The sequence below is a fragment of the Microlunatus flavus genome (assembly GCF_900110855.1).
In the GTDB taxonomy this organism is placed as follows: Bacteria; Actinomycetota; Actinomycetes; order Propionibacteriales; family Propionibacteriaceae; genus Microlunatus; species Microlunatus flavus.
In genome coordinates, this window is record NZ_FOFA01000005.1 from 173015 (window position 1) to 230685 (window position 57671).

At 73.8% G+C, this 57671-nt stretch carries 50 protein-coding genes (1 of these 50 cut by a window edge); 22 read left to right on the forward strand and 28 right to left on the reverse strand.

Annotated elements, in window-relative coordinates; all coding sequences use genetic code 11:
- The 4 genes from BMY04_RS13260 to BMY04_RS13275 all read right to left on the reverse strand — a co-directional run.
- Positions 1-13 carry the start of an NAD-dependent malic enzyme gene (locus BMY04_RS13260; protein ID WP_091181737.1) on the reverse strand. The gene continues 1430 nt to the left of window position 1, outside the view, so only the first 13 of its 1443 coding nucleotides appear in the window; the start codon lies at positions 11-13; its stop codon lies beyond the left edge, outside the window.
- A gap of 23 nt (positions 14-36) precedes the next feature.
- Complete coding sequence (locus BMY04_RS13265) at positions 37-774, reverse strand: hypothetical protein (RefSeq protein WP_139209848.1); 738 nt, start codon at positions 772-774, stop codon at positions 37-39.
- Between the two features lie 79 nt (positions 775-853).
- Complete coding sequence (locus BMY04_RS13270) at positions 854-1450, reverse strand: hypothetical protein (RefSeq protein WP_091181217.1); 597 nt, start codon at positions 1448-1450, stop codon at positions 854-856.
- Positions 1440-1997, reverse strand: a complete 558-nt coding sequence (locus BMY04_RS13275) for a sigma-70 family RNA polymerase sigma factor (protein WP_170854124.1) — start codon at positions 1995-1997, stop codon at positions 1440-1442. The genes BMY04_RS13270 and BMY04_RS13275 overlap by 11 nt, the downstream gene beginning before the upstream one ends.
- 136 nt (positions 1998-2133) lie before the next feature.
- Here BMY04_RS13275 and BMY04_RS13280 point away from each other — a divergent pair, with 136 nt between their 5' ends.
- Positions 2134-3111: an aldo/keto reductase gene (locus BMY04_RS13280; RefSeq protein WP_091181225.1), complete on the forward strand. Its 978-nt coding sequence runs from the start codon at positions 2134-2136 to the stop codon at positions 3109-3111.
- A 7-nt stretch (positions 3112-3118) separates the two neighbouring features.
- On the opposite strand, the gene BMY04_RS13285 is transcribed toward BMY04_RS13280, so the two are convergent.
- Genes BMY04_RS13285 through BMY04_RS13315 form a run of 7 tightly spaced genes read right to left on the reverse strand, consistent with a single transcriptional unit; the run spans position 3119 to position 11421 of the window.
- Complete coding sequence (locus tag BMY04_RS13285; RefSeq protein WP_232506384.1) at positions 3119-4342, reverse strand: VWA domain-containing protein; 1224 nt, start codon at positions 4340-4342, stop codon at positions 3119-3121.
- Positions 4335-6713 (reverse strand): DUF5682 family protein, encoded by a 2379-nt coding sequence (locus BMY04_RS13290; protein WP_198410140.1) that lies wholly within the window; start codon positions 6711-6713, stop codon positions 4335-4337. The genes BMY04_RS13285 and BMY04_RS13290 overlap by 8 nt, the downstream gene beginning before the upstream one ends.
- Positions 6710-7834, reverse strand: coding sequence for an ATP-binding protein (locus BMY04_RS13295; RefSeq protein ID WP_091181228.1), 1125 nt, complete (start codon positions 7832-7834; stop codon positions 6710-6712). The genes BMY04_RS13290 and BMY04_RS13295 overlap by 4 nt, the downstream gene beginning before the upstream one ends.
- Entirely contained in the window at positions 7831-8595 is a 765-nt protein-coding gene (locus BMY04_RS13300) for a DUF5691 domain-containing protein (RefSeq protein WP_091181230.1), read from the reverse strand. Before BMY04_RS13300 ends, BMY04_RS13295 begins: the two co-directional genes overlap by 4 nt.
- Positions 8592-9926, reverse strand: coding sequence for an SWIM zinc finger family protein (locus BMY04_RS13305; RefSeq protein ID WP_170854125.1), 1335 nt, complete (start codon positions 9924-9926; stop codon positions 8592-8594). The genes BMY04_RS13300 and BMY04_RS13305 overlap by 4 nt, the downstream gene beginning before the upstream one ends.
- 46 nt (positions 9927-9972) lie before the next feature.
- Positions 9973-10863, reverse strand: a complete 891-nt coding sequence (gene folP, locus BMY04_RS13310; protein WP_198410141.1) for a dihydropteroate synthase — start codon at positions 10861-10863, stop codon at positions 9973-9975.
- 60 nt (positions 10864-10923) lie between these two features.
- Complete coding sequence (locus BMY04_RS13315) at positions 10924-11421, reverse strand: DUF4396 domain-containing protein (protein ID WP_091181236.1); 498 nt, start codon at positions 11419-11421, stop codon at positions 10924-10926.
- Positions 11422-11548: 127 nt separating this feature from the next.
- Here BMY04_RS13315 and BMY04_RS13325 point away from each other — a divergent pair, with 127 nt between their 5' ends.
- Both BMY04_RS13325 and BMY04_RS13330 read left to right on the forward strand, forming a co-directional pair.
- Positions 11549-12814 (forward strand): glycoside hydrolase family 3 N-terminal domain-containing protein, encoded by a 1266-nt coding sequence (locus BMY04_RS13325; RefSeq protein WP_170854126.1) that lies wholly within the window; start codon positions 11549-11551, stop codon positions 12812-12814.
- 326 nt (positions 12815-13140) lie between these two features.
- Positions 13141-14109, forward strand: coding sequence for a ScyD/ScyE family protein (locus BMY04_RS13330; RefSeq protein WP_170854127.1), 969 nt, complete (start codon positions 13141-13143; stop codon positions 14107-14109).
- Here the strand turns inward: BMY04_RS13330 and BMY04_RS13335 are convergent.
- Together BMY04_RS13335 and BMY04_RS13340 are read right to left on the reverse strand one after the other, a co-directional pair.
- A complete protein-coding gene (locus BMY04_RS13335; protein WP_198410142.1) occupies positions 14102-14452 on the reverse strand; it encodes a hypothetical protein in 351 nt (116 codons plus the stop codon). The two genes, BMY04_RS13330 and BMY04_RS13335, sit on opposite strands and share 8 nt — an antisense overlap.
- A complete protein-coding gene (locus tag BMY04_RS13340; protein WP_091181247.1) occupies positions 14449-14865 on the reverse strand; it encodes a DUF3224 domain-containing protein in 417 nt (138 codons plus the stop codon). The genes BMY04_RS13335 and BMY04_RS13340 overlap by 4 nt, the downstream gene beginning before the upstream one ends.
- A gap of 257 nt (positions 14866-15122) precedes the next feature.
- Between BMY04_RS13340 and BMY04_RS13345 the strand changes: the two genes are divergently transcribed.
- The 5 genes from BMY04_RS13345 (at position 15123) to BMY04_RS13365 (ending at position 20237) form a co-directional block, all read left to right on the forward strand.
- Positions 15123-16016, forward strand: a complete 894-nt coding sequence (locus BMY04_RS13345) for a carbohydrate ABC transporter permease (protein WP_198410143.1) — start codon at positions 15123-15125, stop codon at positions 16014-16016.
- Positions 16013-16948, forward strand: coding sequence for a carbohydrate ABC transporter permease (locus tag BMY04_RS13350; RefSeq protein ID WP_091181255.1), 936 nt, complete (start codon positions 16013-16015; stop codon positions 16946-16948). The genes BMY04_RS13345 and BMY04_RS13350 overlap by 4 nt, the downstream gene beginning before the upstream one ends.
- Complete coding sequence (locus BMY04_RS13355; protein WP_091181260.1) at positions 16945-18312, forward strand: ABC transporter substrate-binding protein; 1368 nt, start codon at positions 16945-16947, stop codon at positions 18310-18312. Before BMY04_RS13350 ends, BMY04_RS13355 begins: the two co-directional genes overlap by 4 nt.
- Before the next feature lie 77 nt (positions 18313-18389).
- On the forward strand, positions 18390-19754 hold the full coding sequence (gene gabT / locus BMY04_RS13360; RefSeq protein ID WP_091181265.1) for a 4-aminobutyrate--2-oxoglutarate transaminase: 1365 nt from the start codon (positions 18390-18392) through the stop codon (positions 19752-19754).
- Positions 19755-19847: 93 nt separating this feature from the next.
- Positions 19848-20237, forward strand: coding sequence for a VOC family protein (locus tag BMY04_RS13365; RefSeq protein WP_170854142.1), 390 nt, complete (start codon positions 19848-19850; stop codon positions 20235-20237).
- Between the two features lie 208 nt (positions 20238-20445).
- Here BMY04_RS13365 and BMY04_RS13370 read toward each other — a convergent pair whose 3' ends face one another.
- The 3 genes from BMY04_RS13370 to BMY04_RS13380 all read right to left on the reverse strand — a co-directional run bounded on the left by BMY04_RS13370 (position 20446) and on the right by BMY04_RS13380 (position 24063).
- Positions 20446-21864 (reverse strand): aspartate aminotransferase family protein, encoded by a 1419-nt coding sequence (locus BMY04_RS13370; protein WP_091181270.1) that lies wholly within the window; start codon positions 21862-21864, stop codon positions 20446-20448.
- A 64-nt stretch (positions 21865-21928) separates the two neighbouring features.
- Positions 21929-22411 carry an Lrp/AsnC family transcriptional regulator gene (locus tag BMY04_RS13375; protein WP_232506386.1) on the reverse strand — a complete coding sequence of 161 codons (483 nt, stop codon included), beginning with the start codon at positions 22409-22411 and terminating at the stop codon, positions 21929-21931.
- A complete protein-coding gene (locus BMY04_RS13380) occupies positions 22408-24063 on the reverse strand; it encodes an APC family permease (RefSeq protein ID WP_232506389.1) in 1656 nt (551 codons plus the stop codon). The genes BMY04_RS13375 and BMY04_RS13380 overlap by 4 nt, the downstream gene beginning before the upstream one ends.
- 136 nt (positions 24064-24199) lie before the next feature.
- On the opposite strand from BMY04_RS13380, the gene BMY04_RS13385 reads away from it, so the two are divergent.
- Positions 24200-25450: a saccharopine dehydrogenase family protein gene (locus tag BMY04_RS13385; RefSeq protein ID WP_091181278.1), complete on the forward strand. Its 1251-nt coding sequence runs from the start codon at positions 24200-24202 to the stop codon at positions 25448-25450.
- A gap of 100 nt (positions 25451-25550) precedes the next feature.
- Here the strand turns inward: BMY04_RS13385 and BMY04_RS13390 are convergent, their stop codons facing one another.
- Entirely contained in the window at positions 25551-26396 is an 846-nt protein-coding gene (locus BMY04_RS13390) for an SDR family oxidoreductase (protein ID WP_091181280.1), read from the reverse strand.
- Between the two features lie 62 nt (positions 26397-26458).
- Here BMY04_RS13390 and BMY04_RS13395 point away from each other — a divergent pair, with 62 nt between their 5' ends.
- Complete coding sequence (locus tag BMY04_RS13395; RefSeq protein ID WP_091181283.1) at positions 26459-27415, forward strand: helix-turn-helix transcriptional regulator; 957 nt, start codon at positions 26459-26461, stop codon at positions 27413-27415.
- On the opposite strand, the gene BMY04_RS13400 is transcribed toward BMY04_RS13395, so the two are convergent.
- Positions 27387-28859: a peptide MFS transporter gene (locus BMY04_RS13400; protein ID WP_091181284.1), complete on the reverse strand. Its 1473-nt coding sequence runs from the start codon at positions 28857-28859 to the stop codon at positions 27387-27389. The two genes, BMY04_RS13395 and BMY04_RS13400, sit on opposite strands and share 29 nt — an antisense overlap.
- A 46-nt stretch (positions 28860-28905) precedes the next feature.
- Here BMY04_RS13400 and BMY04_RS13405 point away from each other — a divergent pair, with 46 nt between their 5' ends.
- On the forward strand, positions 28906-30354 hold the full coding sequence (locus BMY04_RS13405; RefSeq protein ID WP_170854128.1) for an MGH1-like glycoside hydrolase domain-containing protein: 1449 nt from the start codon (positions 28906-28908) through the stop codon (positions 30352-30354).
- A gap of 48 nt (positions 30355-30402) precedes the next feature.
- On the opposite strand, the gene BMY04_RS13410 is transcribed toward BMY04_RS13405, so the two are convergent.
- A complete protein-coding gene (locus tag BMY04_RS13410; protein WP_170854129.1) occupies positions 30403-31626 on the reverse strand; it encodes an MFS transporter in 1224 nt (407 codons plus the stop codon).
- Between the two features lie 91 nt (positions 31627-31717).
- Here BMY04_RS13410 and BMY04_RS13415 point away from each other — a divergent pair, with 91 nt between their 5' ends.
- Entirely contained in the window at positions 31718-32281 is a 564-nt protein-coding gene (locus BMY04_RS13415) for a TetR/AcrR family transcriptional regulator (protein WP_091181295.1), read from the forward strand.
- A 10-nt stretch (positions 32282-32291) separates the two neighbouring features.
- On the opposite strand, the gene BMY04_RS13420 is transcribed toward BMY04_RS13415, so the two are convergent.
- The 4 genes from BMY04_RS13420 to BMY04_RS13435 all read right to left on the reverse strand — a co-directional run bounded on the left by BMY04_RS13420 (position 32292) and on the right by BMY04_RS13435 (position 36664).
- Complete coding sequence (locus tag BMY04_RS13420; protein ID WP_091181299.1) at positions 32292-33743, reverse strand: gamma-aminobutyraldehyde dehydrogenase; 1452 nt, start codon at positions 33741-33743, stop codon at positions 32292-32294.
- A 60-nt stretch (positions 33744-33803) separates the two neighbouring features.
- Complete coding sequence (locus BMY04_RS13425; RefSeq protein WP_091181303.1) at positions 33804-34622, reverse strand: AraC family transcriptional regulator; 819 nt, start codon at positions 34620-34622, stop codon at positions 33804-33806.
- Positions 34623-34696: 74 nt separating this feature from the next.
- On the reverse strand, positions 34697-35659 hold the full coding sequence (locus tag BMY04_RS13430) for a phytanoyl-CoA dioxygenase family protein (RefSeq protein ID WP_091181307.1): 963 nt from the start codon (positions 35657-35659) through the stop codon (positions 34697-34699).
- Between the two features lie 99 nt (positions 35660-35758).
- On the reverse strand, positions 35759-36664 hold the full coding sequence (locus tag BMY04_RS13435; RefSeq protein ID WP_198410144.1) for an AraC family transcriptional regulator: 906 nt from the start codon (positions 36662-36664) through the stop codon (positions 35759-35761).
- Positions 36665-36750: 86 nt separating this feature from the next.
- Here BMY04_RS13435 and BMY04_RS13440 point away from each other — a divergent pair, with 86 nt between their 5' ends.
- The 7 genes from BMY04_RS13440 to BMY04_RS13470 are packed head-to-tail and all read left to right on the forward strand — an operon-like array spanning position 36751 to position 47572.
- Positions 36751-40173 carry a DUF5107 domain-containing protein gene (locus BMY04_RS13440; protein ID WP_091181758.1) on the forward strand — a complete coding sequence of 1141 codons (3423 nt, stop codon included), beginning with the start codon at positions 36751-36753 and terminating at the stop codon, positions 40171-40173.
- A complete protein-coding gene (locus BMY04_RS13445) occupies positions 40170-41486 on the forward strand; it encodes a cellulase-like family protein (protein ID WP_091181313.1) in 1317 nt (438 codons plus the stop codon). The genes BMY04_RS13440 and BMY04_RS13445 overlap by 4 nt, the downstream gene beginning before the upstream one ends.
- Positions 41487-41540: 54 nt before the next feature.
- Complete coding sequence (locus BMY04_RS13450) at positions 41541-42857, forward strand: ABC transporter substrate-binding protein (RefSeq protein ID WP_091181316.1); 1317 nt, start codon at positions 41541-41543, stop codon at positions 42855-42857.
- An 8-nt stretch (positions 42858-42865) separates the two neighbouring features.
- On the forward strand, positions 42866-43825 hold the full coding sequence (locus tag BMY04_RS13455; RefSeq protein WP_091181319.1) for a carbohydrate ABC transporter permease: 960 nt from the start codon (positions 42866-42868) through the stop codon (positions 43823-43825).
- 1 nt (position 43826) lies between these two features.
- Positions 43827-44708: a carbohydrate ABC transporter permease gene (locus BMY04_RS13460; RefSeq protein WP_170854130.1), complete on the forward strand. Its 882-nt coding sequence runs from the start codon at positions 43827-43829 to the stop codon at positions 44706-44708.
- Between the two features lie 32 nt (positions 44709-44740).
- Positions 44741-46780: an alpha-galactosidase gene (locus BMY04_RS13465; RefSeq protein WP_091181322.1), complete on the forward strand. Its 2040-nt coding sequence runs from the start codon at positions 44741-44743 to the stop codon at positions 46778-46780.
- Positions 46781-46795: 15 nt separating this feature from the next.
- Positions 46796-47572: a hypothetical protein gene (locus BMY04_RS13470; RefSeq protein ID WP_170854131.1), complete on the forward strand. Its 777-nt coding sequence runs from the start codon at positions 46796-46798 to the stop codon at positions 47570-47572.
- A gap of 9 nt (positions 47573-47581) precedes the next feature.
- On the opposite strand, the gene BMY04_RS13475 is transcribed toward BMY04_RS13470, so the two are convergent.
- From BMY04_RS13475 to BMY04_RS13485, 3 genes are all read right to left on the reverse strand, one after another.
- Positions 47582-49078 (reverse strand): leucine-rich repeat domain-containing protein, encoded by a 1497-nt coding sequence (locus tag BMY04_RS13475; protein ID WP_139209852.1) that lies wholly within the window; start codon positions 49076-49078, stop codon positions 47582-47584.
- 1035 nt (positions 49079-50113) lie between these two features.
- Entirely contained in the window at positions 50114-51190 is a 1077-nt protein-coding gene (locus tag BMY04_RS13480) for a fatty acid desaturase family protein (RefSeq protein WP_091181328.1), read from the reverse strand.
- A 143-nt stretch (positions 51191-51333) separates the two neighbouring features.
- Positions 51334-51627, reverse strand: a complete 294-nt coding sequence (locus tag BMY04_RS13485; RefSeq protein WP_091181331.1) for a hypothetical protein — start codon at positions 51625-51627, stop codon at positions 51334-51336.
- 196 nt (positions 51628-51823) lie between these two features.
- Between BMY04_RS13485 and BMY04_RS13490 the strand changes: the two genes are divergently transcribed.
- A complete protein-coding gene (locus BMY04_RS13490) occupies positions 51824-52528 on the forward strand; it encodes a TetR/AcrR family transcriptional regulator C-terminal domain-containing protein (RefSeq protein ID WP_091181334.1) in 705 nt (234 codons plus the stop codon).
- Between the two features lie 450 nt (positions 52529-52978).
- Positions 52979-53764 (forward strand): GAF and ANTAR domain-containing protein, encoded by a 786-nt coding sequence (locus BMY04_RS13495; protein WP_091181338.1) that lies wholly within the window; start codon positions 52979-52981, stop codon positions 53762-53764.
- A 27-nt stretch (positions 53765-53791) separates the two neighbouring features.
- Here BMY04_RS13495 and BMY04_RS13500 read toward each other — a convergent pair whose 3' ends face one another.
- A complete protein-coding gene (locus BMY04_RS13500; protein ID WP_232506390.1) occupies positions 53792-54934 on the reverse strand; it encodes a fatty acid desaturase family protein in 1143 nt (380 codons plus the stop codon).
- Between the two features lie 385 nt (positions 54935-55319).
- On the opposite strand from BMY04_RS13500, the gene BMY04_RS13505 reads away from it, so the two are divergent.
- Positions 55320-56279, forward strand: coding sequence for a GAF and ANTAR domain-containing protein (locus BMY04_RS13505; RefSeq protein ID WP_091181342.1), 960 nt, complete (start codon positions 55320-55322; stop codon positions 56277-56279).
- 711 nt (positions 56280-56990) lie between these two features.
- Here the strand turns inward: BMY04_RS13505 and BMY04_RS13515 are convergent.
- On the reverse strand, positions 56991-57665 hold the full coding sequence (locus tag BMY04_RS13515; RefSeq protein ID WP_198410146.1) for a GAF and ANTAR domain-containing protein: 675 nt from the start codon (positions 57663-57665) through the stop codon (positions 56991-56993).
- Between the last annotated feature and the right edge of the window lie 6 nt (positions 57666-57671).

Sequence of the window (57671 nt, forward strand, 5' to 3'; positions counted from 1 at the left end):
GGACGGCGCTCACGCCCTGCATGCTCTCACGGTCGCTCAGGGCAGGGTCAGCGTCCAGCGGCCGGGGCAGGCGACCTCCACGACGAGGCGGTCGGTCCCGCGCACGGCGGGTACGGCCGAGGTCCCGGTGGCGCCGGTGCGCCGCACCCCGCCGTCGACGTACTCCGCCGCCCGCGCCGGCCGGGCGAGCACGCGGAACGACCCCGCCGCCCCGCAGCGCAGCGCGAGGTCGCCCCGCGCCCGCACCGCCACCACGTCGTCGCCCAGGCCGTCGAAGGTCGCCTCGTGCAGCGGCACCACGTCGAAGGGGGTCAGCGTCACGGTCCACTCCGCGTGCGCCGGGGCCGCGACGACCAGGCGGGTCGCCCGTCCACGCACGCCGCGCTCGCCGACGGACGTGTCGAGCGTGGCGGTGACGGCGGTGGGGTCGGCGAGCGGGCCGCCGCCCACCGCCGTGCCGCGGGGCCACTCGACGAGCCAGGTGCGCGCGTCGCAGCCGGTGCAGATGAAGTGCAGGCGGGTCCCGTTGCCCGGGGCCCGGGTGTAGCGCAGCTGGGCGTCGCCGCGGCCGCTGACCAGCGCGCTGCGGTCGCCCAGCGTGCCGACGCGACGGACCGGGTACGCGGGTCCCGGCCGTGGCGGCGGGGCCGTGGTCGACGGGCGGGCCGACGTCGCCGGCGCGACGGGAGGTGGCGCCACGGGAGGTGACGCCACGGGCGCCCGCCCGGTGAGGGCGACGAGGCCGGCCCCGACGGCGAGGACCAGCCCCAGCACCGTGCCGGCGACGATAGTGCCCCGCCGCGACGGCGCCCGCTCCACGGCTGCGGCCCGTGGGTCCGGTGCCGGTCCCGGCTCAGGCGGCCGGGACCAGCTCCCCGCGCACGATGGTGTCGCCGGAGTGCTCGGTGCTGCCGATGCTCTGCTGGGAGATGTCGAGGATGCCGAACTCGTCGAGGTCGATCGCGTGCTCGACCGTCCACAGCCCGTGGCGGCCGTCGAGGATGCCGAGCGTCTGACGCCGGGACGGGTCCGTGCGGTGCAGCAGCCACGCCTGCCGGATGCCGGCCGCCGGCAGGTCCGCGTGCAGCGTCACCTGCAGCACCCGCCGCCCCTGGGCGTCGGTGCCGAGCTCCGCGTCACCGGTCGCGGCGGACCAGCCGGCCGCGACCGGGGTCAGCCGGGCGTGGACGGCGAGCTCGCGCACGTCGACGGCGCCCTCGGGGCTCTGGGTCGGCACGCCGCGGATCTCCGTGCGGATCGCCTCCCACACGCGGGGGTCGGGGTCGCTCATGGCGAGGTCGGCCGCGCCGCGGGCCAGCGTCACGACGTGCTGGAGCTCCGCCAGCTCGGCCGCGCAGACCGGGCACGAGCGCACGTGCTCGCGGTCCGCCTCGCTGCCAACCTCCTCGCCCAGGGCGAGCAGGGCGAGCAGTTCCGGGTCAGTGTGCATCCGTGGGGACCTCCCACCGTTGACGCAGCTGGATCAGGCTGCTGGCGACCTGGCTCTTGACGTCCTCCACGGACAGCCCAGTACGAGCGGCGACCTCGGCCGGGGTGAGGTCGTCGAGGATCATCCGTAGAACGCGCTGAGGGACGGGGTCCAGGTGCGACAGCCCGTCCGCCAGCACCAGGCGTTCGGCCAGGACCACCGGTCTGGACCGTCCCTCACCAGACCCTTCGGCCCGACCCGCCTCCGTGGAGGCGCCCGGGACGGCACCGGTCGCCGCCCGCGCGTCCTCGATGCGGGCGCAGGCCAGCTCGATCAGCCAGGCCGAGAACGACGCGTGGCCGGGCTCGACGCTGCCGCGGCCGGTCCAGAGCTCGGTGAACACCTGCTTGGTCACGTCCTCCGCCCGGGTCACGTCGCCCAGGGCGCGCAGCGCGAGGCTGTAGACCAGCGGGGACCAGCGGTCGTACACCGCGGACAGCCCGTCCGCCCCGCCGCCCCGGAGGGCGTCGACGACCGCGGACGAGTCCTCCACGCTCCGTGCACCCACCTCGGCTCCTCGCCCTCGTCGCAGAATTCGACCCGGAGAAGACTAGGCGGTCGCGAGGCGTCGGACCGGGACCGGACACGATCCGTCCCGCGTCCGGTCCGCCGCAGCGGGGCCGCACCGACGAAGGGAGCACCTCGTGCAGCACCGACGACTGGGCCGGACCGGCCTGGACGTGTCCGACATCGGCTTCGGCGCCTGGGGCATCGGCGGCGCCGGCGGCGGGTGGGTCGGCGCCCGCGACGACGAGTCGCTGGCCGCGCTGGAGCGGTTCATCGAGCTGGGCGGGACGTTCGTCGACACCGCCCGCGGCTACGGGCGCAGCGAGGAGCTGGTCGGGCAGGTCCTGCGCCGCCACCCGGGCGAGGGGCTCGTCGTCGCCACGAAGGTGCCGCCGCGCAACGGCGAGTGGCCGGCCCGCCACGACGTCGACGTCAGCGAGACCTTCCCGGGTGCGCACATCCGGGCCAGCCTCGAGGAGAGCCTGCGGGCCAGCGGGCTCGAGCGCTTCGACGTGCTCCAGCTCCACGTCTGGAGCGACTCCTGGGTCGGCCACGGCGACTGGCTGGAGACCGTGCAGTCGCTCAAGGACGAGGGGCTGGTCGGCGCGTTCGGGGTCTCGATCAACGACCACCAGCCCGAGCAGGGCGTCGCGCTGGTCCGCAGCGGCGTCGTCGACACCGTGCAGGTGATCTACAACGTCTTCGACCAGGCGCCCGAGGACGCCCTGCTGCCGGCGTGCCAGGAGCACGGTGTCGGCGTGATCGTGCGGGTCGCGCTCGACGAGGGCGGGCTCACCGGGCGGGTCGGGCCGGGGACGACGTTCGAGGCCGGGGACTTCCGTGCCCGCTACTTCGGCGGCGCCCGGCTCGCCGAGCTCGAGGAGCACGTCCGCGCGCTGACCGAGGACCTGGGGATCGGGCGCGACGAGCTGGCCGACGTGGCGCTGCGCTTCGTGCTGGCCCACCCGGCCGTGTCCACGGTCATTGCGGGCATGCGGACGGTGCGCAACGTCGAGCGGAACGCCGCGACCAGCGACCGCGCACCCCTGACGCCTGCGCAGCTGGAGACGCTGCGCCGGCACCGCTGGGAGCGGAACTGGTACACCGCCCCGTAGGCACGGCTCAGGTCGCGCGGGCGGCCTGCTGCGCCGCGGCCCAGGCCCCGACGTCGCCGCGACGCAGCGCGACGGCCAGCATGTCGGGGAAGGCGTCGGGGGTGCAGGCGAAGGCCGGCACCCCCAGCGCGTCCAGCGCCGCCGCGTGCTCGTGGTCGTACGCCGGCGTGCCCGAGTCGCTGAGGGCGAGCAGGACGACGACGGTGACGCCGCTGCGGACGAGCGAGGCCACGCGGCGCAGCAGCTGTTCGGCGTCGCCGCCCTCGAAGAGGTCGGTGACGAGCACGAGCAGGGTGTCCTCGGGCGCCCGGACGAGCTCCGCGGCGTACGCGAGCCCGCGGTTGATGTCCGTCCCGCCGCCCAGCTGGCAGCCGAACAGCACGTCCACGGCGTCGTCGAGGTGCGGGGTGAGGTCGACGACCTCGGTGTCGAAGACCACCAGCGACGTCCGCAGCGACCGGATCGAGGCGAGCACGGCGGCGAACACCGCCCCGAACACGACCGACTCCGCCATCGAGCCCGACTGGTCGAGGACCACGACGACGTCGCGCGTGACGGCCGGGGACGCGCGGGCGTAACCGACCAGGCGCTCGGGCACCACGGTGCGGTGCTCGGGCAGGTAGTGGCGCAGGTTGGCCGCGATGGTGGCGTTCCAGTCGATGTCGCGCGGTCGGGGCCGGGAGGTGCGGGCGGCCCGGTTGACGGCGCCGTGGACCGCGGAACGGGTGGGCTGCGCGATCCGGCGCTCGATCTCGGCCACCACCCGCGCCACGACGAGGCGGGCCGTGCGCCGGGTCGTCTCCGGCATGACCGTGTTGAGCCCCACCAGCGTCGCGGCCAGGTGCACGTCGGGCTGCACGGAGTCGAGCAGCTCGGGTTCCAGGAGCATCGAGGCGAGGTCGAGCCGCTCGATCGCGTCGCGCTGCAGGACCTGGACGACCGACGTCGGGAAGTAGGCGCGGATGTCGCCGAGCCACCGGGCGACCGACGGGGCCGACGCGCCCAGGCCCCCATGACGGCGCACCCGCCGCAGGTCGCCGGACCCGTCGGGGTCGTCGGCGTCGTAGAGCGCGGCCAGCGCCCGGTCCATCTGCTGCTCGTCGGCGGACAGGCCGGGCTCGAGCGCCTCCTGCGCCGGCTCGCCGAGCAGCAGCCGCCAGCGCCGGTCGCGCGCGGAGCCGCCGGAGGCTCCGGAGGCTGGGGAGGCGTCGCTCTCCTCGCGCTCAGCCACGGCCGGCCTCGAGGATGGTCTCGACCGTGGCCAGCACCGGGGCGACGAGCTCGTCGGGGCCGTCCGCGTCGGGCGCCGGACCCGCCGCGTCGCCGTGCGCCAGGCGCTGGGCGAGGGCCCGGCGCTGCACCGTCGAGAAGGTCCCGAACGTGCGCCGCACCAGGGGCAGCACGTCGGTGAACTCCTCGTCGCCCAGCCCGGCCACCCAGCCGTCGAGCAGGCCGCGCAGCGCCGGGTCGTGCACGAGCAGGACGGCGCCGTCGGTGAAGAAGCCCTCGACCCACGCCGCCTTGGCCGCCGCCGCGCTCCCGTAGGAGAGGGCCCGGTGCAGGCGGGCCGGGGCGTCAGGCACCAGCTCGGCGTCGACGAGCAGGCGGGTCAGGCGGCCCTGCAGCAGCGGGGCGAGGTCCGCCCGCCCGACCAGCGCCGCGAGCGTTCCCAGCCACTCGCGGCGCACGTCGGTCGCGCCCTCCTGGGCCAGCAGCCCGACCGCGGCGTGGACGGCGTCGACGAGGTCGCGGACCCGTACGGCGCTGTCGTCGTCGAGACCCGTCGTCGCCCGCGCGAGCCCGGCGCAGGTGCGCCGGACGAGGACCTCCGAGGTCTGGCGCAGCGCGGTGGTGTCGGTGCCGCGGACGTCGCCGTAGCGCGCGGCGCGCGCGAGGGCGGGGACCGCCTCCATCAGGTGCAGCACGTCGGCATCGCGTGCGGCCTGGTCCGCGCAGGCGGCGAGCAGCCGGTCGAGCGCGTCCGGGAGGGCGGCGAGGAGGCAGCGCTCGACGGTGCGGGCGAGCTCGACCAGGCTCTGCCCCTCGACCACGGCGTCGACCCGCGCGGTGGCGGCGGCCTCGACGGTGGTCCCCCACACGGCCGCCTCCACCACGGCGATGGCCAGCTCGGGATGCCACTGCAGCCGCCACGTCTCGCGGAACGTCCCGGTGGCCTGCACGTCGCTCGTCGCCGGCGCGGCCCAGGCCAGCTCGAGCAGCCGCAGGCGGTGGAACAGCTGCGAACGCTCCCGGTCGATCCCGCGGCGCAGGTCGAGGTCGAGGCTGCGGGCGGCCGGCTCGCGCTTGAGCCGCAGCCGCCGCGTCGTCGCCGCGAGGTCGGCCTCCAGCGGCACCGTGGGGACGGCGGCGGGCACCTCCCCGAGCCGCTCCCCCACGACCAGCCGGTCGGTGACGAAGCGCAGGGCCAGCTCGTCGCCGTCGCAGAGCACGGAGCGCGTCGCGTCGGTCACCTCGGTGAGCCCGGCCAGCGGGCGGCCCCGCAGCGTCGCGAGGGTCTCGGCCAGGCGGACCGCCTCGATCACGGACGCGCTGGAGACGGGCAGGTCGCGCCCGCGCAGCTCGCCGGCCACCGCGGTGAGCCAGCGGACCACCGGCGCGTCGCGGGCCTCGAAGAGGTGCGCGTACCAGCCGGGCGAGGTGATCCCGGCGCCGTAGCCGCTGGAGGCGGCGAGGCGCCGGTGGGTCCACGGCACCCAGGTGCACACGACCTTGCGCTTCGCGGCGCCGCGCAGGGTCCGCGCGTCGGGCGCCGCGGGCCCGAGCGGTGCGGTGAGCACGGGGGCGTGCCAGGCCCCGCAGACCACGGCGACCCGGGTGCGGCCGCGCTTGAGCGCGGCGCGGATGGTCTGGCGCATCATCGCCTCGCGCCGGGCCTCGCCCTCGGCGTACCGGCCGTGGCGCTGCCCGACGAGCCGGCGCAGCTCCCCCATCGCCTCGAGCACGAGCGGGAAGGGCGAGGAGGAGTCCAGCCGGCCCTCGACCACGTCCTCCCACCAGCGCTCGGCGTCGTCGTAGCCGCCCGCCTGGGCGAGCGCTCCGAGCGGGTCGCGGCCGGCCAGGCGGCGCAGCGCGGCCGCGTCCCCACCCCGTGGCGCCGGAGCGCCCAGCAGCTCCTCGACCGCCGACCGTTCCCCGGCCTCCTCGCCCCGCTCGGCGTCGTCGGACCCGTCGGGACCATCAAGACCGTCGGAGGCCTCGTCGAGCAGGGTGCGCCCCTGGGGCGCGAGCGTCATCGCGGCCGGGAGGTCGCAGAATCCGACCTCGACCTCGCGCCGGCGCGCCCAGAGGATCGCCTGCCACTCCGGCGAGAACTCCGCGAACGGCCAGAACGCCGCCTGGCGCGGTTCCTCCGGCGCGTACGCCAGCAGCGCCACGGGCGGCACGAGACCGGGGTCGCCCACGAAGCGCAGCAGCGGGTCCGCGTCCGGGGGTCCCTCGACGAGCACGCAGTCCGGGTCGTACGCGTCGAGCGCCGCCACGAGCGAGCGGGCCGAACCCGGCCCGTGGTGGCGCACGCCGAAGACCTCGACCGGGCCGCGCGGCGGTGCCGCGACGTCGGTCTCGAGCTCGGCGAGCGTCACGTCGAGTCCCGGCAGGCCTCGTAGAACGCGCCCCAGCCCGGGCGTTCGCGGACGACGACGTCGAGGTACTCCTGCCAGGCCTGGGCGTCGGCCACCGGGTCCTTGACCACGGCGCCGACGATCCCGGAGGCCACGTCGGCGGGGCGCAGCACGCCGTCGCCGAAGTGCGCGGCCAGTGCGATCCCGTTGGTGACGACCGAGATCGCCTCGGCCGCGGACAGCGTCGCCGTCGGGGACCGGACCGCGGTGCGGCCGTCGGCGGTGACGCCGGCACGGAGCTCGCGGAACACCGTCACCACCCGCTCGATCTCCTCCGCCGCGGTGCTCACCGGCGGCAGGGACAGCGACGCGGTCAGGTCCGCGACCCGGGTCGTGACGATGCGGACCTCGTCCTCGACGTCGGTCGGCAGCGGCAGGACCACCGTGTTGAACCGTCGCCGCAGCGCCGACGACAGGTCGTTGACGCCCTTGTCGCGGTCGTTCGCGGTGGCGATGACGTTGAAGCCGGGCCGCGCCGCGACCTCGCGGCCGAGCTCGGGCACCGGCAGGACCTTCTCGGACAGGACGGTGATCAGCGCGTCCTGGACGTCGGAGGGGATGCGGGTCAGCTCCTCGACCCGGGTGAGCGCGCCGCGCTCCATCCCCACCATGACCGGCGACGGGACGAGCGCCTCGGGCGTCGGGCCCTCGGCGAGCAGGCGCGCGTAGTTCCAGCCGTAGCGGATGGACTCCTCCGCCGTGCCCGAGGTGCCCTGCACCAGCAGCGTCGAGTCGCCCGACACCGCGGCCGCGAGGTGCTCCGACACCCAGGACTTCGCGGTCCCGGGCAGCCCGAGGAGCAGCAGGGCGCGGTCGGTGGTCAGCGTGGCCACGGCGACCTCCATGAGCCGTCGCGAGCCGATGTACTTCGCGCTGACCACCGTGCCGTCGGCCAGCGTGCCGCCGACGAGGTAGGTGACCACCGACCACGGCGACAGCCGCCAGCGCGGCGGGCGGGGGCGGCCCTCCTCGGCGTCGAACGCCTCCAGCGCCTCCAGCTCCGCGGCGAAGGCGACCTCGGCGTGCGGGCGCAGCACGGCGGGGACGCCGTCGGCGGGGGCGAGCTCGGTGCTGGCGGTCATGGGTGCCTCTCGGGGTGGTCGAAGGTGGCGGCGAGGTGCAGCCGCAGGCGCAGGACCTCCTCGGCGGCGGCGAGCCCGACCCGTGCGGGCTCGTCCAGGGGTTGCGACCGCAGCCGCGCCAGGGCGTCGTACGCGTCCACGGGCAGCCGGGTGCCGACCCGGCGGCCGAGGGCCCGCGCGCCGCCCACCTGCTGGGTGCCGGCGGCGAGCGCCTGCAGGGCCGCGGCCGCCTCCCCGCCGTTGAACGTCGGGTCGCGCTCGGCGGCCTCGTCCGCCGCCGCCTCGAGCGAGCGGACCACGGCGGCCCAGGCCGGGTTCTGCCGGGCGAACCACACCCCCCGCGCTCCGAGCGCCGCCCCGAGCCGGCGCCGGTCGAGGTCGTTCGCCCGGCGGGCCCGGTCGAGCAGGGCCGCCCAGTGCTCCGGCGCCAGGCCGAACCCCGCGTCGAGCGCGGCGCGGAGCCACAGGTTCACCGGCTCGCTGCCCGTGACGAGCAGGATCTCGTCAAGGACCTCGCGCGCGGGCGCCGGCGGCCGCGGACGGTCGGGTGCGGGTGCGGCGGCGGGTGGGAGCGGCACCCGGCGGGTCGCGCCGGTGACGAGGGTCGCCGCGCGCCGGCGTGCGGCCGCCTCCAGGAGCCAGACGGCCGGGTCGGTGCCCTCCGGGGCCGGGACCGGGCGGCGGTCCGTGCCGAGCAGCGCGGCGTTCACCAGGTCGGGCCCCGGGCTCGCGGGCGCCGGAGGTGTGGTCGCGGTGCTCACGCGGCCGCCACCAGCCGGGGCGTCCCGGCGGTCGCGTCGAGCAGGCGCAGGGGCGCGAACCCGGCCGGCCCCCACTCGCCGAACACGTCGACCGCGTCGCCGCCGGAGGCCGCGAGGAGCGGCCAGGGCTCGCCGGGCCCGGTCAGCAGGCGTACGCCGGTGCCGTCGGGGTCGGCGAGGTGCCAGGCCCCGCCGACGTGGTCCGGGCGCACCGGCACGGCGCGCAGCACCACCGGCATGCGCGTGGACCAGGGGTCGGCACGGAGCTGGCCCGCCCAGCGCCGCCGGGCGTCGGCGACCGTCTCGTGCGGCCAGTCCGGGACCGCCTCGGTCTCCTGCTGCTCGCCGAGCAGCACCCGGTGCTCCGCTCCCCCCGGGTAGCGGTGCACCGCCGCGTGCAGGACCTGGCCCACCTCGACGCTCGTGTCGAGGCCGGCGCCGGGCACGGCGAAGCTCAGCAGCAGCGCCCAGCTCTGCGTGGCCCGCCCCCACAGCCAGACGCGTCGCGACTCCAACCGGCCCTCCAGGCTGTCGACGGCCCCGAGCGCCGACCAGTCGTCGAGCACGCCCGGACCGGCCAGCACCGCGGCCTTGGCGACCGGGTAGCCGATCCGGGACCGCACGGTCGCGGCGAGGTCCGGCGGGAGCCGGTCGAGGCCGCGGTGGGCGACGACCAGCAGGTGGAGCCCCGCGAGCGCCTCGAGCAGCTGCGCCGGCCAGCCCGACTGGTCCGTCCGCGCGAGCAGCCCGGGCAGGCCGCGGAGGACGCCGGCGACCCCGGGGGCCTGCGCGTCGACCATCCGCGCGGCCACGCCCTCGACCCGCGCCCAGGGGCGGCGCTCCCACGCCGACAGTCCGCCGCGGACCTGGTCGGCCAGCCAGCGGTCGAGCTCGTCGAGGCCGGCGTCCACCTTGGCCCGCCGCTCGGCCGCCCGGGCGGCCGCGGCCTCGGGGTCCGGCACCCGCTCGGGGTCCGCGCCCCGGCCGGCGGGCGCAGCGGGCACCCCGGCCCACGGCGGCGGCGCGGCGGGCGGCAGCAGGGCGTCGGCCCAGCGCAGCAGCAGGGCGAGCGCGTGCTTGCAGGGCGACTTGCGGCTCGGGCAGGTGCAGGAGGCCGTCAGCGCGGGCGGCGGGCCGGGGGCGACGACCACCGCGTACGTGGCCGAGCCGTGGCAGCGGCCCCACAGCAGCTCGTCGGCGGGCTCGTCGCCTGGGCGGGGAGCACGACCCGACTCCGACCACACCCGGCTGGAGACGAGCGGCAGCGCGGCCCGGCGGGACGCGTCGTCCGGAGCCGTGGCCAGCACCTGGCTGCGGGTCCAGACCTCCACGCCCGCCACAGTAGTGAGGAGCACCGACAGGCGGCCGTGCTCGGCGTCAGTCGAGGTTGTGCCGCAGCCCCGTGGGCTCGCGCAGGCCGAGCACCGCCTCGAGCATCCGCGCCGCGGCGACGGACGCGGCCACGTCGTGCATGCGCAGGACGCGCGCGCCGCCCAGCACGCAGGCCGAGGCGGCGGCGAGCGAGGGTGCCAGCCGCTCCGGCTTCGGCAGCCCGGTGGCCTCGCCCACGAAGTCCTTGTTGGACACGGCCGCCAGCAGCGGGAGGCCGAGGTCGGCGATCTCGGGCAGCCGGCGGGTGAGCTCCAGGCTGTGGAGGGTGTTCTTGTTCAGGTCGTGCCCCGGGTCGACGACGATGCGGTCCTCGGGCACCCCCCGGTCGCACGCCGCCTGGACGCGGTCGGCCAGGTAGGCCTTCACCTCGTCCACCACGTCGTCGTAGCGCGGGCGGCGCAGGTGGGTGCGCGGCGCGGCCAGGCTGTGGGTGATGACGACGGCGGCCCCGGTCTCGGCGATCACGTCGGCGAGCTCCGGGTCGCGGAGCCCCGTCGTGTCGTTGACGACCAGGGCGCCCGCCGCCAGCGCCTGCCGCGCCACCTCGGGCCGGTAGGTGTCGACGGACAGCACCACGTCGGTGAGCGCCCGGGCGCCGGCCACGACCGGGACGACGCGGTCCACCTCCTCCTCGACCGACACGTCCGCGGCGTCCGGGGAGAACGGCACGCCCCCGACGTCGACCCAGTCGGCGCCGGCCTCGGCCGCCGCCCGGACGGCGTCGACGGCGCGGTCGAGGCCGTACGTACGTCCCTGGTCGTAGAAGGAGTCGGGCGTGCGGTTGACGATGCCCATGGTCAGGACGCGGCGCGAGAAGTCCGTGCTCCAGCCGCCCCAGGTCACGCGCGGGTGGCGCAGCGGCGGCAGGTAGACCACGGGGTCAGTGTGCCCGGGGCCCGCCGCCGTACGGCGAGGAGTGGGCCTCGAGGAGCCGGCTCAGTGGTGGTAGGCGTGCACGACCGCGTGCCCCTTGCCGCGCCGGATGAGGGCGCGGTTCACGGGGACCGTGACGGCGAAGGCGATCACCAGCGAGACGACGAGGCTGCCCCAGAACAGCAGGTCCGTCAGCCCGGCCTGCATGGCGCCGGGCACCGCCAGGACGACGAGGTTGTCGACGACCTCCATCGTCAGGATGGAGACCGTGTCCGCGGCCAGGGCGACGCCCACGGCCGCGCGCAGCGCGAGGCCGGAGCGCAGCACCGGCCAGATCGTCAGGCTGTAGCCGAAGAGGAAGGCGAGGGCCACCGCCAGCAGGATGCTGGGCAGGTTCGCCAGCCCCCACCAGGTCGCGAGCACGAGGCCGAGCACCTCGCCGATGGCGCAGCCCGTCAGGCAGTGCAGGGTGGCCGAGACCGCGAGACGGGTCAGGGCGCGACCGGTCGGGGCCTGGTCGTGGTGGGCCTGGTCGTGGTGGGTCTGCTCGTGGTGGGCCATGACGCTGCTCCCTCCTTCTGCCGACGAGGCGGCGCCGTCGGTCGGTGCGCCCAACGCGCGCGGCCGCGTCCGTCTTCCCCGCGCTCATCGACTTCCTTAGGCGCCCCCGGGCACCTAACCTCGCCCGGTGCGTCGCCCCGCCCTCGTCGCCGCCGCCCTGGTCCCGCTCCTCGCGACCGTCGCGGCCGGCTGCTCCGCCGGTCCGGTGCCCTCCGGCGGCGCCGGCAGCGCGCCGCCCGTGACCTCCGCGCCGGCCGCGCCCTCGACGAGCGCGGCCCAGACCCCCTCGCCGACGACTCCCAGCCCGTCCCCGACGCCGCGGACCACGCCGTCCGCGCCCGCCCGACCGACCTGCGCGTCGGTGGTGTCCCGCATGAGCCTGGCGGAGCAGGTCGGGCAGGTGGTCATGGTCGCGCAGAGCTCCACGCAGGCCAGCGCGGCCGGGCGACGGACCGTCGAGCGGCTGCACCTCGGCTCGGTGGTCCTGCTCGGGAACAGCACGGCCGGCCGCACGGCGACGGCGCGGCTGACGACGACCCTGAGCCGTGCGGTCGGGCGGGTCGACGGGGTCGGCCTGCTCGTCGCGGCCGACCAGGAGGGGGGCCTGGTGCAGCGCCTGCAGGGGCCGGGCTTCACCCGGATCCCGAGCGCCGTGGAGCAGGCCCGGTGGTCCGACCAGACCCTCCGGCGCCGCGCCACCACCTGGTCCGACGAGCTCGACCGCGCCGGCGTCGACCTCGACCTGGCTCCCGTCGCGGACGTCGTGCCCTCCTCGGTCGGCACCGGCAACGCCCCGATCGGGGCCCTGCGGCGCGGCTACGGGCCCCGGCCCGCGGTCGTCGCCGACAAGACCGTGGCGGTCGTCGAGGGCCTGCACGCCGGCGGCACCGCGAGCGCGGTCAAGCACTTCCCCGGCCTGGGGCGCGTCCGCGGCAACACCGACGTCGCGGCGGTGGTCGTCGACACCGCCACCACCCGCCACGACGCGCTCCTCGCGGGGTTCCGCGCGACCGTCACGCACGGCACGGACGCCGTCATGCTCTCCTCGGCGACGTACCGCAAGATCGACCCCGACCATCCGGCGACGTACTCGCGGACCGTCGCCACCTCGATGCTGCGCGGCGACCTCTCCTTCCGCGGGGTGGTCGTGTCCGACGACCTGCTCGGCCGTGCCCTGGGGGGCACGCCCGTCGGCTCGCGCGGCGTCCGGTTCCTGGAGGCCGGCGGCGACCTCGCGCTGGTCGGCGGGCTCGGTCCGGCCGAGCAGGTGCACCGTGGCCTGCTCGACCGCGCGCGCGAGGACCGCGCCTTCCGCACCCGGGTGGCGCAGAGCGCGACTCGCGTCGTCGAGCTGAAGAGCCGGCAGGGCCTCGCCTCCTGCACGCGCGCCTGAGCCTTCCGACGGTGCAGATGTACTGAGAGATGCATAGCGTCTCCTCAGTCGCCGCCCTACGTTCCTGCTGTTCGTGCCGTGTGAGTCCTTGACGCCGACGCCGGAACGGCTGTGATCTTCTCGGCGGGCTCTAGCCAGGCTCTCAGCCGCTCGGTACGTTCTGGACTGCAGGGGATCGAGTGATCCAGATCACGTTCGAAGGGGAACGCATGCTCGTACGTACACGCGTCGCGCTGGTCACGGCGACGGCACTGTCCTGCGCCGGTCTGCTCGGGGGGGCTCCCGCGACCGCCGTGGCACCGACGGCGACGGAGACACCGGCCAAGGTGACCGTGGTCGCATCGGGGCTCGAGGGCCCGCGCCAGCTGAGCGCGAAGGACGGCTACCTCTACGTCGCGGAGTCCGACGCCGCCCGGGCGACCCGGGTGCGCCTGTCCAACCGCGCCAAGCGGGTCGTCGTGCGCGACGTCCCCAACGCGCAGGGGGTGACCAAGATCGGGAGCCGCCTCTACCTGGCGGCCGGCGAGACGCCTCCCGACGTCCCCGTGCCGCCCGTGAAGGGCGAGACCAGGCTCTACGTCGCGAAGCCGTTCGCCAAGCCCCGGGTCTTCGCGAACCCGTACGCGTTCGAGCTGAAGTACAACCCGGACAACCAGACCCAGTTCGGTCCCGACGGCAAGCCGCTCGACGCGATCTCGAACCCGTACTTCCTGATCCCGCGTCGGGGACCCGGGTTCGCGCTCATGGCGGGCGCCGGGGGCAACGACGTGCTCGCGGTGAGCAAGAAGGGCAAGCTCACCCCCTTCTTCGTGCCGTCGGCGATCACCACCGGTGACTGCGCGAAGCAGAAGCAGAACAGCGACGCCGGGCCGAGCTGCGACCCGGTGCCCACCGGGCTGGCCTACGGGCCGAAGAGCCTGCTCTACGTGTCCGGCCTCAGCAGCGAGGTCCCCGGCGAGGGTCGGGTCTACGTGGTCGACAAGAACGGCAAGCTGGTCAAGACGCTGACCGGCTTCGACTCCCCGACCGGCGTCGCGGTGGCCCCGGACGGGACGATCTACGTCTCCGAGGCGCTCGCCGGGTTGGCGGGTCCGCCTCCGATCGACGACACGGTCGGGCGGATCGTCAAGGTCGCTCCGGACGGCAAGCGCACCGTCGCGCAGGTCAGCCAGCCCACCGGTCTGCTCTGGAGCGGAGGCAAGCTCTACGCGTCGACGCGGGCGCTGTACGGCGCGTTCAACCAGCAGCCGGGCAAGGGCCAGGTCGTCTCGGTCGACCTCGCCTCCTTCAAGTAGCCGACCGCTTCGGCGCCTTGCCCCGCCACGCGAGGGAACGGGCGTCGAGCTCACGCAGCAGGGGGTCGCCCTCGACGAGCAGCCGCTCGCCGAGGGCGACCGCCCCCGCCAGCCGGGCGTCGTCCAGCTGGCGGTAGGCCGCCCCGGCCCGCCGGTCGAGGTGGTCGTACCAGCGCCCGCCGACCGCGTCGTCGAGCAGGACACGCCCGAAGCAGTGGTTGAGCCGCAACGTCCAGCGACCCTCGCGCGCGGCTGCCGGCAGCGCGTCGTCGACCAGCTCGCGGTAGCGCCGCAGCAGCGTGTCCCGCGGCCCGCGCTCCTCCTCGCCCATCCGTCCGCTCACCCGGGCGTCAGCTCCCAGTCGAACCACACCCGGTGGGTGCCGTCCTCGTCCACCGTCATCCCGCCGGTGCCGGCGATGTCCGCCAGGTCGCCGGTGCCGCTGCCCCGGGCGATGGTGAAGTGCTCGCCGTAGCGGTCCTGCCCGTGCGTCGAGGCCGCGTGCAGGAAGACGAACGTCCCCGTCCGGCCGCCGAGACTGCCCTCGAACGACTCGACCGCGACGTACGCGCCCGCGCCGCCCGGCCCCTGGCCGCCGCTGAACAGGGTCGCCGAGCGACCGTCCACCGCGCCGGCGTACCGCTTCTCCATCGTCGCCACGCCGACCGGCATGGCCGTCGTCACCGCGATCGGCGGCTCCAGCGCCAGCGGCGTGAACGACACCACCTCGAACGTCCCATCGGACCGCTCAGCCACGGGTCCTCCCCTCGTCAGCGACAGCGTGGCAGAGGGTTCCGACAGCTCCCGGCCGGCTCCGGGGCGCTGTGAGCCAGGTCACGAGCGGCGTATACCCTGCGGGCGTCGGGTGGCAGCACCGTCGCGCCGCTCAGCGAGGAGGCTCGATGACGAGTCCGGCAGCCACGGCGACCGGTCGTGCCGCTCCCCCGCGCGAACGGACCGCACCCGGGACGGCGTCGTCCGCGCCCCGCTCGAGACGCCGGGCGCGGCAGCGCATGAGCTCCGCCGAACGCCGCCGCCTCCGCACGGGGCTGCTCTTCGTGTCCCCGTGGATCGTCGGCGTGCTGGCCTTCGTGATCTACCCGCTCGTCTACTCCTTCGTCATCAGCCTGACGCGCTACTCGGGCATGCAGACGCCGACCTTCGTCGGGTTCCAGAACTACGTCGCGGCCTTCACCGACCCCCTCGTGCGCACGTCGACGGGCAACACGCTCTTCTACGCCGGGCTCGCCGTGCCGGTCGGCCTCGTCGTCGCCGTGGTGCTGGCCCTGTGCATGAACCGCAACGTGCGCGAGGTCGCCGTCTACCGCGCCGCGCTCTACGTCCCCTCGCTGGTGCCGGCGTTCGCCCTCGCGTTCATCTTCGCGGTCTTCGTGAACCCGCAGTTCGGCCTGGTCAGCCGCCTGCTCGCCCTGACCGGCCGGCAGAACGTGGACCTCCTGCAGGACCCGACGACGGCCAAGATCGTCATCGTCACGATGGCTCAGCTCGGCGCGGGCAACGCGGCGCTGATCTTCCTCGCCGGCCTGCGGAACATCCCCACCACGCTCTACGAGGCCGCCCGCGTGGACGGCGCCGGGCGCTGGAAGCAGCTCACGTCGATCACGCTGCCGCTGCTCAGCCCGGCCATCCTGTTCAACCTGATCACCGGCATCAGCGGCGCGCTGCAGGTCTTCACCGAGGCGTACGTGCTGACCAACGGCAAGGGCGACCCCGACAACGGGACGTTGTTCTACATGCTCTACCTCTACAAGAACGCCTTCTCCTACGCCTCGCTCGGCTACGCCTGCGCGCTCGCGGTGCTGCTCTTCGTCGCCGGGATGATCTTGTCCCTGCTGGTCTACGTGCTGTCTAGGCGGCTCGTGCACTACGACGTGGCCGCCGGATGACCGCCGTCCTGGACCCGCGCGCCACCGCAGGGCCCGAACCGGCGCCGTCCGGAAGGTCGCGGCTGCGCCCGAGCCGGTCGACGGGCCGCGCGCCGGACGGGAGCACGTACGGCGGCTGGTCGGCGGTGCTCGTGCGCGTGGTGATGATCGCGCTCTGCCTGCTGTTCCTGCTGCCGCTCTACTGGATGGTCGCGAGCTCGCTCAAGACCAACGAGGAGATGGCGACCTACCCGCCGTCGTGGTGGCCGGCGGTCCCCCAGCTCGGCAACTACACCGACGCGGTCAGCACGTTCCCGTTCTGGACGATGTTCGCGAACTCGGTGATCATCACCGTCGCCTCGGTGGTGTTCGCGGTCGTGTCGAACTTCCTCGTCGCGTACGGCTTCGCGTGCGTCGAGTGGCCGGGGCGGGACAAGCTCTTCTACGTCGTGCTCGCCACCCTGTTCCTGCCGTTCCCGGTGACGCTGATCCCGATGTTCGACCTGTTCGCCAACCTCGGCTGGGTCAACACCTACCTGCCGCTGATCGTGCCGCACCTGTTCGCGTCGGCGTTCTACACGTTCCTGCTGCGCCAGTTCCTGCTGCAGGTGCCGAAGGACATGCTCGACGCCGCCCGGGTCGACGGGGCCGGCGAGTGGCGGATCGCCTGGCGCCTCGTCTTCCCCTCCGCGCTGCCCGCGCTGACCGCGGTCGCGATCTTCTCCGCCGTCGCGGCCTGGAACGACTTCCTCGGGCCGCTGGTCTACCTGCAGGACACCAAGGTGCAGACGCTGTCGGTCGGGCTGCAGTACTTCCGCTCCACCCAGACCGAGGACCTGCAGTACAACCAGCTGATGGCGGCGTCGGTGCTCGTCGTCATCCCGCTGGTGGTCCTGTTCTTCGTCTTCCAGCGCTACTTCCTGCGCGGGATCTCGCTGGGAGGGTTCAAGTGAGCGGCGTGACCGTCAGCCGGCGCCGCTTCCTCGGTGGCGCCGCCGCGCTCGGGACCGCCGCGGGCCTCGGCGGGCTGGCCGGCTGCAGCCGGGGCGAAAGGCCCGCCGACGAGCTGCTGCTGTGGGGCGTCAGCGGCGACCAGGTGCCCAACCAGCAGAAGGTGCTCGACGGCTTCACCGCCGCGCACCCGGGCGTGAAGGTCGTCGCGCGGAGCGTCCCGAGCGCCGTCGACGGTGACGCGACCCCGGTGATCACCGCCGTCCGGGGCGGCGACGCGCCCGACGTCTGGTACATGGACCGCTTCACCGGCGCGCAGTACGCGGCGATCGGGCTGCTCGAGCCGATCGACGACCTGATCAAGGAGTTCGGCGACGAGGGCATCACCGACGACTACCTGCGCTTCGGGGTGAACGAGCTGACCTACCAGGGCCGGCTCTACGGGCTGCCGGTCGGGACCGACGTCCGCGCGCTGTACTACAACAAGACGCTGCTGCGTGACGCCGGCGTCGACCTCGACGAGCTCGACCCGAAGAACGGTCCGCTCACCGTCGAGCGCGTCTTCGAGCTCAGCGGCAAGGTCACCAAGAAGGACGCGCGCGGCAACTACACGCAGATGGGGCTGGTGCCCTGGCTCGACCAGGGCTGGGGCTACACCTGGTCGATCGGCACCGGCGCCGTCTACTTCGACGACCGTGCGTGCGGCCTGGACCTGACCGCCGCGCCGGTCGTGGCGGCGTTCCAGATGCTCGCCGACTGGGGCCGCGACGCCGGGCACAGCCAGGTCAACGCGTTCACGAACTCCTACCAGCCGCCGACGAACGCGGCCCCCTCCCAGAGCGCCTTCCTCGCGGGCAAGACGGCCTTCACGGTGCAGACCTCGACGACCGTGTTCGGCCTGAAGAAGTACGCGCCCGACCTGGAGTACGGCTTCACGTTCCTGCCCGTGCAGAAGGCCGGCGACCAGCCGTACACGTGGTCCGGCGGCTTCTCGGTCGTCGCCCCCAAGGGGTCGCGGATGACCCGCGAGGTGTGGGAGCTGATGAAGTTCTACGGCGGCAAGCCGGGCCAGCAGATCTTCTCCCCCGCGACGAAGTCGCTGCCGACGCTCAAGTCCCTCTTCGACGAGCGGTCGCTGGCCGACATGAAGCCGTTCATCGACCAGCTCGAGTACTCCACGTCGCGACCCCCGATCCCGGTCAGCTCGCTGTGGTGGGACGCGCTGGTCCAGGTCCACAGCGCGATGAAGATCGGTTCGCAGACCCCGGCCTCGGCGCTCGAGCGCGCGCAGGCACGGGTGGGCCCGCAGATGGAGGCGTACTGCCCCTTCACCATGCCCGAGGGCTACGGCCAGAAGGGCCTCTAGCCGACCTCGAGGCCGGGCGTCCCCGGGCCCTAGAGTGGCTCGCGAGAGGCCGAGACGCCGAGGCTGCAGGAGGAACCGTGTCCGTGACCGACGACCAGGCTGGTCAGCAGACGACGCTCGGCGGGCCCGGGCTCCCCCAGGAGCGTCGGCTCGTCACGAGCATCCCCGGACCGCGCTCGCTGGAGCTCGCCGACCGGCGCAAGGCCGCCGTCGCGAGCGGAGTCAGCTCCTCCATGCCCGTGTACGCCGTCGCCGCCGGCGGGGGCGTCCTGGTCGACGTGGACGGCAACTCGCTGATCGACCTCGGGTCCGGCATCGCCGTGACCACGGTCGGCAACGCCGACCCGGCCGTGGCCGCCGCCGTCGCGGCGCAGGCCGTCCAGCTGACGCACACGTGCTTCACGATCACGCCGTACGAGGGCTACGTCGAGGTGGCCGAACGGCTCAACCGCCTGACGCCGGGCGACCACGCCAAGCGGAGCGCGCTGTTCAGCTCCGGCGCCGAGGCCGTGGAGAACGCGATCAAGATCGCGCGCCACCACACGGGGCGCACGGCCGTCGTGGCCTTCGACCACGCCTACCACGGCCGGACCAACCTCACCATGGCGCTGACGGCCAAGTCGATGCCGTACAAGGCCGGGTTCGGGCCGTTCGCGAGCGAGGTCTACCGCGCGCCGATGTCGTACCCCTACCGCGACGGCCTGTCCGGCCCGGAAGCGGCGAAGCGGGCGATCACGGTGATCGAGAAGCAGGTCGGCGCCGCCGACCTCGCCGCGGTGATCATCGAGCCGGTCCAGGGCGAGGGCGGGTTCGTGGTCCCGGCCGAGGGCTTCCTGCCCGCGCTGCAGGCCTGGTGCAACGCCAACGGCGTGGTGTTCGTGGTCGACGAGATCCAGTCGGGCTTCGCCCGCACCGGCGACCTCTTCGCCAGCGAGCACGAGGGCGTCGTCCCCGACCTGATCACCACGGCCAAGGGCATCGCGGGTGGCATGCCGCTCTCCGCCGTCACCGGCCGCGCCGAGATCATGGACGCCCCGCACGCCGGCGGCCTCGGCGGCACGTACGCCGGCAACCCGGTCGCGTGCGCCGCGGCGCTGGCGGCGCTGGACCACTTCGAGCACGACGGCCTCGTCGAGCGGGCCCGCGAGATCGGCACCCTGCTGGTCGACCGGCTGCACGCCGCCCAGGCGGCCGACCCGCGGATCGGCGACGTCCGCGGCCGGGGCGCCATGGTCGCGATCGAGCTGGTCGACCCCGCCACGGGCGAGCCGGACGCCGCGCTCACGGCCGCGGTGGCCCGCCGGGCGGCGGACGAGGGCGTGATCGTGCTGACGTGCGGGACGTACGGCAACGTCATCCGCCTGCTCCCCCCGCTCGCCATCGGCGACGACCTGCTGTCCGAGGGCCTCGACGTGCTGCTCGGCGCGCTGTCCGCGTCCTGACGTCGAGAAGTGGGCGGCGGTTCCGTCTCCCCACCGAGCGGGCCGTCCGGCGCGCTCGGTGACGCTCGACCAGAGAAGGTGGCTCCCGTGCAGATGAAGCTCGAGCTCGTGCAGGTCCCGGCCAGCGACGTGGACCGGTCGTTGGCCTTCTACCGCGACGGGCTGGGGTTCGCCCTCGACGTCGACGTCACCCCGATGGAGGGCATGCGCGTCGTGCAGCTCACCCCGCCGGGGTCGGCGTGCTCGATCCTGCTCGGCACGGGGATGGGCGAGGCGTCGTCGATGCCGCCGGGCACCCAGAAGGCCCTGCACCTGGTCGTCGCCGACATCCAGGCGGCGCGCCAGGAGCTCGTCGACCGCGGCGTCGAGGTCGCCGAGGTCGTCGACGTCGGCGGCGGGGTGCTGTACGCGTGGTTCAGCGACCCCGACGGCAACTCCCTCGCCCTGCAGGAGATGCCCTGGCGCACGGGCGAGAGCTTCTAGCCAGAACGCTCCCTGAGCAGCAGGAACGCTCCCTGAGCCTGTCGAAGGGCCCGGAACGGGTTGGCGTCTGCCTTCGCAGAAGAACGCCAACCTTCTCGAGGCCCTTCGACAGGCTCAGGGAGCGTCCCGCGCGTCGACCTGTTCGAGGCCCCCTTCGACAGGCTCAGGGAGCGTTCCATCCGCTCGACGAGCTCAGGGCGCGTACCCCCTAGATCAGCGCCCAGGCGCGGGTGAGGACGTCGCGCAGGATCGACTCCATCTCGTCGAACTGCTCCTGGCCGCAGACCAGCGGCGGGGCGAGCTGGATGACGGGGTCGCCGCGGTCGTCGGCGCGGCAGTAGAGGCCGGCCTCGAACAGCGCGCCGGACAGGAACCCGCGCAGCATCCGCTCGCTCTCGTCGGCGTCGAACGTCTCCTTGGTCGTCTTGTCCTTCACGAGCTCGATGCCGTAGAAGAAGCCCTCGCCGCGGACGTCGCCGACGATCGGCAGGTCGAGCAGACGCTCGAGTGTCCGGCGGAAGGCCGGACCCTGCTCGTGCACGTGGTCGTTGAGGCGCTCGGACTCGAAGACGTCGAGGTTGGCCATCGCGACCGCCGCCGAGACCGGGTGCCCGCCGAACGTGTAGCCGTGGCTGAAGCTCGTCGTCCCGTGCGCGAACGGCTCGAAGAGCCGGTCGCTCGCGATCATGGCCCCGATGGGCGAGTAGCCCGAGGTCATGCCCTTGGCGCAGGTGATGATGTCGGGCACGTAGCCGAAGTCGTCGCAGGCGAACATCGACCCGATCCGCCCGAACGCGCAGATCACCTCGTCGGAGACCAGCAGCACGTCGTGCTCGTCGCAGATCTCGCGGACCCGCTCGAAGTAGCCGGGCGGCGGCGGGAAGCAGCCGCCGGAGTTCTGGACCGGCTCCAGGAACACGGCCGCGACGGTGTCGGCGCCCTCGAAGAGGATCGCCTCCTCGATCCGGTCGGCGGCCCAGCGCCCGAACGCCTTGCCGTCGCCCGCGTACAGGTCGGGCGCGCGGTAGGCGTTGGTGTTCGGCACCCGGAACGTGCCCGGCACGAGCGGCTCGTAGACGGCCTTCAGCGCCGGGATGCCGGTGATCGACAGCGCGCCCTGGGTGGTGCCGTGGTAGGCGACGGAGCGCGAGATGACCTTGGTCTTGCCGGGCTTGCCCGTCAGCTTGAAGTACTGCTTGGCGAGCTTCCAGGCGCTCTCGACCGCCTCGCCGCCGCCGGTGGTGAAGAAGACGCGGTTCAGGTCGCCGGGCGCCAGGTGGGCGAGCCGCTCGGCCAGGTCGATCGCGGCGGGGTGCGCGTAGGACCAGAGCGGGAAGAACGCGAGGTCGGCCGCCTGCTTGGCGGCCGCCTCGGCGAGCTCGTGGCGCCCGTGGCCGGCCTGGACGACGAACAGCCCGGCGAGGCCGTCGAGGTAGCGCCGTCCGCGGTCGTCCCAGACGTACGCCCCCTCGCCGCGCACGATGATCGGGACCTCGTGGCCCTCGCCGTACGCCGACTCGCGGGTGAAGTGCTTCCACAGGTGCTTGCGGGCGGCGAGCCCGCGGTCCGTGCCGCGGGGCGTCGTGCTCGCCGCGCCCTGGGTGGCTTCCTGCGGGGTGGTGGTCATGCCGTGCTCCTTGCCGTGGTGCTCAGAGGTTCTTCGGGTGGGTCCGTGGGCCGGGTCACGCGCCTCAGCGCGTCCCCCAGTCGTAGCGCTGCCGGTGCAGCTTGAGGTAGAGGAAGGCCTCCGTGCTCGTGACGCCGGGCAGGCGCCGGATGCGGGCGAGCAGGTCGAGCAGGTGCTCGTCGTCCTCGCACACGACCTCGACGAGCAGGTCGAAGCTGCCGGCGGTGCTGACGAGGTACTCGACCTCCGGCAGCGCCTCGAGCCCGACGAGCGGGGCGCCCGGGTCGCCGTCCACCCGGATGCCGATCAAGGCCTGGCGCAGGAACCCGACCTGGGTCGGGTCGGTGACCGCCACCACCTGGATGACGCCGGCGTCCACCAGCCGCTGGACGCGCTGGCGGACCGTCGTCTCCGACAGCCCGACCGCCGCGGCCAGCGACGCGTACGACTGCCTCCCGTCGCGCTGCAGCATCTCGACGAGCCGGCGCGCGACCTCGTCGAGGACCGGGCGGCCCGTCGCCCGGCTCGCCGCTCCACGAGCGTTCACTGCTCCGGCGGGTCCTGCTGCGGGCGCACCGCGGTCGCGCCGGGCGGGAGGTTCGAGCGGTCGGGGCTGATGATCGTCGCCATCTCCCCAGAATCAGGCAGGGCGACGCGCGGCTGCTGCGTGCCGCCGTGCGCCAGCACCAGCTCGTCGGCCGCGCGCTTGGGCAGGGTCTCGCCGCGGAAGTACGCGGGGTGCAGCCGCTGCCACACGATCATGAGGACCACACCGAGCACCAGCGAGCCGATGCCGAGCACGAACACCCCGCCGATCCCGCCGATCGAGGTGTAGCCGTAGTCGGGCTGCGCGTACTGGTAGGCCGCGATGACGAACGCCGCGAGCAGCGACACCCCGCCGAGGAACGGGAACAGCCCGCGCATCACGAAGTGGCGCACGCTCGCGGTCAGCGTGCGGCGGTAGAACCACACGCACGCGAAGCCGGTCAGGCCGTAGTAGAAGGCGATCAGCAGGCCGACGGCCGCGATGGAGTCGGCCAGGATGTTCTCGCTGACGAGCGTCAGGCCGACGTAGAAGATGATCGAGATGATCCCCATCCAGATCGTCGAGCTGCTGGGCGTCAGGTGCTTGGGGTGGATCTTGGCGAACCGCGACGGGATGGCCTGGTAGGCCGCCATCGACAGCGACGTGCGCGCCGTCGGCAGGATCGTGGTCTGCGTGGAGGCTGAGGCCGAGGTCAGCACGGTGATCACGAGCAGGATCTCCATGACGTGGCCGAACGCGCTGTCGCCGAACACCTGCGTGCCGAGCGCGGCGAAGATGTCGTCGGCGTTGTCCGGGTTGCCGAGCCCGACCCCGGAGTCGCCCACGCCGGCGAAGGCGACCATGGCGATCGAGACGATGGCGTACGTCGCGAGCAGCAGGAGCGTCGACAGGATGGCGGCGCGGCCCGGCGTCTTCTCCGGGTCCTTCGTCTCCTCGTTCACCGCGACCGCGCTGTCCCAGCCCCAGTAGATGAAGACGGCGATCAACGTGGCCGTGACCAGGGCGTTCAGGGTGAGGCCGGACGGCCAGAGCCAGCTCAGGCTCGGGGTGATCGAGCCCTCCGGCGGCGCCGAGCCGAGCACTCTCGCGAGCGCGTACACGGCGAAGATCACGAGCACGACCAGCTCGATGCCGAGCAGGCAGTACTGGATCCGTGCGCTCAGCTCGAGGCCCCGCCAGCAGATGTAGGTCATCACCGCGATCCACAGCACGCCGACGACGGTGCTGGCCACGGTCGAGTCGGCGAGGTCGGAGCCGAAGAGCTCGAAGGTGTACGAGCCGGCGATCTGCGCGAGGTTCGCCATGACGATGATGTCGGCGACGATGATCCCCCAGCCGCCCATCCAGCCGGCCTTGGGACCGAACGCCCGTGCGGCCCAGGTGAACGTGGTCCCGCAGTCGGGCTCGGCCCGGTTCATCTCGGCGTACGCGACGGCGATGAAGTACATCGGCAGGAACGCGAGCAGCATGATCGACGGCGCCTTGATGCCGACCAGGCCGTCGCCGTTGGCCACGAGCACGACGTAGCCGAGGCTCGCCGCCAGGCTGTACGCCGGCGCGGTCGACGCGACCCCGACGACGATGCTGGAGACCAGGCCGAGGGTGCCGCTCTTGAGGCCCTTCTCCCCCGCGCCCGCGCTCACGCCTGCCACGTCCTCGACCGTGCTTGCCACCGAGCCTCCCGGGTGCGACTGGCGCCCACTTCTTTCCGAACTCGTCGGATGTGGCGCGGAATCCGTGATTTCTGGGAGTCTAGGGCTCTGATTCCGATTTGTGGAGAGGTCCTCGATGCGAATCCTGCTCATTGGTGCCGGCGGCGTCGGCGATGCCGTCGCCCGCATCGCCGCTCGTCGCTCGTTCTTCGAGTCGCTGGTGGTGAGCGACTACGACCTCGCCCGTGCCGAGCGCACGGTCGCGGCCGTGCGGGAGCGGCACCCCGACGACGAGCGGTTCCGGGCCGACCGGGTGGACGCGTCGAGCGCCGAGGCCGTGGCCGAGGCGGTCCGGCGCCACGGCGCGACCCACGTGCTGAACGCCGTCGACCCGCGCTTCGTGATGCCGATCTTCGACGGCGCCCGGCAGGGCGGGGCCGACTACCTCGACATGGCGATGTCGCTGTCGCGGCCGCACCCGGAGCGCCCGTTCACCGAGACCGGGGTCAAGCTGGGTGACGAGCAGCTCGCGCAGCACGACGCGTACGTGGCGGAGGGCCGCCTCGCCCTGGTGGGCATCGGGGTCGAGCCGGGGCTGTCGGACGTCTTCGCCCGCTACGCCGTCGACCACCTGTTCAGCCACGTCACCGAGCTGGGCGTCCGCGACGGCGCGAACCTCGCCGTCGCCGGCTACGACTTCGCGCCGGGCTTCTCGATCTGGACCACCATCGAGGAGTGCCTCAACCCGCCGGTCGTCTACGAGCGCGACCGCGGCTGGTACACCCTCGAGCCCTTCAGCGAGCCGGAGGTCTTCGACTTCCCCGGCGGCATCGGGCCCGTCGAGTGCGTGCACGTCGAGCACGAGGAGGTCCTCCTCATGCCGCGCTGGCTCGACGCCGACAAGGTGACGTTCAAGTACGGGCTCGGCAACGAGTTCATCGAGGTGCTGAAGGCGCTGCACAAGGTCGGTCTCGACAAGACGGAGCCGGTGAGCGTCAAGGGGGTCAAGGTCTCGCCCCGCGACGTGGTCGCCGCGTGCCTGCCCGACCCCGCGACGCTCGGCGACGCCATGAGCGGCAAGACCTGTGCCGGCCTGCTCGTCACCGGCACCGGCAAGGACGGGCAGCCGCGCAGGGTCTACCTGTCCCACGTCGTCGACAACGCCGACTCGATGCGGATCGACGGGGCGCAGTGCGTGGTCTGGCAGACCGCGCTCAACCCGGTCGTCGCCCTGGAGCTCCTCGCGAGCGGAGTCTGGAAGGGCACCGGCGTCCTCGGCCCGGAGGCGTTCGACGCGGTGCCGTTCCTCGACCTGCTCGCCTCCCCCGACGGCTACCACTCCCCCTGGGAGCTCAACGAGCTGGAGCCCGAGCCCAGCGCTCCCTGAGCCCGTCGAAGGGCCAGGGACGCTCCCTGAGCCCGTCGGGAGGGAACGCTCCCTGAGCTTGTCGAAGGGCCTCGTCAGAGGTCGGCGTCCGGCAACCACCTCAGGCCGCGAACTCCTGCGCGTGGTCCCGTGCCCACTGCTCGAGGGTCAGGCCGGGGCGCCCGAGCAGCGGCTCGACCGAACGGACCGGGTCCGGCTCGGCGACGGTGCCGGCCCAGTGGGCGAGCATCATCGACACGATGCCGGGGTCCACGCCGTAGCCCTCCAGCTCCGTACGGAACTCCTCCGGGGGCTGCTCGGTGAAGGTCAGCCCACGGCCGACGGCGCGGCCGATCGCGTCCAGCTGCTCCACCCGGGTCAGCGCCTCGGGGCCGGTGATCGGCACCACCGCGCCCGCCAGGTCGGGCCGGGTCAGGGCGAGCGCGGCCACGGCGCCCACGTCGGCCTCGTGCACCGGGGCCTGCGCCGAGGTCGGGTACGGGCCCCGCACCCCGCCGGTGAACACGATCGACCGGCTCCAGGCCAGCAGGTTCACCGCGAAGGTCCCCGGCCGCAGGATCGTCCAGCCGGCACCGGACTCCCGGACGGCCTCCTCGACCGGTGCGTGGTGGACCGCGCTCGCCGTGCCGTGGTCGCGCTCGTGCTCGAGCGCCGCCGCCAGCGACGACAGCAGCACGAGGCGCTCGACGCCGGCCTGCGCCGCCGACCGGGCGAGGTCGGCGGCGCCGTCGGCCGGGAAGACGAAGGCGCCGGTGACGCCCTCGAACAGCCCGGGCGGGGGTTCAGCGAGGCTGCCCTCCCGTACGTCGACGGCGGCGGGAAGCGCGGCGGCGGCCGGCTCGCGGGTGAGGGCGCGGACGGCGTGGCCCTGGCGCAGCAGCTCGGCGACGACGTGGCGGCCGACGTTCCCGGTCGCGCCGGTCACGAGGAAGGTGGTGGTGTCCATGACCGGCAGCCTCTCGCCCGATGCGGCAGGATCCTTGCCGCAGCCGAACTAGGGTCGGCACCATGTCCCCGTCGGCGCGGCTGCTGAGGCTGCTCGGCCTCCTGCAGTCCCGCCCGCGCTGGAGCGGGCCCGAGCTGGCCGCCCGGCTGGACGTCGGGCGGCGAACGCTGCGCTACGACGTCGCCAAGCTGCGCGAGCTCGGCTACGAGGTCGAGGCCGGGCCGGGAGTGGCCGGCGGCTACTCCCTGGGTCCCGGCGGCTCGGTCCCCCCGTTGCAGCTCGACGACGACGACGCCGTGGCCATCGCCGTCGGCCTCCGCCTGGCGGCCGCGACACCGGGACTGGCCGACCAGGCGAGCCTCGCCCTCGCCAAGCTCGAGCGGGTGCTCCCCTGGCGGCTGCGCGGGCGGGTGGACGCGCTGCGGACCTTCACCGAGGCCGTGCCGGACGCCGACCGCGCCACCGACCCCGACGACCTGGTCCTCCTGACCGCGGCCTGCCGGGACGCGCGGACCGTCCGCTTCGCCTACACCGCGCGCGACGGGTCCGGGTCGCAGCGGCAGGTGGAGCCGTACCGGCTCGTCCACCTCGACGGGCGCTGGCAGCTCCTCGCCTTCGACCCGGCGAGGGACGACTGGCGCACCTTCCGGCTCGACCGGATGCGCCTGCGCCCGGGCGCCGGCGCCCGCTTCGCGAGGCGGACCCCGCCGAGCGCGGCCGACCTCGTCGTGAGGAGCGACGCCTTCCACCGGCGCCACCACGCCGTCGTGCTGGTGGAGGCGCCCGCGGAGGTCGTGGCCCGGCGCGTGCCGTCGAGCGTCCCCGTCGAGCACGTGGACGAGTCCCGTTGCCGGGTGCGGGCCAGCGGGGAGTCGGCGCGGGCGCTGGCCCTCAACCTGCTCCTGCTCGACCACGACTTCACCCTCGAGCAGGCGTCGCCCGACGTCCTGGCGGCCCTCGCCGACCTGCGCCGACGACTGGACCCTGCGCTCAGCGCACCCCCGCCATCCGCGCGCTGATCCAGCGCCGGCCCAGAAGCAGCAGGACGCCGACGGCGATCGAGGCGGCGCCGATGATCAGGAAGTACGGCCTCTCGCTCGCGGGGTCGTAGAAGCCGGCGAGCGTCCCCGCCGTCGCGGTGCCGACGGCGATGGAGAGGAAGTACAGCGCGATCATCTGCGTGTGGAAGGCGGCCGGCGCGAGCTTGGTCGACAGCGACTGCCCGACCGGGGAGAGGCACAGCTCGGCGAGGGTGAAGAAGAACAGGATGAGCACCAGCCACAGCAGCGGGGTGCTGTTCGGCGCCCCGTTCGCGAAGGGCAGGAACAGCAGGAACGCCACCCCCATGAAGAGCGTCCCCAGCGCGAACTTCACCGGCGTCGGCGGCTGACGGTCCCCCAGCCGCGTCCACAGCGCGGCGAACACCCCCGCGAAGACGATGATGAAGACCGGGTTGATCGACTGCACGAAGCTCGGCGGCATCGTCCAGCCGAAGACGTCGCGGTCGAGACGCTGGTCGGCGTAGACCGCGACCACCGTGCTCTGCTGCTGGAACAGCGACCAGAAGACGGCGCTCGCCACGAACATCGGGATGAACGAGACCACGCGGCTGCGCTCGTCGGCGTCGATCTTGTCCGACGTCAGGATCACGGCGAAGAGGGCCACGGTGGCGACCACGGTGATGCCGACGACGATCGCCGAGAGCCGGCCGGCGGTGATCACGCCGGCCACGGCGAGCACGACCACGAGCAGCACCACGACGAGCGCGGCCGCGCCGTAGCGGACCCGCCCCCGCCGGTCGAGCGGGTTGGCGACGGCGTGGCCGGCGTCGCCCAGGGTGCGGCGGCGCAGCAGCAGGTACTGGGTGAGCCCGAGCGCCATGCCGACCGCGGCCAGGCCGAAGCCCCAGTGGAAGCCCTTCATGCCCTGCAGCAGGCCGGTCAGCAGCGGCCCCACGAGCGCACCGATGTTGACGCCCATGTAGTAGATCGAGAAGCCGGCGTCGCGGCGCGTGTCCTCCGGCGCGTAGAGGTCGCCCAGCACCGAGCTCGTCGTGGTCTTGAGCGAGCCGGACCCCAGGGCGATGCAGACCAGCCCGATCCCGACGCCGGCCAGCCCCGGCACGACGGCCAGCGAGATGTGGCCGAGCATGATCACCACGGCGGCGACGAGCAGCGTCCGCTCCGCGCCCAGCAGCCGGTCCGCCACCCAGGCGCCGAGGATCGCGGACAGGTAGACCAGCCCGCCGTACGCGCCGACGATCGACGTGGCCGCGCTCTCGGGGAGCGCCAGCCCGCCCTGTGTGACGCTGTAGTACAGGTAGTAGACGAGGATGCCCTGCATCCCGTAGAAGCTGAATCGCTCCCACATCTCCACGCCCGCGAGGTTCGCGAGGCCGAGCGGGTGGCCGAAGAACGTACGGCCGGTGCCCGGGCGGTCCTTCTCGACCAGTCCAGTGCTCATGGTGGCAGCGTCGCACGTCCGCGCCGCGCGGCTACCGTCTGTGCTCGTGCTTCCCTCTCGGCCGGACCGGCCGCTCGACCGCACCCGCCTGCCCGAACCGGTGCTCGACCGCAGCCCGGAGCTGGTCTCTCTCTACTGGACCGCCTGGGAGACGGCGTGGGGGCACGTCGTGGAGCAGGCGGGCGTGCCGCAGTCGCCGTACATGGACGAGGGCTTCGACCCCGCGGTCATCTGGATCTGGGACACCTGCCTGATGACCCACTTCTGCAAGTACGCCCCCGACCTCTTCCCGGGCGTCGAGAGCCTGCAGAACTTCTACGCGCCCCTGCACGACGGCACCGCGTCGGCCCTGCTGATCCAGCACCCCGACAACCCTCCCCTGCTGGCCTGGGCGGAGGAGGAGTACGTGCGCCACACGGGCGACCTCGAGCGCGTCGCCCGCGTGCTGGACGCCGGCCACCTCCAGCAGCACTTCACCTGGTTCGACACGGTCACGCCCGGGACGCTCCTCCCCGGCGCGGTGATGCCGACGGCCGTCGAGCGGCGGCCGGAGGGCTACCGCTGGGGCGCGATCCAGAGCGGCATGGACAACACGCCGCGCGCCGGCGAGGCGACCTGGTACGGCAACTCCCGCGGCGGGATCCTCTGGCTCGACGCCATGGCCCAGCAGGCGCTCTCCGCGCTGAGCATCGCCCGCCTCGCCCGCCTGGTGGGCCGGACGTCGCTGGCGCAGGAGTACGAGGCGCACCACGCGGACCTCTGCGCCGCGCTCCAGCACCACTGGGACGACGAGGACGCGACCTTCTACGACCGCCTCGAAGACGCACCGTTCCCGTTCCGGCGCGTCGTCACGCCGGCGGCGTACTGGCCGCTGCTGGCCGGCGCCTGCAGCCCGGAGCAGGCCCGGGCGCTGGCCGACCTGCTCGAGGACCCGCGCCGGCTGGGCGGCCCCGTGCCCTGGCCCTCGGTCGCCCGGGACGACCCCGCCTTCCGCCCCGACGGGCAGTACTGGCGCGGCGGCGTCTGGGTGCCGCTCGCCTACATGAGCGCACGGGCGCTCGCCGACCACGGCCACGCGGCGCTGGCGCGGACCGCGTCGCGAGCCCTGCTCGAGCACATGGCCCGCACCTACGCCGACCACTCCCCCTCGTCGATCTGGGAGGCGTACGCGCCGGTGGCCGCGGCGCCCGCGACGGACAAGGACGGCCGGACGTCCGTCCGCCCCGGCTTCTGCGGCTGGTCGGCGCTCGGGCCGATCTCGATGCTGGTCGAGCACGTGCTCGGCTTCCGTGTCGACGCCACCACGCGGACCGTGCACTGGGACCCCGACGGGGACGGCCGGCAAGGGATCCGCCGCCTGCGGTGCGGGGACACGCTGGTCGACGCGGTCGCCGACGGCGACGAGGTCGTGGTCGAGGTCGACGGGCCGATCACCCTGGTCCTGGCCGGGCGACCGGTGGAGCTCGGCGCCGGCCGCCACGTGCTCGCGCGCTGAGCACGCCCGCCCGGCCGGCACCGACCGGGGTCAGGCGTCGACCGGGGGTCAGGCGTCGACCGGGGCGCACGGCCGCAGGTCGGTCGCCCGCTCCTGCCGGCGTGTCCGCGCGGCCCCGACGGCCAGGGCCACGAGCACCAGCGCGACGTCCAGCGCCCCGTACGCCACCACGGTCGGCTCGAGCCCGAACCGTCCGACGGCCAGCCCGGCCGCGAGCGCCGGCACGCTGAAGGCGAGGTAGCTGACGACGTACATGGACGCGAAGACCTGGCCGCGCGCGGCCGCCGGCGCCGCCTCGCCGAGCGCGTGGACGGCGAAGCGGAACGCCGCGCCGAAGCCGAGCCCCGCGACCACCGACCCGACGACGTAGAGCGGGGTCGAGCGCACGAGCAGCGCCGCGACGGTGGCCAGGACGCCCAGGGCCAGCGCGGCGTTCCCCGACCACTGCTGCGAGCGGGGCGGCAGCGCGGTGGACGCCGCCGTGCCGATCGCCCCCGACACGAAGAACACCCCGAGCACGCCCCCGACGACGAAGTGGCTGCGCACCCCGAGGACGCTGCCGATGATCGACGACCCGAGCGACAGGTAGAGCCCGGAGAGCGCCCACGTGGCGACGAGCGTCGGCACCAGCGCGAGGAACGCCGGGCGCACCGTCGCGGGCAGGCCCGCGCTCGGCAGCAGCGCGCGCCACAGCGGTTCCCGCTCGTCCGCCGCGGGACGGCTGGGCTCGCGGACGAACCACACCAGCGCGGCCAGCACGACGTAGGCGGCGGCGAGGACCCAGAAGACGAGCTGGCGCGGCAGCGGGGCGAACTCGACGAGGGCGCCCGCGAGGACCGCGCCGAGCGCGATCCCCAGCGCGGGGACGGCGCTGCTGACCACCGAGCCGGTCCGCGGGTGCGGCGCCGAGTCCATGATCATCGCCGTTCCCGTGCCCGCGGCGGCCCCGACCGCGATCCCCTGCACCACGCGCGCGACCACCAGGCCGCCCGGACCCCCGGCCAGCGCGAAGAGCACCATCCCCACCGCGAGGAGGACCAGGGCGGCGGACGCGACCGGGCGCCGTCCCACCCGGTCCGACAGCGACCCGACCGTCAGCAGCGAGGCGAGCAGGGCGACCACGTACACGGCGAAGACGACGGTCAGCGCGAAGGCCGACAGGCCCCACAGCCGCTGGTAGACGGGGTAGAGCGGCGACGGCGCCGACGCGGCCGTGAGGGTCGCCGCCCCGAAGGTTCCGGCGACGACGAACGAGACGGGGCGGCTGAGCACGAGACCTCCAACGCTTAAAGCCACGATCGTGGCTTTAGCGAAGGTAGCCCACGGGTCCCGCTAAAGCCAACATCTTTGCCATAATGGCCGCATGCCTCCCGCAGCAGCCACCGGTCGGCCCGGCGGACGCAGCAGCCGGGTGCTCGCCTCGATCTACGACTCCGTCGGCGCGCTGGTCGGCGAGGGCGCCGAGCGGATCACCTTCCCCGTCATCGCCGAGCGGGCCGGCGTCACGCCGAGCACGCTCTACCGGCGCTGGGACGACGTGGACGCGCTCCTCGAGGAGGTCGCGGTGGCCGCCCTGACGCGGGAGGGCGAGTCGGCGCCGGACACCGGGTCGCTCGAGGGCGACCTGACCGAGTGGGCCCTCACGATCGCCCACGACATCAGCCGTCCGGAGCGGGTGCGCTACCTGCGCGCGATGGTCTCGGCCCGCGGCGACCTCGTCTCGAGCTGCCCGGTCACCGACCGGCGCCACGACCAGGCGCGTGAGGTCGTGCGGCGCGCGTCCGAGCGCGGGGAGCCGGCCCCCACCGTGGACCAGGTCCTCGACCACGTCGTCGCCCCGCTCTACCACCACGTCCTCTTCGCCCTCGACGTCGACGACGCGTACGCCCGCCGGCTCGTCGCCGACGTGCTGGCGATGGTGCGCTGAGGGCGCGGCCCTACCCCTCGAAGCCGTGGAACTGCATGACGTGCTTGACGCGCGTGTAGTCCTCCAGGCTGTACATCGACAGGTCCTTGCCGTAGCCGGAGTGCTTGAACCCGCCGTGCGGCATCTCGGCGACGAGCGGGATGTGGGTGTTGACCCACACGCAGCCGAAGTCGAGCCGGGCGGGGACCCGGGCCGCCCGGCCGGCGTCGCGCGTCCAGACCGACGATGCCAGGCCGTACTCGGTGTCGTTGGCGAACCGCACGGCCTCGTCCTCGTCGCCGAACTTCTGGACCGTGATGACCGGGCCGAAGATCTCGGTGACGATCGCCTCGTCCTCCTGCTGCACGTCGGCGATCACCGTCGGCGCGTAGAAGAAGCCGCGCTCGCCGACCCGGCGACCACCCGCCACCACGCGGGCGTGGTCGGCGACCCGGTCGACCAGGCCGGAGACGTGGGCGAGCTGGTTCGGGTTGTTGATCGGGCCGAACAGGATGTCGTCGTCGGCCGGGTCGAAGCCGGTCCGGGTGGCCTCCGCGGCCTTGGCGAGGGCGGGCACGAAGTCGTCGTAGACCCCCGCCTGGCAGATCACCCGGGTGGCGGCGGTGCAGTCCTGGCCGGCGTTGAAGAAGCCGGCCAGGCTGATCCCCTCGACCGCCGCCTCGAGGTCGGCGTCGTCGAACACGACCACCGGGGCCTTGCCGCCGAGCTCGAGGTGCGCGACCTTGAGGTCCGGCGCGGCCGCGGTGGCCACGGCGATGCCGGCGCGGGTCGAGCCGGTGATCGACACCATCCGGGGCACGGGGTGCGAGGCGAGCCGGGCGCCGGTGTCGCGGTCGCCGCAGACGACGTTGACCACGCCGGGCGCGAAGGCCTCCTGCGCCTTGCGGCCGAGCCACACCGTCGAGGCGGGTGTGGTGTCGGAGGGCTTGAGCACGACGGTGTTGCCGGCGGCGAGCGCGGGCGCCATCTTCCAGACCGCCATCATCAGTGGGTAGTTCCACGGCGTCACCTGCGCGACGGGCCCGCGCGGCTCACGACGCACCGACGAGGTGTGGCCGCGCAGGTACTCCCCCGACGCGCGCCCCTCGAGGACGCGGGCGGCGCCGGCGAAGAAGCGGAGCTGGTCGACGGCGACGGCCACCTCCTCCGACAGGGTCAGCCCGAGGGGCTTGCCGGTGTTCTCGACCTCGATCTCGGCGATCTCCTGGGCCGACTCCTCGACGAGGTCGGCGAGCTTCAGCAGCGAGCGCTGCCGCTCCGACGGGGTCGTCCAGCGCTGCGACTCGAAGGCCCGCGCCGCCGCCGCGAAGGCCGCGTCGACGTCCGCCTCGCCGGAGTTCGGCGAGGTCGCGTACACCTCCCCCGTCGCCGGGTTGACGATGTCGAGCGTCGCGCGGTCGGCGCTCTCCCGCTCGTCGCCGTCGATGATGTTGACGAAGCTCTTCTTCTCCGCCTGCTCCACGTCTGGACCCCTCTGCCGTGACCGGTGCTGCTCCGACCGGTGCCTGCGTGACCGATGGTCTCAGGGCGCCGACCAGCGTCGGCGCCAGGTCGTCGGCGTCGTGCCCGTGCGCCGGCGGAACTGGCGGGAGAAGTAGTACGCGTCCCCGAAGCCGACCCGGCGGGCGACCTGGGCGACCGGCAGCGCGGTGGTCGTCAGGAGCAACTTGGCCGCCTCGACCCGGGCGTCGAGCACCCAGGCGAGCGGCGAGGTGCCGAGGTGGCGCCGGAACAGCCGCGTCACCGTCGGCGGGGACACGCCCGCGGCGGCGGCCACCTGCTCGAGGGTGACGGGCCGACCGGGCTCCGCGCCCACCCAGGCGATCGCCCGGCGCAGCGCGAGCGGCAGCGCGTGGTCGTCGGCGGAGCCCGGGGCCGCCGGAGCCCCGAGCGCGTCGACCAGCAGCGTGCCGAGCGCGCGGGCCGCCTCGAGCGTCGGGGTGCCGCGGTCCCAGACCTGCGTGGCGAGCCGGGCGACGGTGCGCAGGGCGGGGTGACGCTCCTCCGACGTCACCCACAGGGCGCTCCCGACGGGCAGCGGACGGTCGGCGCGGGCAGCCGTCCCCGTCAGCGGATGCTCCAGGTGGTGCGGCACGGCCAGGTCGATCGGCTCGGACGCGTCCTGCCACGGCACGAGGTGCGCCCCGTGCACGAGGTAGGGGTCGCGGGCGTCGGGCCGGTAGCGCACCGCGTGCCCCCACGGCATCAGGACGAGGTCGCCCGGACCCAGGGCGAGGACCGTCCCGTCGACGACGACCTCGCCGCGCCCGGACTCGACCGCGAGCAGCATCCGCGACTCCACGTGCGGGTACGCCGAGTGCTCGTCCGGCCCGAACTGCACCGTGGCGGCGAAGGCGACCAGCGGGAAGCCGTCGGTGACCGCCCAGCGGCCGGCGGGCTTCGGCGCCTCCGACCTCAGCAGATCTTGTTCTTCTGCCAGCGCAGCTCCTCGTGCCAGTCGACCAGGCGCAGGCCCCGGTCCGCCCAGTAGTGCTGGAGGCCCGGGTCCGTCCAGCCCTCGTACACCTCGTCCCAGATCAGGATGTCGCAGTGCGGGCTGATCGAGCCACGGGTGATCGGCTCGTCGGCGCGCTGGTAGCGCATGTCGACCGACAGCCGGACGCGCTCGCCGAGCTGGTTGGGCATCCCCTTGTGCACGGTCAGGCTGTTGAAGGTCAGCACGTCGCCGGCGGCGAAGTCCGCCACGCCCCAGGCGCGGCCCGAGTCGCAGATGGCCGCCTCGAGCTCCCCGGCGCCCCGGGAGGCGTGGTAGGTCAGCAGCCCGTCGGCGTGCGAGCCGACCAGGACGGTCAGCGCACCCAGCTCGACGGGGCAGTCCCCCAGCGGGAACCACGCGGTCCACACGTCCTTGCTGCCCTGGATGTGGATGAAGTCCTGGTGCGCGGGCGTCGGGGCGGCCTTGCTCCCGGGGACCATGACCCGCGCGATCGAGAGGGGCTGGCGGATGACGTTCCCGCCGAGCAGCCCGTCGTAGAGGTCGAGCAGCGCCCGGTCGTGCCCGAGCGCGTGGAAGTCCTGCAGGCGGTAGATCTCCTGGTACGCACCCAGCGGCACCCCGGTGCCGCAGAAGGCCGCCTCGACCGGGTCGACGCGGTCGAAGGCCTCGACGTCGGCGATCCCGTCCATCGGGTCGGTGCCGGGGACCAGCCAGCCGTGGTCGGCGACGACCTGCATGATCTGGCGCCGGACGTCGAGCACCCGCTCGCGCCGCAGCAGCCCGCGGAAGAAGAGGTAGCCGTCGTCGGCGGCGCGGGCCAGCAGTGCGGCCGGGTCCCCCAGCAGCGCGCTGGAGTCCACCAGCTCGACGGTCGGGTTGCTCGACGGTGCGGTTCGCGTGCGCGGGGCCGTGGCGGTCACGGACGCCTCCTGGTGGTGGGACTGCTCGGTCCTTCCCAGGGTCGACCTGCAGCCGGCGACGCGTCCATGCAGCAGACGCGTACCTCCTGGACGATCCGATCAGCGGGCCTGGGCCGATCCCGGGGGCGCCTCGGCGTGCGCCCGCGCCCGGAACGTGCGCGGGCAGACCCCGTTGACGGCGGTGAACTGGCGCGTGAAGTAGAACGGGTCGGGGTAGCCGACGGCCGCCGCGATGTCGGCCACCGGGTGGTCGCTGGTGATGAGCAGCTGGCGCGCCCGGGCCATCCGCAGCCGCTTCACGTACTCCAGGACGGGGAAGCCCGTGGCGGCGCGGAAGCGCGCCGAGAAGTGCGACGTGCTGAATCCGGCCAGCTCGGCCAGCACGGGCACGCTCACCGGGTCGCCCAGGTGCTCGCGCAGGTGCTCCTGCACGAGGCGTACGGGCTCGGGGTCGACCTCCGAGCGTCGCTCCCGCTCGGCGGCGAGCTGGGCGAGCAGGTGCCAGGCCGCCCCCGCGGCGGCGACCAGGCTCGCCCGGGTCTCGTCGCGGGCCAGCTGGTCGCAGATCTCCTCGACGTGCGCGAACGCGGCGTAGCGGTCGACGAGGGCACCGGTCGGCCGGGCCGCGCTGAGCCCGGTCGCGGCGATCAGGTCGGGCACGTCCTCACCGACCACGTGCAACCACCAGATCGACCAAGGGTCCACCGCGTCGGCGAAGTAGCGGTGCGGCCGGCCGGGCGGGACGACGACCACGTCGCCGGGCCCGACCTCGTGGCGGGCGCCGTCGAGCTCGCACCAGCCGGCCCCGTCGGCGCAGAGGATGACGATCGCCTGGTCGACGCCCGCCCGGCGTACGCGGCCGTGCCGGGCGGCGTGCGGGAAATGTCCAGCGTCGGTGACGAGCATGCGCGACGTCGGAGGCCGGCGCGAGGCCTCCGACACCAGCGGGGCGGGCAGGACGTGCAGCCGCTCGCCCGGGAAGCCGTCGGCCAGGTAGCGGTCCACGTCACGCAGTGAACCAGACGATCGTCCAGGTTGTTCGTCGGATCGTGCATTCCCCGCACCGGGTCGCGCTGTCTAGCGTGGCGCTCGTGCTCGATGACGCGCTCGACCTCCCGGCCCGCCCGGACCGGCTGGCCGACGCGCCCGTGGCCGTGTGGGACGCCCCCGTCACGCTGCCCACCTACCTGCCCACCGCGCCGAGCCGCTACCCCGCCTACCTCGACCGGCGCGTCTACCAGGGCTCCTCGGGCCGGGTCTACCCGCTGCCCTTCCACGACCGCATCGGCGAGACCCCCGAGCCGCACACCTGGCAGGGGCTGCACCTGGAGAACGAGCACCTGCGCGTGCTGGTGCTGCCCGAGCTCGGCGGGCGGATCCACCTGGCGCTCGACAAGCGGACCGGCTACCCGATGTTCTACGCCAACCCGGTGATCAAGCCGGCGCTCGTCGGGCTCACCGGCCCCTGGCTGGCGGGCGGCGTCGAGCTGAACTGGCCCCAGCACCACCGGCCGGCGACGTTCCTGCCCACCGCCTGGGCGCTGGAGACCGGCGGGGTCGACGGGGTCGACGGCCAGGACGAGGTCACCGCCTGGTGCTCCGACCACGACCCCTTCGCGCGGATGAAGGGCATGCACGGCGTCCGGCTGCGCGCGGGCTCGACCGTGCTGGAGCTGCGGGTGCGCCTGTTCAACCGCAGCGACGTCCCGCAGACGTTCCTGTGGTGGGCGAACGTCGCCGCGCAGGTGCACGCCGACTACCAGTCCTTCTTCCCCGACGACGTGCACGTCGTGGCCGACCACGCCAAGCGCGCGCTCAGCACCTTCCCCACCGCCACCGGTCGCTACTACGGCGTCGACTACCCCGCGCGGCACGACGACGACACACGGCCGGACAGCCCCCGCCAGGTGCCGGGCGACCGGCTCGACTGGTACCGGAACATCCCGGTGCCCACGTCGTACATGTGCCTGGACTCGACGGGCGACTTCTTCGGCGGCTACGACCACCGCGCGCAGGCGGGCTTCGTGCACTGGGCCGACCACCGCACCGCCGTCGGCAAGAAGCAGTGGAGCTGGGGCGACTCGGACTTCGGCCACGCCTGGAACCGCAACCTCGCCGACGACGGCTCGGCCTACATCGAGCTGATGGCCGGCGTCTTCACCGACAACCAGCCGGACTTCTCCCACCTCGCGCCGGGCGAGACCAAGACGTTCTCCCAGCACTGGTACCCGGTCTCCGGCACCGGCCCGGCCGTCGCCGCCAGCCTCGACGCCGCGCTCGGGCTCGAGGTGGCGCAGGGCCGCACCGCCCTGGCCCTCGACGTCACCCGCGCGCTCCCCGGCTCCCGGCTCGTCGTCCGCGGCGCGGACGGCGGCGTGCGCCACGACGCGACGCTCGACCTGTCCCCGGACGAGCCGCGCCGGGTGCTGGTCGAGGGCGAGGACGTCGCGCAGGTCGAGCTCACCCGGCACGGGCGGGTCCTGCTGCGCTGGGACGCGCCTGCGCAGCCGGCCGCGCCGACCGCCCGCGCCGCCGCCGAACCCGCCCCGCCCGAGCAGATCGCCTCGGTCGAGGAGCTCTACCTCACCGGGCAGCACCTCGTGCAGTACCGCCACGCCACCCGCTCGCCCGAGCCGTACTGGGCCGAGGCGCTGCGGCGCGACCCCGGGCACGCGCCGACCCGCACCGCGCTGGCCGCGCGCCGCCACGCCGACGGCCGCCTCGCGGAGGCCGAGACCCACCTGCGGGCCGCGGTCGAGCGCCTCACGCGGCTCAACCCCAACCCCGTCGACGGCCAGGCCCACCACCTGCTCGGCCTCGTCCTCGCCCGGCTCGGGCAGGACGAGGAGGCGTACGCGGTCCTGGCGCGGGCCGCCTGGCTGCGCGCCTGGCTCGCCCCGGCGAGCTACCAGCTGGCGCTGCTCGACGCCCGGCACGGGCGCGACGCCGCGGCCCTGGAGCGCGTCGGGACGGCGGTGCACGCGGACGCCGACCACCTCCAGGCCCGCAACCTGCGCACCGTGCTGCTGCGGCGGCTCGACCGCCACGACGAGGCCGACGCGCTGCTCGCGGCGACCCTGGCCCTCGACCCGCTGGACGTCTGGGCCCGGCAGCTGGCCGGCGGGCTGGAGGACGGCCACGGGCTGCTGGAGCCGCAGACGCTGCTCGACGTGGCCCTGGAGAACGTCCGGTGCGGCGAGCTCGCCGCAGCCCTCGAGCTGCTTGCGCTCGCCCGCACGGCCGACGAGCGCCGCCCGCTGGGCCAGACCGCCTGCGGACTGCTCGCCGACTACCACGCCGCCGTGGTCCACGACGCCCTCGGCGAGCCCGGGGCCGCGGCGGCCGCGCGGACCCGCGCCCGCCACGGCGACCGGACCTGGAGCTTCCCGGGCCGGCTCGACGACGTGGCCGCCCTCGAGGCCGCCCTCGCCCACGACCCGGACGACGCCACCGCCGCCGCGCTGCTCGGCCACTGGCTCTACGCCCACGACCGGGCCGACGAGGCGATCGCGCACTGGCGGCGCTCCCTCGCCGGCGACCCGACCGACCCCGTCGTCTGGCGCAACCTCGCGGTCGCGCTGGTGAACCGGCACGAGGAGGTCGACGGCGGGCTGCAGGCGTACGACCGGGCCCTCGCCTGCGCGCCCGGCGACGCCCAGCTCTGGTACGAGAGCGACCAGCTGCTCGGCCGCGCCGGCGCACCGGTGGCGCAGCGGCTGGCGCGGCTCGAGGCGGTGCCGGCGGCGGTCGGGAGCCGCGACGACCTCAGCGTCACCCTCGCCCACCTCCTCGTGGACGCCGGCCGGGCCGCCGACGCCCTGGCCGTGCTCGAGGGCCGGCGGTTCCAGCCGTGGGAGGGCGGCGAGGGCCAGGTGCTGCGGGCCTGGGAGCGGGCGCACCTGGCGCTGTCGGCCGCGTGCCTCGAGCACGGCGACGCCGAGGCGGCCCAGCGGCACGCGGAGGCCGCGATCGACACCCCGGAGCACCTCGGCGAGGCGCGCCACCCGCTGGCCAACCCCGCGGCCCTGCTGCTCGCGCTCGGCGCCGCGGCGGACGCGGCCGGCGACCACCCGCGGGCCCGCGCCGCCTGGACCGAGGCGGCCGCGGCGTCCGGGGACTTCGGGGGCATGGCCCCGCTGTCGTACTCGGAGAACACCTACGCCTCCGTCCTCGCCGCCCGGGCCGTCGGCGACCTCGACCGGGCCCGCGCCCTGAGCGACGGCCTCGCTGGACACGTCGAGGAGCTCGCGGCGACGACGCCGGTCGTCGACTACTTCGCGACCTCGCTGCCGAGCCTGCTGCTGTTCGACGAGGACCTCCAGCGGCGCCAGGACCTCACGGTCGCGCTGCTGCGCGCCCAGCTCGCGCTGCTCGCCGACGACCGGCCGGCGGCCCGCGCGCACCTCGACGCCGTGCTGCGCGAGGACCCGGCGCACGAGCAGGCCCTGGACCTGCTGAGCGACCTTCGAGGCCACCCCCGATCCGACCGCAGACCCGCCGGGAGCATGGCGTGACCCGCACCCCCGTCCCCCTGCCCGCGCACCTGCCGGAGCGGCTGACGATCACGCTCTGGGACTTCTCCTGGTACGTCCGCACCGGCCCGGGCGAGCCGTTCGAGGACCTCGACCGGGCCTTCGCCGAGGCCGTCGAGCGCGGGTACAACACGATCCGGATCTGCGCGATGCCGTACCTGCTCTTCGGCAGCGGGCTCGACACGTCGGCGCTGCGCCTGGGTCCGCTCGGCAACGGCTACGGCTCGCGCACCCGCTGGTACGACGTCGAGCAGCCGACGACGATCGACGCGCGGGCCCAGCTGCTCGCGCTCTTCGAGGCGGCGCGGCGCCACGACTGCTTCGTCATCCTCTCGTCCTGGGAGTACCAGCAGAGCAGCTCCTTCGCCGCGACGTCGGACTGGTGCGACGCGCTGATGGCGATCGACCCCGAGGACCGGGCGCAGGCGCAGGCGGTGGCGCTGGCCGACCTCGTCGACCACCTCGCCGAGCACGGCCTCGACGATCGCGTCGCCTTCACCGAGGTCCACAACGAGGTGCAGGTGGGGCACCTGGCCGACGACCTGGCCGGGGTCGACCGCGGCGACCACGACGCCACCGTCGTCGCCCTCCGGCCGCGGCTGGAGCGGGCCGTCGCCGCCTTCCACGCCCGCCACCCCGACCGGCCCGTCACCGTCAACTACGCCCGGGTCCCGGTCGGTGCGATGCGCGGGATCCCCGAGGAGATCGACGTCCTGGTCACGCACCCGTACGTGTACGGGGTGCTGAACGCCTTCATCGACACCTACGGCCTGCGCGGGTCGGTCGAGGCGTTCGACCAGGCCCGCGCTGAACGGGAGATCCTGCGGCGGGGCGCGCCCCCGCTGGCGTTCTGGGGGCCTGACGAGCCCTGGCGCTCGCGCGCGACGATCGTGGCGCCCGTCGAGATCTACGTGCACGACTGGTGCGACGCGGAGGCGGTCGACCGCTGGCTCTACCGCCACCACGGCGCCTGGGAGCAGGAGATGCTCTCGACCCTGCGGACCTGGCTCGACGTGGCGCACGACTGGGCGCAGGTGCACGGCGTCCCCCTCGTCTTCGGCGAGGGCTGGGTCGGCTACACCCCGCGCGACGGCCGCTACGAGGAGGGCCCGCTCGGCGCAGCCTTCTGCCGCACCGCCGTGCAGGAGTCCATCCGCGTCGGCGCCCGCGGCACCCTCGTCTGCTCCAACGCCGCACCGCAGCACGCCATGTGGGCCGACGTCGCGCTGCAGCAGCAGTGCAACCAGGCCTTCCAGCAAGGGGCCTTCCAGCAAGGGCCCTTCCCGCAGACCTGACGTACGACCCGCACCGCCCGCTCGGCCCGACACCCGTTCGAAGGAGAACAGACCATGGGTCCCACCCCGTTCACCACGCCCTCGCTCTCGCGCCGCAACCTGCTCCTCGGAGGGGCCGGGGCCGCGAGCGCGCTGTTCCTGTCCGGCTGCATCGGCGGCAGCCCGGCGCCGAGCACCGAGACGAGCAGCGCGGCCGGCGACATCAACGCCCCGCTCACGCTGCAGTCGGACCTGTCGGACGAGCTGCCCAAGAAGGCGATGGAGTCGCTCGTCGCGGGCTACAGCGCGCACAAGCTGACCATGAACACGGTCGCCACCGAGCAGTTCCGTGCGCAGCTGTCGAGCTACCTGACCTCGCAGAACCCGCCGGACGTGATCACCTGGCTCGCCGGCTCGGTGGCGCGCGACTACGCCGCCAAGGGCCTGCTGCTCGACGTCTCGGACATGTGGACCGGCGACGGCGCCTGCGCCAAGTTCTCGCCCGCGCTCAAGGCGCTGTCGAGCGGCGACGACGGCAAGCAGATCTTCGTGCCCACCAGCTACTACTGGTGGAGCATCTTCTACCGCAAGTCGGCCTTCGAGGAGTGGGGCGTCAAGGCCCCGACGACCTGGGACGACTTCATGGCCATGAACGACACGCTGAAGACCAAGGGGATCTCGCCGCTGACCTGCGGCACCGGGTCGACCGCGTGGATGGCGTCGGGCTGGTTCGACTACCTCGACCTGCGCATCAACGGCGCCCAGTTCCACCGCGAGCTGCTGGCCGGCAAGCACTCCTTCGACAGCGCCGAGGTGCGCAAGGTGATGGACACCTACGCCACCCTGATCCCGTACTTCGACCCCAAGGGCCGCTCGTACAGCTGGCAGGAGGCGGCGACGCCGCTGATCAACAAGAAGGCCGGGATGTACCTGATCGGCGCCTTCATGACCTCGGCCTTCCCGAAGGGCGACCTGGACGACGTCGACTTCTTCCCGGTGCCGACGATCGACCCGTCGATCCCCTCGGCGGAGGAGGCGCCCACCGACGGCTACTTCGCCAGCGCCAAGACCAAGAACCCGGCCGGCACCAAGGACCTGCTGGCCTACCTGGCGGCGCCTGCGCAGCAGCAGGCCTACATCGAAGGCGCAGGCTCCTCGAACCTGCCCACCTCGCCCGACGTCGACACGACCAAGTTCTCGCCGCTGGTGCAGAAGGGCATCAAGCTGCTGCAGGACACCAAGGAGATCACGCAGTTCTTCAACCGCGACTCCAGCGACGCCCTGCAGACCACGGCCGACACCGCGCTCACGCGCTTCCTCGACCACCCGGACGACGTCGCCACCATCCTCAAGACCTGGCAGGCCGCCGCCCAGAAGATCTGGAACTCCTGAGGTCCGTCATGGCGAACGTGACCTCGGACGCTCCCCCGCTGGCGGCGGACCGCCCTGACGACGGGCCCCCGCCGCGGCGGGGCCTGCTCGCGCGCCGCGGCGTCACCAGCCGCGTGCCCCCCGTGATCTGGGTGCTGCTGCTGGTGCCGCTGGCCGTCGAGCTGTTCTGGGTCTTCTGGCCCGCCTTCAACAGCTTCCAGCTGTCCTTCACCAAGTGGAACGGCGTCGGCGCGGCGCAGCCCGTCGGGCTGAAGAACTACCGGACGCTCTTCGCCGACCCGGTCTTCCACACCGCGATCAAGAACACGGTGATCTGGGCGATCGGGTTCGGCGGTCTGTCCGTGCTGATCGGGCTGGCGCTCGCCGTCGCGCTCAACCGTCCCCGCCGCGGCGTGGGGATCTACCGCAGCGCGATCTACCTGCCGATGGTCTTCTCGCTCGCCGTCACCGGCCTCTTCTGGCGCGTGCTCTACCAGCCCGACGGCCCGATCAACACCGTCCTGGCCGCGATCGGTGTCGACACCGGCGAGCACCAGTGGCTGGCCGACCCGCGCACCGCCCTCGCCGCGATCCTGGTCGCGGCCATCTGGCGCCAGGCGGGCTACATCATGGTGCTCTACCTGGCCGGGCTGAAGGGCTGCGACCCGAGCCTGGAGGAGGCCGCCGCCGTCGACGGCGCCACGGCCTGGCAGCGCTTCCGCTTCGTCGTGATGCCGCAGCTCAAGAACGTCAACACCGTCGTCTTCGCCGTCACGGTGATCGACTCGCTGCGCACCTTCGACATCGTCTGGGCCATGACGCGCGGCGGGCCGTACGACAGCACGCAGCTGCTCAGCACGTACATGTACCAGGTCGGCTTCAGCCTGGTGAACCTCGGCTACGGCTCCGCGATCGCCGTCGTGATCTTCGTCCTGGCCATCGCGTTCATCATCACCTACCTGGTCCGCGCGACCCGCGAGGAGGACTGACATGGCCGTCGCACCCGCGCTCCCCCGCGCCGTCGACGCCCCGGCACCGGCCCCGGCCCGGCGCCGCGCCAAGCACCGCTGGGTGTTCCACGCGGTGATGGGGCCGGTGGCGTTCCTGTGGGTCCTGCCGCTGCTCTTCGTCATCGTCGTGGCGCTGCGCAGCTTCGACGACATCGCGACCAACGGCCTGGGCTCGCTGCCGTCGTCGTTCACCCTCGAGGCGTTCGGCACCGCGTGGACGGGCGGCAGCATCGGCGGCGCGCTGCGGAACAGCCTCGTCGTCACCGCGGCGACGGTGGTGCTGGTGCTGTTCCTCGCCTCGCTGTCGGCCTTCGCCCTGAGCCGCTACAAGATCCCCTTCGGCCGGGCGATCCTGCTCGCGATGCTCGCGGGCAACCTGCTGCCGCCGCAGATCCTGCTGATCCCCGTCTCGAAGATCTGCGAGATGCTCGGCATCTACGACCGGCTCTTCGCCCTCGTCGCCGTGCAGGTCGGCTTCGGCCTCGGCTTCTTCACCTTCGTGCTCTACGGCTTCATGCGCTCGCTGCCGGCCGAGGTCTTCGAGGCCGCGAAGATCGACGGCGCGGGCGAGCTGCGCACGTACGCGGTGATGGTGCTGCCGCTGTGCCGCCCGGCGCTGGCCGCCCTGGCGGCGCTCGAGAGCACCTGGGTGTTCAACGACCTGCTCTGGGCGCTGACCGTGCTCCGCACCGACACGAAGTTCCCGATCACCGCGGCGCTGCTCAACCTGCAGGGCGGCTACACGACCTCGTGGAACGTCGTCGCCGCCGGCTCCCTCATCGCCGCCGTCCCCACGACGATCGTGTTCTTCGCCTTCCAGCGCCACTTCGTCTCCGGCCTGCTGGTCGGCGCGAGCAAGTGAGCGGCGGACCCGACGAAGGAGACCGCTGGCTGATGCGGACGGCGACGAGCACGTACGCGGTCGGCCTCGCGCCCGACGGGGCCGGCCCCGTGCTGCTCGACTGGACCGACGGCGAGCCGCGGACGTGGGCGCCGGTGACCGTCAACACCTTCGTGCTGCCCGTCGACCGCGAGCCGCTCGAGCTCGCCGTGCTCGGCACCCGGCAGGCCGGGTCGTTCGACCTGCTCGTCGACCACGGCGACGCCCTCGTCGGGGCGCGCGTGGAGTGGGACGCCGAGGACGTCGTCTGCGTGACGGACGGCCCGTCGACGACACTGACCGCCCGCGGCCGGGACACCACCGGTGATCTTGCCGTCGAGCTGGTGATCATGACGTCGACCGCGCACGACGTCGTGATCAAGCACGCGTCGTACACCAACACCGGTGATCAGCCGCTCACCCTGCCGCGCGCGTTCGGGCCGGGGTGGGAGCTGCCCGTCGGGCCCGGCGCCCACGTCGCGCACCTGTACGGCGACTGGTCGCGCGAGTTCACCGAGGGTTCCGTCGACCTGACCGCGGGCGAGCTCAGCCTCGGCAGCCGGCAGGGCATCACCTCCCACGCCCACGCGCCCGCGGTGCGGGTGTCGTCCCTCGCCGACCCGGGCGGGCCGGCGTACGGGGTGGCGCTCGCCTGGAGCGGGTCGTGGCGGCTGGCGATCGACGCCCCACCCTTCGCGACGCGGGTCCGCGTCCTCGGCGGCGTGGACGACCAGGCTGGCGTGGTCACCCTCGGACCGGGCGAACGCTTCGTGACGCCGCAGACGCTGGCCGTCTTCGCGCCCGACGGGGCCGACGGGGTCCGGCGGCGCTGGCACGACTTCGAGCGCCACGTCCTGTGCCGCGACATCTCCCCCGCGCACCGACCCGTGGTCTACAACTCCTGGTACGCCACCACGTTCGCCGTCGACGTGGACCACCAGCGCGCGCTCGCCGACGTCGCCGCGGGGCTCGGCGTCGAGGTCTTCGTCGTCGACGACGGGTGGTTATGGGGCCGGGACAGCGACCGGGCGGGGCTGGGCGACTGGACGCCCGACCCGGTGAAGTTCCCGGACGGGCTGGGCCCGCTGACCGACGCCGTGCTGGCCCACGGGATGCGCTTCGGGATCTGGGTCGAGCCGGAGGCCGTGAACCCCGACAGCGACCTCTACCGCGCCCACCCGGACTGGGTCTACCGGGCCGGCGACCGGCCGCTGGTGACGAAGCGCCACCAGCTGGTCCTCGACCTCGGCCGCCCCGAGGTGCTGACCTGGACGCTCGGCTGGCTGCGTGACCTGCTGTCGGCGCACCCGATCACCTACCTCAAGTGGGACATGAACCGTCCCGTCACCGACGGCGGCCGGCCCGGGGACCCGTACGGGCGGCAGTGGGCGGTGCAGCACACGCTGGCCTACCACGCGGTGCTGCGCATGCTGCGGGAGGAGTTCCCGCACGTGACCGTCGAGGCCTGCGCGGGCGGCGGCGGCCGGGTCGACCTCGCCGTCCTCGGGCTGACCGATGTCGTCTGGCCGAGCGACGAGACCGGCGCACGCGACCGGCTGGCGATCCAGCACGGCTTCCTGACCGCGTACGGGCCGCACGTCATGAGCTCGTGGGTCACCGACGAGCCGAGCCGGCTCGACCTCGAGCCCGCGAGCCTGGAGCTGCGGTTCGTGGTGGCCATGAGCGGCGTCCTCGGCATCGGGGCCGACCTGCTGGCCTGGGACGAGGCGCAGCGCGCCCGGGCCGCCGAGCTCGTCGCCCTCTACCGCGACCTGCGGGCGACGATCCACACCGGCTGCGTCGAGCTCCACGGGCACCCGCGCGACCCCCTGTCCGTGGTCGAGCACGGCACCCCCGACCAGACGGTGCTGCTCGTGGCCGGGCGTACGGGCCGCACGACGAGCACCCTGCGGCCGCGGACGCTCGCGCCCGACGCCTCCTACCGACGCCGAGGCACCGATGAGGTCCGCCGCGGTGCCGCGTGGGCGGCAGGTCTGGACGTGGGCTTCGACCTCGCCCCGGACGCCGACGTCGTCGTCCTCGACCGGGTCTGACGCGGTGGTGCGCTCGTGACCCGACCTCTGGTCCTGGACGTCGACCTCGCCCACGGCGGCCGCTGGACCTCGCTGCGGACACGGGAGCGGGAGTGGCTGTGGACCAACCCGGACCGCACCGTTCAGGGCGCTCGGCCTCACGTGCGGCCCGGCGACGCCTTCGTCGACGCGGGCGGCGTCGAGGAGTGCTTCCCCACCCTGCGCGGGACGCCCGACCACGGCGACGTCTGGTCGCGCCCCTGGTCGGGGAGCCCCGACGACGCGACCGTGACGGTCGCGGGCGCGCGGCTGCGGCGCACGGTCCGCGTCGGCAACGACACCGACGGCTCGGTCGTGCTCGGCTACACGGTCGAGGGCGAGCCCGGGGCCCCCTTCGTCCACGCCGTGCACGCGCTGCTGGACGTCGGTCCCGAGGCCCGCCTCGAGGTCCCCGGCGCGGGCACGATGGTCGTCCTCGACGTCGACGACCCCGTCCGGACCTGGCCCTCCGGGCTCGACCGGCTCGGCCCGGACGACGGGACGGCGGTCTGCGCGGTCCTGCCCGGGGTCGAGGAGGCCACGGTGACCGACGGCGCCGAGGCGCTGCGGTTCCGGTGGGAGGCGCCCGGCCGGGCCGGGCTGTGCTCGCTCGTGCTGTGGCGCAACCTCCGCGGTTGGCCCGCGACCGGGCCGTACCGCTCGATCGGGCTCGAACCCACGCTCGGGCGGACGGTCGACCAGACCGGTCCCGGCGCGGCCCGTCTCGACGCCCGCGGCAGGGCCGCCTGGACGATCACCGTCACCGCCCTCTGACCCGCCGCGTCAGCGGTCGGTCGGCGCCCGCATGACGCGGCCCACGGTCGTGGCCTTCTGGCGCACCGTGCCACCGAACTGCACGCCGCCGCACTCCGGGGGCCCGTCGGACGCGAACGGCACCGAGAAGTCGCCCGTCCGCGTGTAGGTGACCGCCGTGCCCTTGCTCGTCCAGCCCGGGTCGGTCCCCAGCCCGACGGTCTGCCCGATGACCGACGCCAGCTTGAGGTCGTACGGGCGGCCCTTCTGGGCGGCCGGCTTGGTGACGGTCTGGCCCAGGGCGTTGACCAGGAGGCTGCACGGCAGCGCACGGAGGTCGGAGAGCCGGTTGGCGGAGACGTCGAGGGAGCTCAGCGACGGCGGCGCCGTGAACCCGCGCAGGCTGCTGATCTGGTCGTTGCTCAGCTGCAGCGTCTGCAGCGCCGGGAAGGAGCCGAAGCCCGCGAGCGAGGTGACGCGGCTGTCCTGCACCGACAGGTACGACAGCCCGGGCAGGCGGCCGAGCGGGCTGAGGTCTGCGCCGTCGACACCGCTCAGCACGACGCTGCCCAGCTGCTGCAGCCCGCTCACGCCGGCCACGTCCTTGAGCCCCGCGGTGCTGACGACCAGCGAGCTGAGGTCCGTGGAGGAGGCGAGCGCGTCGAGCGACGAGAGGCGTACGCCGAACACGCTGAGCTCGGTGAGCGCGGGCTTGCCGGCGAGCACGGCGCCGTCGCCGCCGGCGACGTTCAGCGAGAGCGACTCCAGCTGCGCGAGGGGCGCGAGCGCGGAGACGTCGGTCGCGGCGGCCTGGACGTCGAGACGGGTCAGCCCGGTCAGGCCGCGCAGCGCGGACAGGTCGCGGACGTCCGGCGTGCCGAGGGTCAGCTGCTGCAGCTGCGTCAGCGCGGCCACGGCCGAGACGTCGACGGGCCCGTCCTGCCGCACGTCGAGCCGGCGCAGCGCGGTCAGCGGGCGCAGCGGCTCGAGGGAGGTCCAGGTGCCGCCGCCGACGCGGAGCGAGCGCAGGTTCGTCAGCGACGCGAGCGGCGCCAGGTCGGCGACCGGGTTGTCGGACACGTCCAGGTTCGTGAGGCCGGTCAGGCCCTCCAGCGGCGCCAGGTCGCCGATGTGGGCGCCCGGCACGGAGAGGTCGCGCAGGCCGGTCAGGCCCGCCACCGGCGCGAGGTCGTCGACACCGCTCGAGCCGGAGAGGTCCAGCGAGCTCAGGTTCGTCAGGGCCTGGGCACCGCCGAGCCCACCCACCGGGACGAAGTCGCACAGCAGCGAGGTGACGGTCTCCGCCTGCGCGCGCGTCACGGGGACGTCGGAACGCTGCCCGAGCGTGCCGGCCACGCAGCGGCGGAAGCCGGCGTCGGTGAACGACACGTCGTCGGCCGCAGTGGCCGTGGCGACGGAGAGGGCGGACAGCCCGCAGGCCAGGAGCAGGGCGGTCAGGCCACGACGAGCGTGTCGGACGAGGACGGTCTGCTGCTGGCGACGGGAAGCGGGGGATCTTCTCGGCACCCGTCAAATTTTACGGCGGCGAGCCTGGCGCGTCTGGCGTTACGCGAAACGCCCTAATTTTTCGCCGAGGGTCAAATAAGCGTCGCCCAGGACAGAAGGCCGCCGCGAGGAGCTCGCGACGGCCGACGTGCAGGGGTGGGGTGCTCGTACAAACAGGAAACCCTTGTCAGCGCACACATCCCGCGAAGCCGCACCAGTGCCCGCACCCATGGCCGCCGAAATCAGCACCCCATCCCCGGCTCTCGCCCCCCCCGCTCGTCGACCCCGGCGGTCTTCATCGCCTCGAGCACCTCGAGCACGGCAGCATCGTCCAGGGCCATCGGCATCGTGTCCTTCTGTGAGTTCCCTGGTCCGGTCTCACTGACCGGTGCACGATGGCCGCCCTCGTCGCCCCGGAAGGCGCGACAGTCAAGCCGGGGACCTACACCACCCCCAGGGACACGAACGATCGCCGGATCTCGACATCGCCCAGGGGCGTCGCTGTGGCGCACCGTGCCGTTGGTTCGGCGGCGTACGGGTGCCGTGCGACGGACGACGGACGACGGACGACCGCACCGCTCGCCTTCCTTCAACGGCGTGCTCGCGGAGAAAGAGGTGAGCGGCCCGTGGTCTGCGCCGCTCGCATCTCTCGACCCCAGATGGTCACGTCGCGAATGAAGAGCTCGGCGGTGCGCTGTCGTCCGTCTCCGAAGGGCGAGAAAGAGGAAGAACCAGCCACTCTCATGGTCGTGGTCGACGCCGGACGGCTGACCGGACTGCCCCGTCGCGCGCCGAGACGCAGACTGCGCCGCCCCCGGTGGGGGACCGCGCAGTCGGTCGACCGGCCGGGGGTCAGGCGCTGTAGTTCTTGCGGCTGCCGGACTTCGCCAGGCCACGGGCCACGAGCAGGGAGGAAGGGCGGCCCGAGGTCACCGATGCGCTGGCGGCCGCCTGGACGTCTGCGACCGGACCTCGGCGGCGCTATGGGCCCAGCGCCACGGCCTCCTCGAGGACCGCCGGCAGCCGGCCGCCGCCCGGGCTCGGCGTCGAGCCGGCTCAGCGCAGCTGGGCGACCATCGGGCAGCGGAACGCGTCCGGGGCAGCAAGGCCGACCTGGTTGAGATGGCGGGCCACGATGGCCCACGCGCTGAGCAGGTTCGTCTCGGTGTAGGCGACGTCGTTCGCCCGGCAGTGCTCGCGCACGAGGCGCCGGGCGGCGGCCAGATGGGGCCGCGGCATGCTCGGGAAGAGGTGGTGCTCGATCTGGTAGTTGAGCCCACCCATGAGGACGGTGGCCCACCACCCGCCGGAGACGTTGCGCGAGGTCGCGACCTGCTTGGACAGGAAGTCGAGCTTGACGTCGCGCGGGACGACGGCCATGCCGATGTGGTTCGGGGCGAACGAGGCACCCATGTAGAAGCCGAACACGGCCAGCTGCACCCCGAGGAACGCGAAGCCCAGGCCGAGCGGCAGGAGCCAGAACAGCAGGGTCAGGTAGACCGCGAACCGGGCGGCGAGCGCGACGAGCTCGAGCTTGCGGCCCGGCAGGTGGCGGTTGGTCCACAGGCTCTGCGTCGAGCGGACGTGCAGGTTGACACCCTCGCCGAGCAGCAGCGGGAAGAAGAACACGCCCTGGTGGCGGGTGAACCATGCCATCGGGCCGCGACGGGTCGCGGCGTCCTCCTCCACGAAGGAGAAGGTGTCGATCGCCAGGTCCGGGTCCTTGCCGAGCTTGTTCGGGTTGCCGTGGTGGCGGGTGTGCTTGTCCATCCACCACGAGTAGCTGATGCCGACGCCGACCACGGCCAGCCACCAGCCGGCGCGGTCGTTGGCTGGGCCGGAGGCGAGGACCTGGCGGTGCGAGGCCTCGTGGCCGAGGAAGGCGAGCTGGGTGAAGACCACCCCGAGCGCTCCGGCCACCAGCAGCTGGAGCCAGGAGTCGTCCAGCAGGACGAGACCCGTCGTCGCGCCGGCGAGCGCGAGCACGAGCGCGGCGAGGACCAGGGCGTAGAACCAGCGCGTCCGGTCCTGCAGCCCGAGTGTGCGGCTGGCCTGGGCGAGCGCGGTGTAGGTCTGGGTGGTGGCGGCGGCCGACCGTCTCGGCCGGGTCGGCGACGGGAGGGTGAGGCTCATGAGGATCCGTTCGTGGTCCGGGTGACCGACCCGGGAAGGTCCCCACGGCGAGCAGGGAGGGACGCGCAGCCTGCGCGGGGGGGGTGGGAGCCGAGCTCCTGCCCCGTGGCGCCCGTCAGGGGGCGCCACGGGGCGGGCGACGCTCAGGCGGAGTAGTTCTCGTGGCTGCCGGACTTGGCCAGCCCGCGGGAGACCAGGTAGGCGACGGTGAGGTAGACGACGTAGCGCATGGCGGTGGTGGCCCCGAACGGGTCGCCACCCGCGCTGCCGGCCTCGCCGTCGTAGAAGTTCGCCGTGACGATCACCGCGAGGACCATTGCGACGAAGACGAACAGCTCGGTGGTCTTGGTCGAGGCCTTCGTCTCGGTGGACAGGCGACGGCGGGGCTGACCGTCGGTGCGGTCGACGTCGTTGTAGCTGGCCGTGGTGGCGCTCATAGGAAGTCTCTCTGCTTGTGCGACCGGTGTCGCATGTGGCGGTGCCGGTTCCCGACATCTTCGCCCGGTCTCTACGTACGACTTCTACGTTGTAGACCTACGATTGAGAGACTACACGTAGCATGACCCATGTCCAACTCGGGCGCGCCTCGTCGACCCCTCGGACGCGCCCCCTCCCAGCAGAACGGCACCACTGATGAACAGCCCCACCTCGCCGCCCGGCGACGCGACCTCCGAGCGGGTCCCCCTCACCCGGCAGCGCGTGCTGGCCGCCGCCCTCCGACTGGTCGACGACGAGGGGCTGGACGCGCTCACGCGACGCCGCCTGGGCCAGGAGCTCGGCCGGGACGCCATGACCCTCTACCGGCACGCCCCCGACAAGGCCGCCCTCCTCGACGGCATCGTCGAGCTCGTCCTCGACGAGCTCGACATCCCCGACGGCGGGCAGGACTGGCAGACCCAGCTGGCCCGCACGGCCCACGACTTCCGCCGGCTCGCGCTGGCGCACCCCCACGTTCTCGGGCTGATCGTGACCCGCCCCCTGGCCACCCCGCTCGGGCTCCGCCCGCTGGGCACGCTCCGCCCGCTCGAACGCCTGCTCGCGGTGCTCACCGACGCCGGCTTCGCCCCCGCCCTGGCGCTGAAGGTGTACCGGCTCTACATCGGCTTCCTCCACGGCCACCTGCTCACCGAGCTGCAGGAGCTCGTCGCCGACCCCGAGGAGACCATCGACCTGCTGCGTCTCGGGCTGCACCGCCTGCCTCCCCGCGAGTTCCCGCTGCTGCGCAGCCTCGCCACCGAGCTCGCCACCTACGACGGGGCCGCCGAGCTCGACCAGGGGCTCGCCGTCCTGTTCGCAGGCCTTGAGTCCCAGCTCGTGGCCGTCACCGACCGCGGCTGACCACCGGCCACGACGGCCCATCGATGGCCCGCCGACGGCCCACCTCGGCTCCGCGTGGCTCTGCCGCACCCGCCGGCCCCGCGGCCGCGAGCCGGCACCCGAGGGCGCCGAGTGTCGCGCGACACCTCCCACGTCGTCCTCGACGTGCTTCGCCACCTCGGCCGCGGGTAGGACAGGGGCACGAGCAGCCGCGGGGTGCACCACCGTGCTGCTCCAGGTCCGCGCCGTTGAAACCACAGCGCGCAGGCTGCACGGTGACGGCCCCCTCCGCGGACGTAGCGCGGAGGGGGCCTTCCGTCATTATGGTCCGCGCGACCGATCGTCGGGGGTGCCGATCGCGAGGACGCTCACCGCACCGCTCCGCTGGCGTGCTGGCGCGACGTACGGGCTTGGTCACGACTGCTGCACGCGCGCTAGGGTCGGCGTCCACGACCGGTGAGGGGCGGGCAGGTGGCGTCAGAAGAGCAGCCGGACGAGGCCCTGCGCAGCGCGGAGCAGCGTGAGGCGGAGGACGACGACCTCGGGGCGAGCCTCCGGGGCCTGTCCGTGCTGTCGTCCGCACGGTTGCCGCTGACGGAGGTGCTGACCCGCGTCGCCCGCTACGCGGTGCAGGCCATCCCCGGCGCGGACGGTGCCGGCCTGACGCTGATCGAGCAGCACCGGTCCGACACCATCGTGCAGACCGCGGACTTCGTCGGCGAGGTCGACGCGATCCAGTACGGGCTGGGCGAGGGCCCGTGCATCACCGCCGCCCGGGACGGGCTCACGGTGGTCTCCGGCTCGCTCGGGGGCGACCCCCGCTGGCCCCGCTTCGGCGGCGGGGTCGCCCGGCTGGGCGTGCACAGCGCGCTCTCGCTGCCGCTGGTCACGCCCGACGAGGTGGTCGGAGCGATGAACGTCTACGCGTACGCGAAGCACGCGTTCGACGAGCGGGCCGCGGGGCTGGGTGAGATGTTCGCCGTGCCGGCCGCCGTGGCGGTGCAGAACGCCCGGGTGCTCGAGGACGCCCGACGACTGGCCGAGCGCCTGCAGCACGCCCTCGACGAGCGGATGGTGATCGAGCGGGCGGTGGGGATCGTGATGAGCCGTTCCGGAGTCGAGGAGGGCGAGGCCCGGTCGCGGCTCACCCGGCTGAGCCAGCACGAGCACGTGAAGCTCGTCCAGGTCGCCCGAAGCCTGGTCGACGAAGCCGCTCGCCGCGCCCGCAGCCGGCCCCACGACCGACCCCTCGGCTGACCCCCGGGGACCCGGACGTCTCGGCCGTCAGGTCGCGCGACGCTGCGCGACCAGCGGGCAGAGGAAGGGGTCCTTGCCCTTGAGACCCACCGTGTTGAGGTAGCCGACGACGCTGCGGTAGGACTCCCAGAGCGTGGTCTGGGTGTACGGCACCCCCTCGGCTGCGCAGTGCGCCCGTACCAGCGGAGCGATGGTGCGCAGGTGCGGACGCGCGACGGAGGGGAACAGGTGGTGCTCCACCTGGTAGTTGAGCCCGCCCATGAAGACGCTCATCAGCGGCCCTCCGCTGATGTTGCGGCTCATCAGCACCTGCCGACGCAGGAAGTCGAGCTTCAGGCGCGACGAGACCAGCGGCATGCCGATGTGGTTCGGCGCGAACGCCGAGCCCATGTAGAGCCCGAACACCCCGATCTGCACCACGACGAACACGAGGGCCTTCTCGGGCGGCAGCACGGCCAGGACGAGGGCGAGCAGCCCACCGAGGCGCAGGGTCAGCAGGGTCGTCTCGAGGGCACGTCGCTCGACCTTGCCGCGACCGGCGACGCGCTTGACCGCCTCGACGTGGAGCGACAGCCCCTCGAGCAGCAGGAGCGGGAAGAAGTACCAGCCCTGGTGCGCCACCAGCCACCGGAACACGGGGGTGTCGCGCCGGGTCGCCATGGCCGGCGTCATCGCGACGGCGGCGATCTCGATGTCGGGATCGACGCCCTCCTTGTTGGGACCGGAGTGGTGCCGGGTGTGCTTGCTCCGCCACCAGCCGTAGCTGATCCCGACGAAGAGGTTGGCGAGGACGAGGCTGGCCCCGTCGTTCCACCGGCCCGACCGGAAGATCTGCCGGTGCGCGGCGTCGTGGCCCAGGAACGCGATCTGGGTGAGCACGACGGCCAGCACGGCGGCGTTGGCCAGCTGCCACCACGAGTCGCCGAGCCGCACGAAGCCGGCGACCCAGGCGCCGAGCACGACGACGGCGCCGACGAGCTTGGCCCAGTAGTAGCCGTAGCGGCGACGCATGAGACCCAGCTCGGCCACCTGCCGGGTGAGGGCGGTGAACGAGCTGCCGGCCTCGCGCGGCGACCGCGCAGCCGTGGCCGGCGCCGGTGGCGCGGACGCGGGTCCGGGCAGCGTCCGGGAGACGGGAGAAGGGATGGTCCGGGTGACGAGGGAGGTCAAGAGGGAGGCCTGTTCGGCGGTCTTCCCAGGACGGGGCTCAGGTTGTCCGCGAGGCGCGGGCAGGACGCACGGCGACGGGTGTCACGGCGGTCCCGGTCCTGAGTGGCTGCTCGGGCAGCGCCACCAGCCTATCCGCGCGAGACAGGTCGCTCGGGGTGCTCAGGAGCGGTCCCGTCGCATTCGCGTCACGGTGGGGCCCGCGCAAGCGCTGGTCCGGCGCGAGGGGCGCATTGGTACCGGTCTCGCACGATCGCCGACGAACCACTAGCCTGGTCCTGCTGCACCAAGCAGCCGGTCTGGAACGTGCTCCGCCGCTCGACCCCGGGCCGCAGCGCACAGGACGCTCCCACCAGATCATCCGGGCAACGCCCACAGGGCAGGCCGCATGTCCCCCTCGCTCCTGTCCCTCGTCAGCGACGACGACAGCACCCCCTCCACCGACAGCGCACCGTCCACCGACAGCACCCGCCTTGCCGCGGCCCTCGCCGACCTGGCGGAGGTGATGCACACCGCGACCGGCACGCGCGCGCTGCTCGACGAGCTCGTCGCGGCGGCGCTGCGGCTGGTGCCGGGAGCGCAGGCCACGTCGATCATGCTCGTGGAGCGCCGCACGCTCGCCTCGCAGCACGCAAGCAGCCCGACGGTCGACCAGGTCGACGCCTACCAGCTGGAGCTGCGCGAAGGTCCGGGCCTCGACGCGGTCGCCCAGGCGCGGCCCGTACGCGTCCCCGACATGGGCCAGGAGCAGCGCTGGGCGACCTTCGCGCCGCAGGCACGCCTGCTCGGGGTCGTCAGCACGCTGTCCCTCCCGCTCCGGACCGGGACGACCGTCCTGGGCGTGCTGAACCTCGTCAGCCCGCGGCCCGCCGCCTTCGACGACGAGTCCGAGCGGATCGGCGTGCTGCTCGCCGGGCACGCCGCCATCGCGCTCGCCCACGCCCGCAGCGTCGACAACCTCCGGCGAGCGGTCGCCGGCCGCGACCTCATCGGGCAGGCCAAGGGCCGGCTCATGGACCGCTACGGGCTCGACGAGGAGCGAGCCTTCGCGGTCCTGCGTCGCGTCAGCCAGAGCACCCACCGCAAGCTCCATGACGTCGCCCGCGAGCTCGCCACCACCGGAGGGCTCGCCGCGCTCAGGGAGCTCGAGGACGAGCTGGCGCTCGACCGCGCCGCGGAAGCCGGCGACCCTGACGACACCGCTGCCGAGGCCGACGCCGCCGCCGACCCCGGCGACGCCGCACCCGGTCCAGACGCAGCCGGGGCCGTCGCCTCGGGCTCGCCCGACGCGGCAGGAGACGGGCCCGAGCCCGGTGAGGCTGCCACCGAACCCGCGCACCGCCTCTGACCTGGCAGTCAGACGGGGAAACGGACGCCCGTGAGGTCCTCGGAGACCGCCCACAGCCGCTGCTGGATGGCCAGTTCGTAGGACAGCGGGCTGGACCTGACGACCCCGGGTTACCCCCGCGCCTCGCCCCTCCCGCCGGGACCGTCGCACTGCGCGCACCGACTCCAGCGACGTCAGGTCCAGCTCCTGCACGGTGACGTGCCCCCTGCTCGGGCCGCGGCGGCCTCACCCTCGTGACATCTCGGACGGCCAGCACGACGGACGCACCGTGCTGAGCGAGCACCCTGGCCGTCTCGAAGCCCAGTCCGGTGTTGGCACCCGTCACGACGTACGCGATTCGATCCCGCCCTCGCCGTCCTCCACCTGGACCTGGAGGACTCCCTCCGGCGGCGATCCGGTCGCTGGTCCTGGGGGCGCTCCCCGCCGCCGAGGTACGGGCTGCCGGGCGGACGACCCTGGAGCCGATCGGGCGCGCACCCTCGGCCGCTCTGAGCGGTCCGCGAACTCCCGGGGTCGCATCTCGCGCGGGTCCGTCGGCGCTCAGCCGCATCCACCCCGGCGACGTCGGTCGAAACATCGTCAGCCCCGACGAGGGGTGGCGTCGCGGGGCCCAGCACTCGTGTCGCGGTGGCTCGACGGGTTCAACAGCGCAGCACGGCGAGCCACCACGGGGGCAGGGGCGCCGGCAGCCGTCGCCGAGCACCGGGTGCGTCACTCCACGGGCTGCTCGAAGGCGTCGAACTTCCGCGTGGTGACGAGTTCCTCAGCCACGTCGTGGAGCTTGCGTCCGCTGTGCTGGCTCACCTGGACCAGCAGCCGGAAGGCCCCCTGGCTGTCGAGGTCGTAGCGCAGCATGAGCATCCCCTTGGCCTGGCCGATCAGGTCCCGGGTCCACACCGCCCGGTGCAGGTTGTCGACCTTCTGCGCACCGGAGAAGGCCACGGCCGCGTGCGAGGCGAACAGCAGCCCGACCTCCTCCGACTCGTCGTCGAACGCGTCGGCCTCACGGCTGTAGAGATTCAGCGCGCCGAGGTTGTCGCCCTCGACGTAGAGCTGGAGCGACAGCATGCTCCTCGCACCCGCCGCGTGAGCGCGACGGGCGAACCGCGGCCAACGCTGCTCCGTGCTCATGTCGTCCACCCGGACCGTCTGCTGGTCGAACACGGCGTCGAGGCACGGGCCCTGCCCGGTCTCGCTCTGGATCTCGTCGACCACCTCGGGCAGGACGCTCGACGCGTGCCGTGAGGTCACGCGGCTGCGGCCGGTGACCATGCTGATCGAGCCGTCCTGGGTGCCCGGCACGAGACGGACCGCGGCGGCCACGACCTCGTCGAGCATCGTGTCGGTGTCGTCCTTCGTCTCGAGCAGTCGAGCCAGGCTGCTCATCTCCTC

What these genes read in the sequence shown, in the direction of transcription:
- BMY04_RS13270 (WP_091181217.1), bottom strand. Translation starts at nt 1,450, where the DNA reads ATGCACACTGACCCGGAACTGCTCGCCCTGCTCGCCCTGGGCGAGGAG.
- BMY04_RS13295 (WP_091181228.1), bottom strand. Translation starts at nt 7,834, where the DNA reads ATGACCGCCAGCACCGAGCTCGCCCCCGCCGACGGCGTCCCCGCCGTG.
- BMY04_RS13315 (WP_091181236.1), bottom strand. Translation starts at nt 11,421, where the DNA reads ATGGCCCACCACGAGCAGACCCACCACGACCAGGCCCACCACGACCAG.
- BMY04_RS13345 (WP_198410143.1), top strand. Translation starts at nt 15,123, where the DNA reads ATGAGCTCCGCCGAACGCCGCCGCCTCCGCACGGGGCTGCTCTTCGTG.
- BMY04_RS13350 (WP_091181255.1), top strand. Translation starts at nt 16,013, where the DNA reads ATGACCGCCGTCCTGGACCCGCGCGCCACCGCAGGGCCCGAACCGGCG.
- BMY04_RS13365 (WP_170854142.1), top strand. Translation starts at nt 19,848, where the DNA reads ATGAAGCTCGAGCTCGTGCAGGTCCCGGCCAGCGACGTGGACCGGTCG.
- BMY04_RS13370 (WP_091181270.1), bottom strand. Translation starts at nt 21,864, where the DNA reads ATGACCACCACCCCGCAGGAAGCCACCCAGGGCGCGGCGAGCACGACG.
- BMY04_RS13385 (WP_091181278.1), top strand. Translation starts at nt 24,200, where the DNA reads ATGCGAATCCTGCTCATTGGTGCCGGCGGCGTCGGCGATGCCGTCGCC.
- BMY04_RS13390 (WP_091181280.1), bottom strand. Translation starts at nt 26,396, where the DNA reads ATGGACACCACCACCTTCCTCGTGACCGGCGCGACCGGGAACGTCGGC.
- BMY04_RS13395 (WP_091181283.1), top strand. Translation starts at nt 26,459, where the DNA reads ATGTCCCCGTCGGCGCGGCTGCTGAGGCTGCTCGGCCTCCTGCAGTCC.
- BMY04_RS13400 (WP_091181284.1), bottom strand. Translation starts at nt 28,859, where the DNA reads ATGAGCACTGGACTGGTCGAGAAGGACCGCCCGGGCACCGGCCGTACG.
- BMY04_RS13415 (WP_091181295.1), top strand. Translation starts at nt 31,718, where the DNA reads ATGCCTCCCGCAGCAGCCACCGGTCGGCCCGGCGGACGCAGCAGCCGG.
- BMY04_RS13450 (WP_091181316.1), top strand. Translation starts at nt 41,541, where the DNA reads ATGGGTCCCACCCCGTTCACCACGCCCTCGCTCTCGCGCCGCAACCTG.
- BMY04_RS13455 (WP_091181319.1), top strand. Translation starts at nt 42,866, where the DNA reads ATGGCGAACGTGACCTCGGACGCTCCCCCGCTGGCGGCGGACCGCCCT.
- BMY04_RS13460 (WP_170854130.1), top strand. Translation starts at nt 43,827, where the DNA reads ATGGCCGTCGCACCCGCGCTCCCCCGCGCCGTCGACGCCCCGGCACCG.
- BMY04_RS13465 (WP_091181322.1), top strand. Translation starts at nt 44,741, where the DNA reads ATGCGGACGGCGACGAGCACGTACGCGGTCGGCCTCGCGCCCGACGGG.
- BMY04_RS13480 (WP_091181328.1), bottom strand. Translation starts at nt 51,190, where the DNA reads ATGAGCCTCACCCTCCCGTCGCCGACCCGGCCGAGACGGTCGGCCGCC.
- BMY04_RS13485 (WP_091181331.1), bottom strand. Translation starts at nt 51,627, where the DNA reads ATGAGCGCCACCACGGCCAGCTACAACGACGTCGACCGCACCGACGGT.
- BMY04_RS13490 (WP_091181334.1), top strand. Translation starts at nt 51,824, where the DNA reads ATGAACAGCCCCACCTCGCCGCCCGGCGACGCGACCTCCGAGCGGGTC.
- BMY04_RS13505 (WP_091181342.1), top strand. Translation starts at nt 55,320, where the DNA reads ATGTCCCCCTCGCTCCTGTCCCTCGTCAGCGACGACGACAGCACCCCC.
- BMY04_RS13515 (WP_198410146.1), bottom strand. Translation starts at nt 57,665, where the DNA reads ATGAGCAGCCTGGCTCGACTGCTCGAGACGAAGGACGACACCGACACG.